At 55.6% G+C, this 57671-nt stretch carries 50 protein-coding genes (1 of these 50 running past the window's edge); 23 read left to right on the top strand and 27 right to left on the bottom strand.

All coding sequences use genetic code 11. The features are described from left to right. The 4 genes from ACZCED_RS15815 to ACZCED_RS15800 form a co-directional block, all read right to left on the bottom strand. A protein-coding gene (locus tag ACZCED_RS15815; RefSeq protein ID WP_464861171.1) for a methyl-accepting chemotaxis protein crosses the window boundary here: on the bottom strand, positions 1-1207 show its 5' portion. The gene continues 110 nt to the left of window position 1, outside the view; 1207 of the gene's 1317 nt are visible here — the first part of the coding sequence; the start codon lies at positions 1205-1207; its stop codon lies off the left edge, out of view. After that, positions 1179-2045 (bottom strand): cache domain-containing protein, encoded by an 867-nt coding sequence (locus ACZCED_RS15810; protein ID WP_464861170.1) that lies wholly within the window; start codon positions 2043-2045, stop codon positions 1179-1181. The genes ACZCED_RS15815 and ACZCED_RS15810 overlap by 29 nt, the downstream gene beginning before the upstream one ends. 215 nt (positions 2046-2260) lie before the next feature. After that, positions 2261-3121, bottom strand: coding sequence for a HesA/MoeB/ThiF family protein (locus tag ACZCED_RS15805; protein WP_462971784.1), 861 nt, complete (start codon positions 3119-3121; stop codon positions 2261-2263). A 3-nt stretch (positions 3122-3124) separates the two neighbouring features. After that, positions 3125-3361 (bottom strand): MoaD/ThiS family protein, encoded by a 237-nt coding sequence (locus tag ACZCED_RS15800; protein ID WP_462971785.1) that lies wholly within the window; start codon positions 3359-3361, stop codon positions 3125-3127. A gap of 713 nt (positions 3362-4074) precedes the next feature. On the opposite strand from ACZCED_RS15800, the gene ACZCED_RS15795 reads away from it, so the two are divergent. Then, positions 4075-5019 (top strand): SDR family oxidoreductase, encoded by a 945-nt coding sequence (locus ACZCED_RS15795; protein ID WP_462971786.1) that lies wholly within the window; start codon positions 4075-4077, stop codon positions 5017-5019. A gap of 104 nt (positions 5020-5123) precedes the next feature. Here ACZCED_RS15795 and ACZCED_RS15790 read toward each other — a convergent pair whose 3' ends face one another. The 4 genes from ACZCED_RS15790 to ACZCED_RS15775 form a co-directional block, all read right to left on the bottom strand. Continuing rightward, positions 5124-5738 (bottom strand): hypothetical protein, encoded by a 615-nt coding sequence (locus tag ACZCED_RS15790; protein ID WP_462971787.1) that lies wholly within the window; start codon positions 5736-5738, stop codon positions 5124-5126. 405 nt (positions 5739-6143) lie between these two features. Then, the gene (locus ACZCED_RS15785; protein ID WP_462971788.1) at positions 6144-7427 is read right to left on the bottom strand and encodes a diaminopimelate decarboxylase; all 1284 of its coding nucleotides are present in this window, start codon (positions 7425-7427) and stop codon (positions 6144-6146) included. A 17-nt stretch (positions 7428-7444) separates the two neighbouring features. Further along, complete coding sequence (locus ACZCED_RS15780) at positions 7445-8671, bottom strand: LL-diaminopimelate aminotransferase (RefSeq protein WP_464861169.1); 1227 nt, start codon at positions 8669-8671, stop codon at positions 7445-7447. Positions 8672-8710: 39 nt separating this feature from the next. Beyond that, positions 8711-9181: an Lrp/AsnC family transcriptional regulator gene (locus ACZCED_RS15775; RefSeq protein ID WP_464861168.1), complete on the bottom strand. Its 471-nt coding sequence runs from the start codon at positions 9179-9181 to the stop codon at positions 8711-8713. A gap of 223 nt (positions 9182-9404) precedes the next feature. Between ACZCED_RS15775 and crcB the strand changes: the two genes are divergently transcribed. Then, positions 9405-9782 (top strand): fluoride efflux transporter CrcB, encoded by a 378-nt coding sequence (gene crcB / locus ACZCED_RS15770; protein WP_464861167.1) that lies wholly within the window; start codon positions 9405-9407, stop codon positions 9780-9782. 23 nt (positions 9783-9805) lie between these two features. Further along, positions 9806-10156: a DUF190 domain-containing protein gene (locus ACZCED_RS15765; protein ID WP_462971792.1), complete on the top strand. Its 351-nt coding sequence runs from the start codon at positions 9806-9808 to the stop codon at positions 10154-10156. A 121-nt stretch (positions 10157-10277) separates the two neighbouring features. On the opposite strand, the gene ACZCED_RS15760 is transcribed toward ACZCED_RS15765, so the two are convergent. After that, on the bottom strand, positions 10278-10586 hold the full coding sequence (locus ACZCED_RS15760) for a hypothetical protein (protein ID WP_462971793.1): 309 nt from the start codon (positions 10584-10586) through the stop codon (positions 10278-10280). A 4-nt stretch (positions 10587-10590) separates the two neighbouring features. Beyond that, a complete protein-coding gene (locus tag ACZCED_RS15755) occupies positions 10591-11352 on the bottom strand; it encodes a dimethylarginine dimethylaminohydrolase family protein (RefSeq protein ID WP_464861166.1) in 762 nt (253 codons plus the stop codon). A gap of 1084 nt (positions 11353-12436) precedes the next feature. Between ACZCED_RS15755 and ACZCED_RS15750 the strand changes: the two genes are divergently transcribed. From ACZCED_RS15750 to ACZCED_RS15690, 13 genes are all read left to right on the top strand, one after another. Further along, positions 12437-13321: a phosphate/phosphite/phosphonate ABC transporter substrate-binding protein gene (locus ACZCED_RS15750; RefSeq protein ID WP_462971795.1), complete on the top strand. Its 885-nt coding sequence runs from the start codon at positions 12437-12439 to the stop codon at positions 13319-13321. Positions 13322-13442: 121 nt separating this feature from the next. After that, a complete protein-coding gene (locus ACZCED_RS15745) occupies positions 13443-15905 on the top strand; it encodes a methyl-accepting chemotaxis protein (RefSeq protein ID WP_462971796.1) in 2463 nt (820 codons plus the stop codon). Between the two features lie 179 nt (positions 15906-16084). Further along, positions 16085-17323 (top strand): chemotaxis protein CheB, encoded by a 1239-nt coding sequence (locus ACZCED_RS15740; RefSeq protein WP_464861165.1) that lies wholly within the window; start codon positions 16085-16087, stop codon positions 17321-17323. Positions 17324-17338: 15 nt separating this feature from the next. Further along, positions 17339-17866 carry a chemotaxis protein CheW gene (locus ACZCED_RS15735; protein WP_462971798.1) on the top strand — a complete coding sequence of 176 codons (528 nt, stop codon included), beginning with the start codon at positions 17339-17341 and terminating at the stop codon, positions 17864-17866. Positions 17867-17924: 58 nt separating this feature from the next. Continuing rightward, on the top strand, positions 17925-18278 hold the full coding sequence (locus tag ACZCED_RS15730) for a response regulator (protein WP_462971799.1): 354 nt from the start codon (positions 17925-17927) through the stop codon (positions 18276-18278). A 63-nt stretch (positions 18279-18341) separates the two neighbouring features. Continuing rightward, on the top strand, positions 18342-20972 hold the full coding sequence (locus tag ACZCED_RS15725) for a chemotaxis protein CheW (protein ID WP_464861164.1): 2631 nt from the start codon (positions 18342-18344) through the stop codon (positions 20970-20972). A 133-nt stretch (positions 20973-21105) separates the two neighbouring features. Then, the gene (locus tag ACZCED_RS15720; protein WP_462971580.1) at positions 21106-22566 is read left to right on the top strand and encodes a response regulator; all 1461 of its coding nucleotides are present in this window, start codon (positions 21106-21108) and stop codon (positions 22564-22566) included. 70 nt (positions 22567-22636) lie between these two features. Then, positions 22637-23590 (top strand): AAA family ATPase, encoded by a 954-nt coding sequence (locus ACZCED_RS15715; RefSeq protein WP_462971579.1) that lies wholly within the window; start codon positions 22637-22639, stop codon positions 23588-23590. Then, positions 23587-24219 (top strand): HAMP domain-containing protein, encoded by a 633-nt coding sequence (locus ACZCED_RS15710; protein ID WP_462971578.1) that lies wholly within the window; start codon positions 23587-23589, stop codon positions 24217-24219. The genes ACZCED_RS15715 and ACZCED_RS15710 overlap by 4 nt, the downstream gene beginning before the upstream one ends. Beyond that, positions 24207-24968: a sulfite exporter TauE/SafE family protein gene (locus tag ACZCED_RS15705; RefSeq protein WP_462971577.1), complete on the top strand. Its 762-nt coding sequence runs from the start codon at positions 24207-24209 to the stop codon at positions 24966-24968. Before ACZCED_RS15710 ends, ACZCED_RS15705 begins: the two co-directional genes overlap by 13 nt. Positions 24969-24990: 22 nt before the next feature. Then, on the top strand, positions 24991-25782 hold the full coding sequence (locus ACZCED_RS15700) for an ABC transporter permease (protein ID WP_464861163.1): 792 nt from the start codon (positions 24991-24993) through the stop codon (positions 25780-25782). Between the two features lie 13 nt (positions 25783-25795). After that, positions 25796-26593 carry an ABC transporter ATP-binding protein gene (locus tag ACZCED_RS15695; RefSeq protein WP_462971575.1) on the top strand — a complete coding sequence of 266 codons (798 nt, stop codon included), beginning with the start codon at positions 25796-25798 and terminating at the stop codon, positions 26591-26593. Beyond that, on the top strand, positions 26583-27647 hold the full coding sequence (locus ACZCED_RS15690; protein ID WP_462971574.1) for an ABC transporter substrate-binding protein: 1065 nt from the start codon (positions 26583-26585) through the stop codon (positions 27645-27647). Before ACZCED_RS15695 ends, ACZCED_RS15690 begins: the two co-directional genes overlap by 11 nt. Before the next feature lie 208 nt (positions 27648-27855). Here the strand turns inward: ACZCED_RS15690 and ACZCED_RS15685 are convergent, their stop codons facing one another. From ACZCED_RS15685 to ACZCED_RS15675, 3 genes are all read right to left on the bottom strand, one after another. Beyond that, on the bottom strand, positions 27856-28479 hold the full coding sequence (locus ACZCED_RS15685; protein WP_462971573.1) for a hypothetical protein: 624 nt from the start codon (positions 28477-28479) through the stop codon (positions 27856-27858). A gap of 12 nt (positions 28480-28491) precedes the next feature. Beyond that, complete coding sequence (locus tag ACZCED_RS15680) at positions 28492-29097, bottom strand: GTP-binding protein (protein WP_462971572.1); 606 nt, start codon at positions 29095-29097, stop codon at positions 28492-28494. Positions 29098-29159: 62 nt separating this feature from the next. Continuing rightward, positions 29160-29564 (bottom strand): roadblock/LC7 domain-containing protein, encoded by a 405-nt coding sequence (locus ACZCED_RS15675; protein WP_462971571.1) that lies wholly within the window; start codon positions 29562-29564, stop codon positions 29160-29162. 630 nt (positions 29565-30194) lie between these two features. Here ACZCED_RS15675 and ACZCED_RS15670 point away from each other — a divergent pair. Together ACZCED_RS15670 and ACZCED_RS15665 are read left to right on the top strand one after the other, a co-directional pair. Beyond that, positions 30195-30812, top strand: a complete 618-nt coding sequence (locus ACZCED_RS15670; RefSeq protein WP_464861162.1) for a PilZ domain-containing protein — start codon at positions 30195-30197, stop codon at positions 30810-30812. A 180-nt stretch (positions 30813-30992) separates the two neighbouring features. Further along, a complete protein-coding gene (locus tag ACZCED_RS15665) occupies positions 30993-31349 on the top strand; it encodes a PilZ domain-containing protein (protein ID WP_462971569.1) in 357 nt (118 codons plus the stop codon). A 26-nt stretch (positions 31350-31375) separates the two neighbouring features. Here ACZCED_RS15665 and ACZCED_RS15660 read toward each other — a convergent pair whose 3' ends face one another. The 8 genes from ACZCED_RS15660 to ACZCED_RS15625 form a co-directional block, all read right to left on the bottom strand. Then, positions 31376-32344 (bottom strand): P-loop NTPase, encoded by a 969-nt coding sequence (locus tag ACZCED_RS15660; RefSeq protein WP_464861161.1) that lies wholly within the window; start codon positions 32342-32344, stop codon positions 31376-31378. A 20-nt stretch (positions 32345-32364) separates the two neighbouring features. Then, the gene (locus ACZCED_RS15655) at positions 32365-33528 is read right to left on the bottom strand and encodes a cyclic nucleotide-binding domain-containing protein (protein WP_464861160.1); all 1164 of its coding nucleotides are present in this window, start codon (positions 33526-33528) and stop codon (positions 32365-32367) included. Between the two features lie 2 nt (positions 33529-33530). Then, entirely contained in the window at positions 33531-33842 is a 312-nt protein-coding gene (locus tag ACZCED_RS15650; protein ID WP_462971566.1) for a hypothetical protein, read from the bottom strand. A 21-nt stretch (positions 33843-33863) separates the two neighbouring features. After that, complete coding sequence (locus ACZCED_RS15645; protein ID WP_464861159.1) at positions 33864-34682, bottom strand: hypothetical protein; 819 nt, start codon at positions 34680-34682, stop codon at positions 33864-33866. 241 nt (positions 34683-34923) lie between these two features. Then, the gene (gene ahbD / locus ACZCED_RS15640; RefSeq protein ID WP_462971564.1) at positions 34924-36033 is read right to left on the bottom strand and encodes a heme b synthase; all 1110 of its coding nucleotides are present in this window, start codon (positions 36031-36033) and stop codon (positions 34924-34926) included. A 26-nt stretch (positions 36034-36059) separates the two neighbouring features. After that, a complete protein-coding gene (gene hemB, locus ACZCED_RS15635; protein ID WP_462971563.1) occupies positions 36060-37034 on the bottom strand; it encodes a porphobilinogen synthase in 975 nt (324 codons plus the stop codon). 103 nt (positions 37035-37137) lie between these two features. Beyond that, positions 37138-38325, bottom strand: a complete 1188-nt coding sequence (ahbC, locus tag ACZCED_RS15630) for a 12,18-didecarboxysiroheme deacetylase (protein ID WP_464861158.1) — start codon at positions 38323-38325, stop codon at positions 37138-37140. 6 nt (positions 38326-38331) lie between these two features. Further along, positions 38332-40119 (bottom strand): AAA family ATPase, encoded by a 1788-nt coding sequence (locus ACZCED_RS15625; RefSeq protein ID WP_462971561.1) that lies wholly within the window; start codon positions 40117-40119, stop codon positions 38332-38334. A 442-nt stretch (positions 40120-40561) separates the two neighbouring features. Here ACZCED_RS15625 and ACZCED_RS15620 point away from each other — a divergent pair, with 442 nt between their 5' ends. After that, positions 40562-41536 (top strand): PHP domain-containing protein, encoded by a 975-nt coding sequence (locus ACZCED_RS15620; protein WP_462971560.1) that lies wholly within the window; start codon positions 40562-40564, stop codon positions 41534-41536. A 92-nt stretch (positions 41537-41628) separates the two neighbouring features. Here ACZCED_RS15620 and ACZCED_RS15615 read toward each other — a convergent pair whose 3' ends face one another. Beyond that, positions 41629-43632 carry an AsmA family protein gene (locus tag ACZCED_RS15615; RefSeq protein ID WP_464861157.1) on the bottom strand — a complete coding sequence of 668 codons (2004 nt, stop codon included), beginning with the start codon at positions 43630-43632 and terminating at the stop codon, positions 41629-41631. Positions 43633-44400: 768 nt separating this feature from the next. Between ACZCED_RS15615 and ACZCED_RS15610 the strand changes: the two genes are divergently transcribed. Beyond that, on the top strand, positions 44401-44613 hold the full coding sequence (locus tag ACZCED_RS15610; RefSeq protein WP_462971558.1) for a hypothetical protein: 213 nt from the start codon (positions 44401-44403) through the stop codon (positions 44611-44613). A gap of 175 nt (positions 44614-44788) precedes the next feature. On the opposite strand, the gene ACZCED_RS15605 is transcribed toward ACZCED_RS15610, so the two are convergent. Both ACZCED_RS15605 and ACZCED_RS15600 read right to left on the bottom strand, forming a co-directional pair. Next, a complete protein-coding gene (locus tag ACZCED_RS15605; protein ID WP_462971557.1) occupies positions 44789-45649 on the bottom strand; it encodes an urea carboxylase-associated family protein in 861 nt (286 codons plus the stop codon). Positions 45650-45793: 144 nt separating this feature from the next. Then, entirely contained in the window at positions 45794-47293 is a 1500-nt protein-coding gene (locus ACZCED_RS15600) for an NTP transferase domain-containing protein (protein ID WP_462971556.1), read from the bottom strand. A gap of 267 nt (positions 47294-47560) precedes the next feature. Here ACZCED_RS15600 and ACZCED_RS15595 point away from each other — a divergent pair, with 267 nt between their 5' ends. Further along, on the top strand, positions 47561-48760 hold the full coding sequence (locus tag ACZCED_RS15595; protein ID WP_464861156.1) for an MFS transporter: 1200 nt from the start codon (positions 47561-47563) through the stop codon (positions 48758-48760). 164 nt (positions 48761-48924) lie between these two features. Then, the gene (locus tag ACZCED_RS15590; RefSeq protein ID WP_464861155.1) at positions 48925-49560 is read left to right on the top strand and encodes a hypothetical protein; all 636 of its coding nucleotides are present in this window, start codon (positions 48925-48927) and stop codon (positions 49558-49560) included. A 137-nt stretch (positions 49561-49697) separates the two neighbouring features. On the opposite strand, the gene ggt is transcribed toward ACZCED_RS15590, so the two are convergent. The 3 genes from ggt to ACZCED_RS15575 all read right to left on the bottom strand — a co-directional run bounded on the left by ggt (position 49698) and on the right by ACZCED_RS15575 (position 54670). Further along, complete coding sequence (ggt, locus tag ACZCED_RS15585) at positions 49698-51599, bottom strand: gamma-glutamyltransferase (protein WP_462971553.1); 1902 nt, start codon at positions 51597-51599, stop codon at positions 49698-49700. An 805-nt stretch (positions 51600-52404) separates the two neighbouring features. Beyond that, positions 52405-53763, bottom strand: coding sequence for a DUF945 family protein (locus ACZCED_RS15580; protein WP_464861154.1), 1359 nt, complete (start codon positions 53761-53763; stop codon positions 52405-52407). Between the two features lie 667 nt (positions 53764-54430). Next, complete coding sequence (locus ACZCED_RS15575; protein ID WP_462971551.1) at positions 54431-54670, bottom strand: hypothetical protein; 240 nt, start codon at positions 54668-54670, stop codon at positions 54431-54433. A 796-nt stretch (positions 54671-55466) separates the two neighbouring features. On the opposite strand from ACZCED_RS15575, the gene ACZCED_RS15570 reads away from it, so the two are divergent. Next, positions 55467-57461, top strand: a complete 1995-nt coding sequence (locus ACZCED_RS15570) for a PAS domain-containing hybrid sensor histidine kinase/response regulator (RefSeq protein WP_462971550.1) — start codon at positions 55467-55469, stop codon at positions 57459-57461. Positions 57462-57671 lie beyond the last annotated feature (210 nt).

Genomic DNA, 57671 nt, shown 5'->3' with positions numbered 1-57671 from the left:
GGGTCACTTCCGCGATATCGTGCGAAATTTCAGCTGAGACGGTTGAGCTTTGGGCCACGTTTTCGTTGACTTCATCGATGCCCTGAGCTGCCTGGGCCACATTGCCGGCAATTTCGTTGGTGGTGACACTTTGCTCTTCCACGGCAGTCGCAATGGTGGCGACGATCTCGTTGACTTCATTGACCACCCGCGTAATGTTGCCGATCTCCGTGACGGTGCCATCGGTTGAATTCTGGATCCCTTCAACCCTGGTTTTGATCTCTCCGGTGGCCGAGGCCGTCTGGCGGGCCAGGTCCTTGATTTCGTTGGCCACCACAGCAAAGCCTTTGCCTGCGTCACCGGCCCGGGCTGCCTCGATGGTGGCATTCAATGCCAGCAGGTTTACCTGTTCGGAGATTTCGGTGATGGTTTCGACGACTTTGCCGATTTCCTGGGCAGCCGTACCCAGTTCAGCCACCTGTGAGGAGGCGTTGCTTGCCTGACTGACGGCGTCACCGGTGATCCCACGGGCCTTTTCCGTGTTCTGGGCAATCTCTTTGATCGTGGCCGTCATCTCTTCGGCAGCTGTGGCCACCATGCCCACATTGGTGGCGGCCTCTTCCATGGCGGCGGCCACGCTGTTCATGTTGGTGCTCATCTCTTCGGAGGCGGCGGCAACCGTGTTGGCTTTTTCCGACGTCTGGCCGGCGCCCGAAGACATCTGGTCCGATATGGCGTTCAGTTCGGCGGAGGCGTCATTCACCCGGCGCGCGTTTTCCGCTACCGACCCGATGATGCGCTGGACGTTTTCGACAAACACATTGAACCATTTGGCCATCTCGCCCACTTCATCGTTGCTTGCAACTTCCAGACGACGGGTCAGGTCGCCTTCGCCCTGGGCGATGTCCTTGAGCATCTCACTGGCAGTGACGATGGGACGCGTGATGCGTCGACTGACGAAGGCCACGCCTCCGGCGGTCAAGGCGAGCAGCACCAGGATCGACCCGATCAGGCCGTTCCTCTGAGTTGAAACAGCCGCCTTGATCTCGGCTTGCTTGGATGTGACCGCCTGGTCGACATCGTCCAGATAAATGCCTGTGCCGACGATCCAGCCCCAGGGCTCGAAAAGCCTGACGTAGGAGAGCTTGGGGACCGGGGCGTCGTGACCGGGCATGGGCCACATGTAGTCGACAAACCCTTCACCCTTGTCCCGGCAGACATCGACCATCTCGACGAAGAGCTTTTTTCCCGTTGGGATCCTGGCTGCCGGACAGGTCCTTGCCGTCCAGTTCAGGCTTGATGGGGTGCATGATCATCTTGGGCCCCATGTCGTTGATCCAGAAATAGTCCTGGCCTTTGGAGCCGTAACGCAGCTGGGCGACGGCCTTTTTGGCGTCTTCCATGAACCGCTGTTCGGCCGCTTCCAGATAGACGCCGGTGCCGATGACCCAGTTCCACGGTTTGAACAGCTTGACGTAGGATAGCTTTGCCACGGGCTGGTCATGACCCGGTTTGGGCCACAGATAGTCCACCGTGCCCTCACCGTCCTGGCGGCAGACATTAACCATTTCGACAAATAGCTTTTTCCCTTCGGGGTCCTTGAAATCGGACAGGTCCTTGCCATTCAACGCCGGCTTGATGGGGTGCAAGACCATCTTGGGCCCCATGTCGTTGATCCACAGGTAGTCCGAATCATTGTAGCGCATGGCGCCGACGAGTTCTGCGGCCAGGTGCATTTTTTCGGCTTCGGTGAGGTCGTCGCGGGAGTGGACCTGCTCGACGGTTTTGTAGGCCACATCCACGATGCTTTTTAGCTGCGAACGATAGGTGGCGGCGACTTTTTCGGGATCGTGGGCATAGTCGTAGTGGGCCTGGATGACCGCGTAGGTGCTCTTGATCAGGTCCTGGAGTTTGCCCTTTTTTTCCTCCATCATCATGGAGCGGGCAAATGCCGCCTCTGCGTCGCCCCGCTTCTGAAGCGAGTTGACAGAGAGAATCAAGGCAACGATTCCCAGAAGAATGGTTCCGGCAAGAGAGACGAGGATGATTTTTTTTCCGATGCCCATGGCGACCTCCTTGGATAGATGTTGCTCAGGTATTCGGCACCTATTTGTTAAACTAAAATATTTTTTCGACTTTTTTTTTCGAGAAAGGATCAATCACGGCCTTCCGGCCGCAAAGATGCCCGGTATTTCAGATTCGATCCGACAAGCGTCGAGAGATGCGCTTGCTGTTGCGGGTCGATAAACAGGCAACGGCGGTAAGGGCTAACGGCGGCGGTTCAGGAAAGCCGGAGGGTCTCAACGGTGTAATCGGCCAGATCGACAACCAGTAATTTGTTCTTGAGGGTGTGATCCTTTTGAAGCAGCACGTTGAGCACCTCGTTGCACTCCAGGGAGGCGATCAGATTGACCCCCGGTGAGAGGCAGCCCAAGCGGGTTTCAGCGCCCTTGGTCATCTTGAGCTGGTCTTCGGGCCCGTAAATGGTTTCGAGCCCATTGTCTTCGGGAAAGATGGTGGTCACGTGTCCGGAAATGCCGGCGACGGCAGCGGATACCATGGGAATGCCGGCATGCTTGGCCGCGGCCTGGAGGGTGAACCGGGAGTGGATGTTATCCAGGCAGTCCACCACGAGGTCGCATGAACCCAGCAGTGAGTGCGCATTTTCGGGAGTCAGGAAGGTGGCGTCGGCAGTCACCTCAAGGCCTGGGTTGATCCTCCTGACGTGCATGACCGCGGCATCCACTTTCGGCATGCCGATGCGGTCGACGGCGCTGAGAAGCTGGCGGTTGAGGTTATGGGCTTCAAACACGTCCCCGTCGACCAGGCAAAACCGCCCGATTCCCATGCGGGCCAATGTCTCCGTCACCGTTCCCCCCAACCCTCCCAATCCCACGATGCAGACGGTTGATTCGAGCAGCCTGATCTGATCGGATTCGGAAAGGGTTTTCATGTTGCGAAGGTAACGGTCCGGAAGGATGTGCTGTCTCAAGGCGGCCAATTCAACCCTCCGCCCTGAGACGCCGGCCTCTTCTGACAGGCGGATCACTTCGGCTGCCCCAATTGTCCGGCAGGGGGTGCCATCGGCCAGCGCGGATTTCCGGGCCAGTGCGTCGAGACGGCGATCGAGCGTATTTTCCATGGATTACCCGCCAGCCACCGGCGGGAAGATTCCCACGCGTTCGCCGCCGCTCAACCGGGTTTCAAGACTTCGCTTGATACCATTGATGAAGATTAGATGGGCCTTGACCGTAGGTATGGCCAGCTGGTCCAGCATCTCTTTGACGGTGATGCCCGCTTGAATGGGCACACGGTCGGAATTCTCGGGCGACAGGTGGGCCAGGGCGGCGAACAGTTTGAGTTGAATGTGTGACGTGGTCATGGGAACCCTCATCCATGGGTGTGGTCGCATCGATAGGCCAGGTAAAATCTAAGACCAAACACGTACTTCGTCAAGCAAGTCAGCGTGGGCATCGATGGTTCGGCATCCGTTGCTTTTGGCATCGTCTTGTGGCATCATCGCCCAGCTCAGGCAATCTCGCAAAAAGGTCCGATATTTGCGTCAGGCTTCATCTCTCGTCGCTGGGGCGTGCAGTGAACAAAACCCGCTCCCCGGAAGACGTTCGATGTTCATCCTTTTAAGGCCGCCTGGCATTTATGCAGTAGCTCCATCAGGGTTGGTTACCGTCCGTTTCATCTTTGGGGGTATAGTGTAGGCAATCCTGCCCCGAGCTCTGGCGGACGACGAGACTGGGGGGGCGCCGGCTCTTGAAACTCATGGCCCGGCAACCGTGGGGCCGGCGAGTGTCCCAGGTGATGTAGTAAAACCGGCATTTTCGGCAGACGATGGGTTTGCGTGGCTGCATGGCAATGGGTTGAGGCCGGTGTTGAGATGAAACCGCGAATCGCAGCGTGTGTTGGCCCGGTAGGTGATCGTTTGCCGGGTCGGTATTTACCGTTGATCCTCACTGTGGCTTGGGTTGTCGGTTGACCCTTAACCGCTGAATCGTTTGCTTTTCTTCTTAACCTAAGGGCCGGGATCATGGCAAGCGCCTTCTTTCGGGTGACAGCCTGCCAATGAAAGGATCGCTTTAAATGGGAAAAATCAGTCGTGCGCTGGTAACAGGAGGGACCGGTTTTATCGGCTCCCACCTGGTTGATGAACTGGCGGCCATCGGATGTCGGGTGACGGTGCTGGACAATCTTTCCACCGGCCACCGCCACAACATCGATCATTTAGGAGACCGGATCGATTTCGTCGAGGGGGATATTCGGGACGACGGATTGTTGAACCGGGTGGTCAAGGGGTGTGACGTGGTGTTTCACCAGGCAGCGGTGGTGTCGGTCTCCCAATCCGTCCAGGACCCTTCCCATTCATGCGAGGTCAACGACCTGGGAACGGTTCGGGTGCTGGACGCCTCCCGGCGAAATGGCGTGCGGCGGGTGGTCATGGCCAGTTCCAGTGCGGTCTACGGCGACGATCCCCGTATGCCCAAAACCGAAGACATGGCGCCCAAGCCTCTGAGCCCATATGCGGTACAAAAGCTCGCCGGCGAGTTTTACGCCTCGGTTTTCGCTGGATTGTATGGGCTGGAAACGGTCTGCCTGAGATATTTCAATGTGTTCGGCCCCCGACAGGATCCGTCGTCACCCTATTCCGGGGTGATCTCCATATTCATGAAGAAGGCGACTGCCGGCGAAGCACCCACCATTTATGGTGACGGCCTCCAGTCCCGGGATTTTATTTACGTCAAGGATGTGGTCCGGGCCAATCTGCTGGCCGCTACCGAAGCGGCGGCAGCTGGCGGGGTGTTCAATGTGGGCACCGGTGAGATCATCCGCATTCTCGACCTGTGGAAAATGATTGGCGGGCTCTCCAAGGTGCAGATCGATCCGCTTTTCGACCCGCCTCGGGCAGGCGATATCCGTGAGTCGGTCTCCGATATCGGTCGGATTCGGCAAGCGCTTGGTTTCAGGCCGCAGATGGCGCTTCGCCAGGGGTTGGTCAATACCCTGGCTTGGTACCGGAATCCTGCATGACAGGCAGATCGAACGACTTGCGCTCTCAGGCGCGCCGTCGTTCAGGTTGGGGTTCAATGGGTTGCCATCCGTTAAAGGGCGGGCGTGGTGAGTGTCGACGGGGCTCAGGATCCGGTGGCTTCGGTTTGGGCTTCCCAGAATTTCTTTACGGCCGGACCGCGCCATTTCCCTTTGCCTGACACGGTAGGGATGTCACGCTCGTCCATATGGCGGGCGATTTTCTCCCAGCTGTCGCCTTCGGTCCGCATGGAGGTGATGACACCCAACAGTCTGGGCCTGTCTTGATCGCTGATCTTCCGATTGCCTGCACCGATGCCGGCAAACCTGTCCACGGCCTCACCTGAAACGAGGCTGTCCCTTGCATCCCCGTCCAATTCCGGCTCCCCCTCAACGGGTTCGCTGAGTTGGGGCAGCTCTTTCTCATATCCCCAATGACGTGCCAGCATTGCCGCGATGGTTTCCAGTGCGCCGGCGATGCGGGCGTCCGTTTTCTTTCGGGCTGCCAATGCATCGGCAATACGTTTCTGGTTGTCTGCCAGGACGTCCAGGCTGTCCTTGACCAGGGCAAAATTCTCACTGGTCACCTTGGCATAGTAATCCGGTTTTCGGCGCTCGTTTCCCGCGCGGCGCTGGGGGCCTTTGTAGTCGGTATAATCACGCCTGCCCCGGTCCGGCTGCTTCAGTTTTCCACTTCTCAGATTGTGCAAAAAATCATCCATGGGATCTCCTTTGTTCTGCTGTCAGATATAAAACAGCCCTGTAAAAATTAGTCAACGATGTTTTAGCTGAACGGTTCGCTCATGATCAAGCTTACGTCTAGATGTCGTGCTGAATGCAAACTGGAATAACCCTCGATCATCTGGCGAGAAGGAATGATACCAAGCCTTACCATTTTAGACAGTATATGGAAAAGCCGGTGAAGTAAAGATCAGGCGCATATTTATCCAGACCTATCGGCCGGGTCGGTGAGCGACTTTAGCCGGATTCTGAAATAACCGTTAACTGAAACTGGTGTGGCGTTGCGACCACGCCATTCGCACGCCATTCGCACGCCGGTCGGACAAAACGGAAAAAACCGGGTGTCGTGGGGTCACAGCAATTCCGGCCAGGCCATCCGATCGCGGTCAGTTGGCCAATTGGCAGGTTGTCGACCGCATCCTTGTGTGCAGCGCGTCAGGGGTGAATGAAAGGGTTGCAAAATAATCTTCCAGGCGTTCCTCCCGCCGGATCAACTCGACCGTGCCGTCCGCTTTGAGCAGCAGTTCTTTGGGACGGAGTTTTCCATTGTAGTTGAAGCCCATGGCGTGGCCGTGGGCACCGGTGTCGTGAATCACCACGAGGTCGCCTTCAGCTATGGGCGGTAAGGGACGCTGGACGGCAAACTTGTCGTTGTTTTCACACAAGGATCCGACCACGTCGACGACCTGGGTTGCGCCCACGGCCTTGCCGGGGATGGTGACGTGGTGGTAGGCATTGTACATGCCCGGGCGCATGAGGGCGGACATGCAGGCGTCCAGGCCCACGTAGGTGCGGTAGATCTCCTTGCGGTTGATGGCGGTGGCCACCAGTGCCCCGTGCGGGCCGGTCATGAAGCGGCCGCTTTCCATATACAGCTTCGGCATGTAACCGTTGCGCCGGGAGAAGGCATGGAACGCGTCTGTGATGGCCTGGGCCATGGCCTCCACATCCAGCGGGGTGTCTGCGGGCCGGTAAGGGATCCCCAGGCCGCCGCCGATGTTGATGAACTCGAAACGGATGCCCAGCGCCGTGCTGATTCGCTCCGCCTGTTCCAGCAGCATGGCCGCCGTCTGAACCATATAGGTGTGATCCCGCTCGTTCGAAGCCAGCATGGTATGCAGCCCGAATCGCCTGGCGCCCCGGTCCCGGGCCGTTCGGTAGGCCTCGATCAGCTGTTCGTGGCTCACCCCGTATTTGGCTTCCACGGGCGTGCCGATGATGGCATTTCCTGATCGCCGTTCGCCGGGGTTGTAGCGAAAGCAGATCAGGTCGGGGATGGCCGGGAGTTTATCGACCAGCGAAATGTCATCCAGATTCACAATGCTGCCCCCGTCGGCCATGGCCATGGCGAACTCCTGGTGGGTCGTGTTGTTGGAGGTGAACATCAGGTCTTCACCGCTGCCGCCCACCCGGCGGCTCAACACCAGCTCGGCCACCGAGCTGCAGTCGAATCCGAAGCCCATATCCGCCATGATGGCAAGTATGGCAGGGTTGGGCAGGGCCTTCACCGCATAGTACTCCCTGAAGCCGGGAATGCCGCAAAAACATCGCTTCAGCCGATGTCCGGTTGACCGGATACCGGCCTCATCGTAGATGTGAAACGGTGTGCCGAAGTGAGCGACGATCTCTTTCAACAGGGGGTACAGCCTAATCTCAAATGCATCAGACATGGGCATGGGACGGTTCCTCAGGTATCCAGGGCCTGGCGGATCCGGGTCATCGCCAGGGTTACATTTTCATGGCTGTTGAATGCGCTGATCCTTATGTAGCCTTCACCGCAGGTGCCGAAACCGGCACCCGGCGTGCAGACCACGCCGGCTTTTTCCAGCAGCATGTCGAAAAAGGTCCAGGACGCTTTTCCCGTCGCTACCCAGATATACGGCGAGTTCTCGCCGCCGATGCATGGGTAGCCCAAGGCCTGCATCTCTTTACGGATCAGGTGGGCATTGGCCATGTAGTAGTCGACGAGTTCGGCCACCTGGCGCTTGCCGGCATCGCTGTAAACCGCCTCTGCGGCTCGCTGTACCGGGTAGGAAACCCCGTTGAACTTGGTACTGTGGCGTCGACTCCACAGGCTGTGGACCGAATGAGCCTCACCGCTTGCCGAAAACGCCATCAGGCTCTTTGGCACGACCGTATAGGCGCATCGGGTGCCGGTGAATCCGGCCGTTTTTGAAAAGCTTCTGAATTCGATGGCCACCTGCCGGGCGCCTTCGATCTCGTAAATGGAGTGGGGCAGGGATTGGTCCCGGATAAAGGCTTCGTATGCGGCATCGTAAAGGATGATGGCCTGGTTGGCCGCCGCATAATCCACCCACTCCTTGAGTTGGTCTGCCGTAATGGTGGCGCCGGTCGGGTTGTTGGGAAAACACAGGTAGATCAGGTCCACCGGCTCGGTGGGCAGGCCGGGAATGAAACCGTTTTCCGCCTGGCCCTCCAGATAAACGATGCCCTCATAGCGTCCGTTGCGATACTGCCCAGTCCGGCCGGCCATGACATTGGTGTCCAGGTAAACGGGGTAGACCGGGTCGGGAATGGCGATCCGGGTGCCGGTGGCGAATATTTCCTGAATGTTGCCGGTATCGCATTTGGCACCGTCGCTGACGAAGATCTCCTCGGCACGGATATCTGCCCCGCGGGCCCGAAAATCGTTTTCGGCGATGGCTTCCCTCAGGAAATCATAACCCTGCTCAGGGCCGTATCCGCGGAAGCTGCCGTCGGTGGCCATTTCATCAACGGCCCGGTGAAAGGCGGAGATACATGCCTCGGGCAGCGCACGGGTCACATCGCCGATACCCAGTCGGATCACGGCCGGGTCGGGCTGACGCTGCTGGTGGGCGGTAACGCGCTTGGCAATATCGGAAAACAGGTAGGACGCCTTCAGTTTCAGGTAGTTGTCATTGATGCGAATCATAAAATACCTCGTTTGCATGTTGCCAGGCGGGTCGACGGATCACCCTATCAAATCCTGATCGTCGATGGGGATCCTGGCCGTTTCTTTGAATGTGTTCATGACAATGGTGGTGCGGGTGGAGACCACCCCCTTCAACGATGCAATCCGTTCCCTCACCAGTCGCCCAAGCGCCTTGGTGTCGGTTTCACGCACTTTGAGCAGGTAGCTGTCCCGGCCGGCCACGTAATGGATTTCCTGAACCTGGGCAATGGCTGCCAGGGTTTCCACCAGGCCATGCTCCTCGGCTTTGCCGCTGGTGCGCACATTGACAAAAGCCACCTGGCTTTTCCCGAAGCGTTCGGGATTGAGCCGGACTTCATAGCCGTTGATCAGGCCCATCTTCTCCAGCTTGCGGATGCGCTCCAGGACTGCCGAGGGCGCCATGCCTACCTGGCGGGCGACTTCCACGTTGGGAATACGCGCTTTCTTCTGCAGAATCTTCAGAATTTTTAGGCTAACGTCGTCAATCATTCTTTATTTTTCCCTATTATAAGGAATAATATTCTCTAATTTTGATGATGTCAAGAATAATGTACTTAAAAGAGCCTGTCGGTCAGAATTTAAGCAGCCTGAGGGCTGGAGAAAAAGATTGAAGTCTTGATGCTTATTCACTATTCATGGTTCAACACCGGCTGATTGAACGAATCCCTGGCCGGCGAAAAATCTTATTCCAAGCGATCCGCAGGAGTCTGTGATGCTGAAATTCGTCATCATCGGCCTGGGTGGTTGCGTCGGCGCGATCCTTCGCTACCTGGTGGCCGGAGGCGTGCATACGCTGGCCAAAGCTGAATCCTTTCCGGTCGGAACCATGACGGTCAACGTTGTCGGTTGTCTGCTGATCGGCATCGGCGGCGGTCTGATGGAGAACCGCCAGTTTTTTTCTCCGGAATGGCGGGCGTTCCTTTTTGTGGGCATTCTGGGAAGTTTTACCACATTTTCCACTTTTGGCCTGGAAACCTTCAACCTGGCCAAAGAGGGACAATGGCTGGCTTCCTTCGGAAATGTGGGAATCAGTCTGATACTGGGACTGGCGGCGGTTTTGGTCGGTCACATGCTATCCCGGCTGCTCTAAATCGAAATCAATAGGGGGAGGGGATGACCGTATTCAAGGAAGCAGGGCAACTGTTACGGATATTCATCGGTGAAGCCAACAAGCATAAACGCATGCCCCTTTACGAATGGATCGTTCAGCAGGCCCGGTCCAAGGGCATGGCCGGCGCCACGGTGCTGCGGGGCATCCAGGGATTCGGTGCAAACAGTCTGATTCATACCACCAAGATTCTGCGGCTTTCCGAAGACCTGCCCGTCGTCGTGGAGATCATCGACACCAAGGAGAAGATCGAATCCTTTCTTCAGACCATCGATCACGCCATTACCGAAGGCATTGTCACGGTGGAAAAGGCCCAGGTGCGCATGTATCGGGCCAGGGGCAAAAAAGAGGGCTGAATGCCGGATTCCAACTGACCGGAACCCACATCGGCAATCGTCTGCCAAGCCATGGCGGCGTTATCGAACGAATCAACCGATTCGCAACTGCCTGTAGACCTCCCCATGATGCCGATCCGGCCTATCGAGAGGCATTATCGTCCACCTCGTGATTGTTCATGGACCGACCGATCAGCATCACCCGCCTCATGCGAAACACAAAACCGATGACCATCACGATACTGATCAGGATGATCAGGCTGGCGGCAAAAAATGTCATGATGAAGGAAAACGGGTCCCCGAGCTGGTAGGATGCCGCCAGCAGTGAAATTCCGAAAAAGACAAAAAAACAGGCCATGCCGGTGAGCATCAATTGGCCGAGCCACCACCAGCGACCATGCTGCCGTACGCGATTTCCGCTTTCCACGTCTCGGCCGGTGTCTTCGGACACGGGATCAGAACCTCAGGGAGAGGCAGGTCAGGCCGCCGTCCATTTTCCTGAATTCGCTGACGTCCAGTTCGATGAGCGGCTTGCCCAGGGACTTGAGTTTTTGCCGCGTGTCGGGAAACCCGGCGGGCATGATCAGGTGGTCGTTGACCAGCAGGGTGTTCCCCGCATACGCTTCCTGCGGCGAAATCACGATTCGGTGGAAACCGGCCAGGGCTGGATGATCGGCAAAGGATCGGGTGAGCAGGAGGGTGTCGTCGCCTACCGCATTGACACTGGATTTGAAATGCAAGCCGGCGGCAACGGGCACCGGTGTCCAGGTGTAACCAAAACCGGTCACGGCTTCGCCCAACTGTCGGGCACCGTTTTGGTTGGTCCTTTCCGACAGTCCGATAAAAATATGGCGTCCGACCATCAGCACATCGCCGCCGTCGATGGTCCCGGGTGGCTGGACCCAGACGGTCTTGCGAAAATGCTGAAGGGCCGCCGCGATGGATGGTACTTCCCCTTTGCGAGAAACGGCACCCGGATTGGTGATCACCGCTACATCCGGGGTCACCACGGCCGCATCCTCCACAAAATGGGCATCGGGATATCCGTCCAGCGGATCGAGTACGGTCACCGACAGCCCGCAATGGTTCAAGGTTTCAATATAGGCATCGAACTGTTTCATGGCTTGGTTGTAGTCCGGAGGACCCAGGGTTGATGTGGTGATGCCGGCAGCCATATCTTTGCCGGGTCGCCGGGTAATGGCATGGGTAAATGTCATGATGATTCATTTCCTATTGGCTTTATTGGCCAGCGTGCAGGCTGACCAGGTTAGTTGTGTCGAGGCACCCTTAGCAGTGTTGGATGGTAAAATAAACAGCTTTCCATGGCTTGGGCGCATGATATGCGGTTCGTTTATTTTTGAATATGCCAGGGAACCCCAATAATCTTGGCCCCCTTTTACTGCTTACTCTGCCGGTAAGGGTGGGTAAGATCGTCCAATTGTAGAGGGAAAACGGGTCTGTAAGACATGCATTTTGCTTTCAAGATAGTCAGAATCGATTCAATGAGAAAGACATGCTATGTTTTAATTTAAGATAAAAATATTAAAAGAAATATATAATTTTAAAAAATTAGAATAAATTAAATTATAAGTTCATGCTGAGATCCTCGCAGGCAAGTTATCATTTTTGCGCGATGATGGCGCCTTCAACGACTCGATCCGATCCAACCTAAAAATATACCACTGACGATCAAGTCCTTTCTCAAATCAACATAACCAGGTCTTTACCCTCTGATAGGGGCGCTTGTTGACCCAATTATCGCGCCTGCTCCAACCGACATTTTGCTCCCAACCGTTCAAGCGGAGCCAAATGGTCAGACCTGGCGCTAAAGTTTCTGGAAAATCGGTCGATGTGCTACTTGACCCTTAAACGGTACATGCAGACCGCATGATGATTTTAAATCATAGAAAATATCAGATTCAAGCGGTTTGCATCGGGGCTCCCGGGGTAATGGGTTAATGGGTTTGAATTATATCCCTTTTGGTGAATTGCAGATGGCATTGCACTTGCAGCAAGGTAAGTTGAGGTGCTGCTCATGGAATGGATAGGCTGGTCTACTTAAACGCATAACGGGTGGCAAATATGGTGCTCGCCGCTAAAGCTTGTTGCCGGTCGGTCGATATACAGAAAAAATGGACAAACTTGTATGTCAAAAGCCTAATCAGCATTTGGTCATAAAGAGAATGATAGTCCGAACTGACTTATGAGCCAACCGGAATCCATGTCTGTTACCGAGTTCTGCTCACAGTTGATCACGCATCTAAGCGAATTATTACATGTCAGCCCGAAGGAGATTGTAGAATGAAAATGGTGCATTGGAAACTGATTGTCGCATTTACCCTATTGACTGGGATTTTCGGATCATCCATGGCCTATGCCCAGGAAATCAGGATCGGTGTTCTAGCCAAACGCGGAGCCGAAAAAGCGTATCAACAATGGAACCCCACGGCAGCCATTTTATCAGAGAAATTATCTCAGCAATTCGTCATCGTGCCTCTTAAATTTGTTGATATCGAACCGGCGCTTAAAAACAACGAGATCCATTTCCTGATCGCCAATTCAGGTTTTTTCTCTTCGATGGAGGAAAAATACAATCTCAAGGCCCTTACCACAATGGTCAACCGCAGGCAGGATGTTGCCCTGCAAGAATTCGGCGGTGTGATCATTGTTCCTCGAGACAGCCGGATACGTAAGATCAATGATATCCGGGGAAAACGGTTCATGTGCGTGAAATATTCATCTTTCGGGGGCGGGCAGATGGCCTGGCGCCTGCTCCTGGATAGAGGGATCAACCCGAAGACCGACTGTTCTGCCTTTTTGGAAGGGGGAACGCACGATAACGTGGTGATGGCGGTAAAAAAAGGTGAAGTCGATGTGGGGACGGTCCGTTCCGACACCCTTGAAAGAATGGAGGCAGAGGGAAAAATAAAAATGGAAGAATTTAAAATCATTAATAAAATTGATGATTCTTTTGCCTTCGTGCACTCCACCCGGCTTTATCCGGAATGGCCCTTTGTCGCCTGCCAACCCGCGGATCGCGAACTTCGCCGGAAGGTGACGAAAGTGCTGATGCTTTTGCCGAACAAACACGAGGCGCTGGATGCAGCCAAAGTATATAAATGGACCTATCCGGGTGATTATGCGGCTGTGACCGAATGCCTGAGAATTATCGAAAACGCAAAATAGAGACTAATGGTACGCCCTGGCGCGATGAACGCGTTTTTACGACAGAGCGGGTAGTCATTCAATAGAACTTCGCCTTTACCGGCTTATTATTTTTGTTAATCCTTCTTAGGAGGCCAAAACCATGCTGCAAAAATTCCGTAACCTTAAACTGAGAACAAAATTGCTGCTTTCCATTTGTTCGGTGGCCTGGCTCGCCTTTACGGTAACCATCACCTACATTGGCTACAATGCAAGGAACAATGCCGAAGCAGAAGCTTTGGACAAGGCCCGTGAAATCGCCTATCGCTACGCCAACCAGGTGCGGGCCGATCTGGGGCGACCCATGGACATTGCCAAAGCCCTTGCCCGCTCCTTCGAGGGTATGAAGCAGCAGGGTGTGCCGCCGCGCGACATGATGGACGGTATTCTCAAACGGGTTCTTGAGGAAAACCCCGGTTTTCTCGCCGTCTGGACCTGTTGGGAGCCCAACGCCCTGGATGGAAAGGACTCTGACTTCATCGATGCTTTTGGCCACGATGAAACCGGCCGGTATCTACCTTACTGGAACCGACTGCCCGGCGAGATTGATATCGAACCGCTGGTCGATTACACGGATCCGGAAAAGGGGGCCTACTACTTTGAATCCTTGAATTCCGGCCAGGAGGTGGTGTTTGATCCCATCCCCTACACGGTGGGCGAAACGACACAACTTAAAACGATCGTCACGGTTCCGGTCCGATTCAAAGATAAAGTCGTTGCCGTGGTCGGTATCGATATGCCGGTAGACTCCTTCACACCCTTGGTGAAGCAGATCAAGCTCTTTGAGATCGGTTACGGATTTCTTATCGCCAACAACGGTATTTTTGTGGCCCACCCCACCAAGCAGGCCAATGTGGGCAAGCACATGGATTTTTTCGCATTTGACCCTAAGGTCATCCAGGACGTTAAGGCCGGCCGCGAATCCAGCCAGTACAAGGTGTCAAAGACCACCGGTAAGAAAACCTACTACGTTCTGGCACCCATTGCCATTGGATCGGCGAAGAAGAAATGGAGCCTTGCCGTCAACATCCCGATTGACAAGGTGCTTGAGCAACCTCAACGGTTATTCTATACGACCCTGATTATTGGAAATGTGGCGATGCTGCTGCTGCTGGGGGTCGTCTACCTGGTTTCCGGCGGAATCTCCCGGCCGGTCGTCGAGATTGCCAGCGTGGTCAACAAGGTGGCCACCGATCGCGACCTGACCCTTCAAGCACCGGTCAAGACCGGTGACGAGGTCGGCTTGATGGCCAAGGCGTTCAACAACATGACCGGTGCGCTAAGAGAGTCACTCAAGGTCGCCGATATCGCGGCGACGGAGGTGGACTCATTTTCCGGCGAGGTGTCCAAACGGGCAACGGCCAACAAGGAACGTGCCACCGATGATGAGCGTCAGATGGGTGTCATCCAGGAGACGGTGAACCAGATGGGCGCCACCGCCGGTGAAGTGGCCCAGTTCTCTCACTCCCAGCGTGACGCCGCCAACCTGTCCTACCGGCGGGTTGAAGCCCTCATCGAGAACATGCGCCAGATGGGGCAGGCGTCCAGCGAACAGATCCAGGAGGCTAATATCGCCAGTGAACGTGTGACGGTAATGGGCGAAACCGGTGCAATGGTTGTGGCTACCGCCGGCAAGCAGGGCGAACAGGTGGGCAAGGTCACCGATGCCGTGAAGCAGATCGATAACATCGTGACGGAGATGACGCGTGCCTCCGGCCGGGCTACCGAACACGGGCAGGAGGTTCTCACCGCGGCCCAGGAAGGCGCTCGATCCGTTAAGGAAACCGTCTTGGGTATGCAGGCCATTGCCGAGTCTTCCGAAAAAATATCCGATATCATTTCAGTCATCACGGATATCGCCGAACAGACCAACCTGTTGGCGCTCAACGCCGCCATCGAGGCCGCCCGTGCCGGTGTTCACGGAAAGGGTTTTGCCGTGGTTGCCGATGAAGTGGGTAAACTGGCCCAACGATCATCGGAAGCTGCCAAAGAAATCGGCCAGCTTATTAAGGAGTCGACCAACCGTGTTCAGGAGGGAACCCGCCTGACCGAACGATCTGAACAATCCCTGGAAAAAATCGCCAAAGGTGGTGAGATCAACCGGGAAGCCATCGACAACATTTCTGAAATGACCCAAACGTTGAACCAGCAGACGCGGGAGGTGACCGCCCTGATGGAAGGCCTCAATGCCCTTGCCATGGAAATCGGCGGCATGGCCGGTCGGCAGGGTAAGCGTCGCGAGGCCGCCCAGGCCGCTCTGGAAGCCCTGACTGCCAAATCGAAGGCGATTTCGGAACTGGTGAAGAAGGCTGAAAAGAGTGCTGACGATGTGGGCTCGGAGATGCGCAGTGTGGTGGAGCGCAGTGAGCAAATGAGAGGCCTTACCGACCTTCAATCCCAACGGTCCAAGAGCCTTATCGAAATTGCTGCGGCATCGGCAGCCCGCGCCAGCCAGACAGTGGCCGGTGCCTCCGAAGTTGTGGGTATCACCGAAGAGTTAAGGCAGCTGTCATCGAGCCTGACCCGGCAGATTGCCCAGTTCCGCATTGACGAGGAAAAGGCATAACACGATACGCAGTTCACCGGTGCAGTGGCGATGCAAAAGGGATGCGGCCGGCTATAGTCGAACCAATGCGGTGACGCACATACCGCATCCCTCATAACCGCACCGATCGAGAGTGCCGACCAATCCGGAGGCACCAACACCCTGCGGCCTGCTGGCCGTCGTTGGAGAAAATTGAAGAGATGATCATATTCTGTGAAGAATGCGGCGCCAGGAACGATCTGAGGTCGGATAACCTTGGCGAACATCTGCATACATTTGAATGCACCGAATGCTGCGAGCTTCTGATGGTCTCCAAACCGTCCATGGGAGACGGCGGGCTCAATGCGTTCGCCAAAATGGCGCTTGAATGCGGGTCGCAGGAATTATCCGGAAAGCCGATTTCTGTGCTGATCGTGGACGACTCCACACTGCTTCGCAAGATTATCAAGGAGATGTTTTCTGCCGACGACCAATTGCAGGTGGTGGGCGAGGCGGAACACGGACTGAAGGCGCTGGAACTGATCCCCGAACTCAAACCCGATGTGGTGACGCTGGATGTCAACATGCCGGTCATGGATGGCCTGACCACCATCAAGCACATCATGATCAAATGCCCGACGCCGGTGGTCATGTTCAGCACACTCACCGGCCAGGGTTCATTGGAAACCTTTGAAGCCTTGCGGTATGGGGCCGTTGATTTTTTGCAAAAACCTTCCAGCCTGCTTAAGGAAGATCTGAAAAGCCAGCACGAACTGATTATCAGCCGGGTGAAAAACGCCGCCCGCGCCGGAATCGACACCATCCGATACCTGCGTCCGGCCAAAGTAGCCTGTGAGAAGAAAGCAGTCGGCACGCAGGAATGTGATCGCGTTTTTGCCATCGGAAGCTCTTACGGCGGATACGGATCGCTGCTGGGGTTGATACCCGAAATCAAGCCGCAGCTGCCGGCGGCTTTTTTGTCCGTGCTTTATGCGGCGGCACCCCACGTAGACGCCTTCGCCACATACCTGGACCAGCACAGTCAAATGCCCGTGCGCCGCGCTGTCGATGGAGCGCCACTGCAATCTGGCACCTGCTATCTGGCGTCGGCTTTTGAGCAGGTGAAAGTAACCAATGGATCGGGAAAACTGTCGATTCACCTGCAGCCAAAAAATACTGAAAGTCCCGGGCAAGCGTGTGACACGCTGATGGCGTCCCTGTCCGAAACCCTGAAAGACCGTGCATCCGGAATATTGCTTTCCGGCATTGGAGAAGATGGCATAGCGGGTATCGGAGCAATTCTCCAAGGAGGTGGAAATGCCATCATTCAGGACCCGAAAACCTGTCTGTGCAATGACACCACCGCCACGACTGCCAAGCAGTATGGTCTGTCCGCGGTACTCCCCGGGATCACAATGGCCGAAGCAATCCAGCGATATTGTCTGGACACCAGCCACTAAAAGGAGAGAGCGCTAATGAACGAACCGTTTGCGCAAACTAATCGAGAATCAGCCGAAGTAATAGCAACCAAGCAGCTTGTGGGCTTTTTTATCGGCGAAGAGATGTTTGGGGTGGATATTCTCACCGTACAGGAGATTATCAGGGATTCATCCATCACCCCGATTCCGGACGCACCCGACTTTCTTGAAGGTGTGATCAACCTGAGAGGCAGCATCATTCCGGTGATTGATCTTCGGAAACGACTGAAACTCGTCCAGCCGGCTCATCTCGACCCGGATGTATGGATTATAATTCTTACCGTTGAAGGTCGAGTCACCGGGTTTGTCGTCGATCGGGTCACCAAGGTGTTGCACGTCCCGGAAAACAGCATCAAACCACCGCCCGACATCGTGGTGGCCGGCTTGAAAAGCCAGTACATCCAAGGGGTCTGCAAGTTGGACCAGCGGCTTTTAATACTTCTTGAATTCAGCCGCATTCTCATGGTTGATGAAATCAAGAAATTAAAATCCATGAAACGATCAAAAGTGCCGGCAAGCGTTTGATCCGGCTCAGCGGCATGGACTCGTTTTATGCCGTATCATTTGAAAAGGAAAATGGTGGATGGGAAAGACGATTCTGGTGGTGGACGATTCGTCCATTATGCGAAAAATGATCAAGCAGACCCTGATCGGAGCCGGCCACGCCGTCGTCGGTGAAGCCAAGAGCGGCGATGATGCCGTCGCCCTGTACCAGAGGCTGAATCCGGAACTCGTCACCATGGACATCACCATGCGCGGCATGGATGGAATTGCAGCTGCCAAAGCGATTCTGGAATTCGACGCCGGTGCCAGAATCATCATGCTTTCCAACCTTGATGAGGATAAGTTTAGCAAAGAGGCCGTTCAAATCGGGGCAAAAGGTTACATCAATAAGCATAAAACTGCCGAGATTCTTGAATTGATCGATCGCCTGTGAGCTTCTTTGTGCCGGCATGTGAATATTGCACCATGATCCACCGATGGAAAGAAGGAGAGTTCCATGACAGATAATTCTCTGCTTGATGATTTTGCGGATGAGACCCGGGAGCACCTGGAGGAGTTGGAGAGCAGCCTGCTGCGCCTGGAGTCGGATTCGGCAGACCGGGAGCTGTTGAATACGATCTTTCGGTCAATGCATACGATCAAGGGGGCGTCCGAGTACCTGGGTTTCGAGCGGATCGCCCGATTGACCCATCGTCTGGAGAATCTTCTGGACCTTTTTCGTGACGGCAGTCTGCGTGCCGACAAAGTGGCGGTGGACCTGCTGATCGATGCCAGGGATCGGATCGGCGATCTGATATCACAAGTCGAGGAATCGGGCCAGGAGTCGGCGGAAATCGACGATCTGCTGGCACGGGTGGATGCCATTACCTCCGGTCCGACACCGGGCGGTGACGAGGCGGAGGCGGCAGCTGTTTATGACGGCGAAGCCGATACGGAGCTGTTCGACATTTTCATGGAACAGCTGACCACGGGAATCGAGCAGTTGATGGAAACGGCCGGGCAGATGGCTCGGGGCGAAGCTGTCGCCCAGGCGGCCGATCGCATGGCCGATCAGATGGACCGGTTGGCGGCCACGGCCAACTATATGGGATACGATGCCCTGTCGGCGGTATATGACGACATGCTGGCAGCGCTGGAGTCGTTTTCTTCCCGGTCGGAAAGCGCCGGCGCGGACGACATCGACACTTTTTTGCAATTGATCTCCATCTCCGTTGGCCGCATCCAGGAGCTTTTCCCCAATGCCGAATCGCTGGCGGCTGTCGACGTTTCTTTTCCGACGGCGGCACCCATTGGCGCTGCGCCATCGGGTCAACCCTCTGAGTCGGACTCGCTCCCCTCTTCGAATATTGCCCATCTGCTGGCCGGTCTTCCTGCGATGGATGACGATGAGAGGGAATCCCTTCTTTCAAAAACACTGGATGAAACCTTTTCGTCCATGACAAACAGCGATACGGATGCTGAAGATTCCGGTGAAGACCAAGCAGACGGGGACCCGATTGCCATGCAGTTTTCCTCGGATACGGATGTGTCTGATTACAGGCCCCCGGCATCCGGGTTGGAAGGTGAGCAAGACGAGGCCTTGGCCATCCTCGACGACTTTGGCACGGATCGAAACGATGCAACGAAAATTGTCGCCGACAGACACGTCGACAATCCCACAACCGGATCCTCTGCCGGACATGAAGAAGAGGCAGATTTGTGGCCCGAGGCCCCGGCGGTTTCCATTCCTGCACCGGAAATGCCTGAGATAGAAACCCAAACCGCCGCACGGGCGCTTGATTTTTCAACCCCGATTCCGCCGGAGCCGGTATCGGCCGATGAGACCGCATCTGAAAGCTTCAGTGCAAGAAGCACGATCAGAAAGAGCATCCGCGTCGATGCGGATAAGGTTGACGAATTGATGAACCAGGTGGGAGAGTTGGTGGTAAATCGTTCTTCATTTGCCCAGCTGTTTGCCGATATGCGCGAAATGACTCACTATCTCAACCATCGATTTCCCTTGGACAAAGCGGATCAGCGCCTGATTTCCGGTTTCAGCGCACGCCTTAACGACGCCACAACGATGTTGGGACGGGTGTCCAGTGAACTCCAGGAACAAGTCATGAAGGTGCGGATGCTGCCCATATCAAGGCTTTTCAATCGTTATCCGCGACTCGTTCATGACCTGCTCAAGGATGTGGATAAAAAAATCCAGCTTCAATTCCGTGGCGAAGAAACCGAGTTGGATCGGATGGTCATTGAACAGCTGGCCGATCCAATGATCCATATCATTCGTAACGCCGTGGATCACGGCATCGAAGCATGTGAAGACCGAAAACGAAAAGGCAAGCCGGAAGGCGGCGTGTTGCTGCTTGAGGCCTATCATGAAGGCAGCAACGTTATCATCGAGGTGACCGATGACGGAAAGGGTATCGATCTTTCCCGCATCCGCCAAAAGGCGGTGGAAAAGCAGCTGGCTGACCGGGAGACCCTGGAGCGAATGGATCAACAGGCGCTGATCGACATGATCATGCTCCCCGGTTTTTCAACCACGGATCAGGTGACGCACACCTCAGGGCGCGGCGTCGGCATGGACGTCGTCAAGCGTAACATCGAAAAGATAAATGGGTCCTTGGTTGTCGACACCCGGCAGGATGTGGGTACCCGCATCAGGATTAAAATCCCGCTGACCCTGGCCATCATCCCGGCCATGATGATTCGGTGCGCAGGCAGTCACATTACGGTGCCGATGAGCGCTGTGCAGGAGACCTTTCGCCTCGACCGGGGAGAGATTTTCACCGTCGACGGCAGCGAGATGATGCATCTGCACGACGAACCCTTGTCGCTGGTCAGGCTGAGTGATCTGCTGAACATGCCGGACCCGGCGCCGGCCAGATCGGATGGCCGTTTTTTCGTTGTGGTGGTCAAAGCCGCAAATGGTCGAACCGGTTTAATTGTAGACCAGTTGCTGGGACGACAGGAAGTGGTGATCAAACCCTTGGAAGATTACCTGCAGGAAAACAGCGGGTTTTCAGGAGCGACCATTTTGGGTGACGGCAGCATATCGCTGATCCTCAATGTGGACGAACTGGTGGTCATGGCCAAGGAGCGGGAGTCTGAAAGAAGGCTGGCCGCCGCCGTGTTGTGATCTTTCCCACGACAATGCAAAAAGTCATCGCCTCCCCCGAAATACTGAGCGGCGGGGCAGACTTGACGGCCTTTTCGGAAACGGTTTCGAGGGTTACGCAAACTGGATTTAGAAACGGATTGACACGCGGGATATGGGAACCAAAGACGCTTCTTCCTTAGATCATCAGCATGGTACGGACTGTGGATTTGCCGGGACGCTGAAGAACATTCAGCTCAACGACCTGATCCAGATGTGTTGCCTGTCCGCTTCCAGTATTTGTATGCGGGTGACCAAGGATGACCGAATCGGAACGATCTTTATCGTTGACGGCGAGATCGTTCATGCCGCCTGCGAGGACATCGTGGGAGAGGAGGCGTTTTTCCGAATTCTGGGCTGGCAGACAGGCAGCTTCGAGTCCATCGAAGTATCGACAACTCCGCAGCGGACCATTCAGAATAATTACCACTACCTGATTATGGAGGCGGCCCGCCGTGTCGATGAAAAAGCCGGGCTCGAGTCGGAGCCGTCTGCCACAGGGCATGACTTGCCCGAGGATACAGCCGACGACCGACTGCGGGTGCTCATCGTCGATGACTCACCCATGATGCGTAAAATATTATCCAGCATGCTGACAGCCAGCAACCGGGTCAAGGTGGTGGGAATGGCCAGCAACGGTGAGGAGGCGATCTCCATGATCGACGATTTGTCTCCGGACCTGGTGACGCTGGATGTGAACATGCCGGTGATGGACGGCACCAGTACCATCAAGCACATTATGATCAAAAAGCCTTGCCCGGTAGTGATAACGTCCAACCCCGGGGACGGATCGTCAAAGTCGATATTCAATTTTCTCGAACTGGGCGCCGTGGACTTTATGAGCAAACCCACCAAGAATCAGGATATCCTTGTCCAGCAGCAGAAAATTCTTGAACGCATAAGGGTTGCCGCCACGGCAACGGTCGGTAATTTCAGGATTGCGCGGATCCCCAAGGCCAAAACAGGCAACCCGACCGACAAACCGGTCGATCGTGTGTGCCGTCGCCTGGTGATCGTGATCACCGGGCCCGGTGGACACCCGGAGCAGATGAGCCTGCTGTCCGGCCTGGTGCCGGCCATGGCCGATGAAGACGGCGCTGTCGTGGCCCTCCAGAGTCTGCCATCGTCCTTCAGCGAACCCTTTGCCCGTTATCTGTTCGAACGCTGCGGATGCCAGGCCTCACCCATCGACCATGAAACGTCCCTATGCGCAGGGAATTGTTATGTGGGCAATCATGGCTGGCCGCTCACAGTGACATTGAATGACCACCGACCGGTCATCGTACCCAACGCACCTGAAAAAGGGGCGATCCAGGTGGACCGGCTCCTGTCAACCGCCGCATCCGTATTCAAGCAGCATCTGGCGGTTGTTTTGCTGTCCGGTGCCAACACCGGTGAACAAGAGGGGTTGAGGGCCGTGCATGAAAACGGGGGACGGATCATTCTTCGAAAGCGGGCTTCCGGCATGGTCGCCGAACCACTCGACCAGGTGGTCGAAGCCGGGCTGGCCGATGAGGAGGTGAACCCCTCCGACCTGATAAAAGCAGTTGTAAACGGGTTTGACCTGAAACACTGACCCGGCGTGCCGCCGTTCTCAAGACCGGCGTGCTGCCTTAAATTGGTTTGTCGCCCGAGGAAAATAAGCAATGATCATTGTATGTCAGAAATGCAGGACCCGGTTTCATCTCGATGACGATGCAACCGATAAATCGTCCTTCGTGGTGCGGTGCACGGTTTGCGACCATCTTTTTTCCGCATTCAAGCCTAACCGTGTTCAGGAGATCACGTTCCTTGATCTTGATCATGTCCGCCAGGATCATGCCAACGACCACGTAATGACCATCAGCAACCGCAAAGGGGGGGTCGCCAAAACCACCACCTGCCTGAACCTCGGCGTATCCCTGGCCCTGCACAACAAGAAGGTGCTGCTTGTGGATTTCGATGCCCAGGCCAACCTGACCCTTTCGCTGGGGCAGAAGCAGCAGCCTACGTTTTATGATGCCCAGAAAGCCATCGGCAAGCCGCTGGACGATTTTATCATCGAGACCAAATATCCCCACCTGTGGCTGTTACCCTCCGGCCGGAACATGGTTCTGCTCAACAAGTTGTATTTCGGGGCCCGGCATTTTGAATACATGCTCAAGGACCGGCTCAACACGGTCAAGGATCAATTTGATTTCATTCTGATCGATACCCCGCCGTCCATCGAGTACTATACTTTAAATGCCCTGACTGCGTCCAACCGGGTGCTGATTCCCTGCCAATGTGATTATCTGTCCACCCATGGCGTGGACCAGGTGATGCAGCTGATCCGGCTGATCCGGAAAAAAGCCAATCCCCTGATTAAGCCTCGCATCCTGTTTACCATGCTGGACCAGGCCAGCAATTCATCCCGGCTGATTCTTTCCAAAATCAAGGATCTCTACCAGGGACAGACCTTTAGCACGGTCATCGAGATGGATGGTGCACTCAAAGAGGCTCAGATCCTGAGCATGCCGGCCATCCATTACAGCCAGAAAAGTGTGGCCGGCACCCAGTATATCGAACTGGCCAAAGAGATTATCGCAAGCCTGGGTGATTCGCTGCAGCCAGCGTCATGACACCCCCCAACAGCTATTCGCTCCAGCGCACCATGATTATATACATTCTTCTGATCGGGTTCGCTGCGCTGCTGGTGGCTTCCGAATTTGTGCTGGATACCCATTCAACGGCGCTGAAGAAGGAACTCAGCCGCAATTACCAGCGATATGCGAGCGGAGAACTGGAAGAGGGCCAGGTATACGAGCCCCTGGTAAAAATCCGCAACAAAGCCATGATGATGGTGGGGGTCATCCTGGCCGTGGTGGTCATCGTGCTGACCATGTTCATCAAGACCATCACCGAACCGCTGCAGCACATGGTGGAGGTGTCCAAGGCCATATCGGCCGGCGATTTAAGCCGGACAACCGGAGTCGAATCCAAAAACGAACTTTCCCAATTATCCGCCGCCATCGACGACATGTCCACCAACCTGCAGGAGATCATCATGCTATCCCGGTCGGTATGCGATTCAGCCGGCCGGGTGACATCCAGTACGATGGGGTTGATGAGAAAAGAGCAGTTATCGCCGGGAGGCTCGGAAAAAATGGAACGGCAACTCGCCCGACTGGAGTCCGAACTGGTAATGCTGGGGCAGGTGATTGATTTCTTCAAACTCTATTCAGTGGATGACCGGCCATGGCCGGGTTGAATCTCTTGGCCTTCCCGGCCGGGGTGATTATCGCAGCGCTGGCATCGGCGGTCGGCATCGGTGGCGGTATCCTGTGGATGCCCTTTTTCATTATTTTTCTGAAACTTTCACCGGAGACCGCGGTGGTTACCTCGCTGCTGGTGCAGACGGCGGGCATGGGATCGGGCAGCGCCGCTTATATAAAAAAGAAAACAGCGGATCTTCCCCTTGCCGGATTCTTCCTGTTGCTGGCGCTTCCCGGGCTCGGTATCGGAGCGCTGCTGACCCGGTTGCTCTCTTCAGCCAACCTGGAGTTGGCGCTGGGGATATTAACCCTCACCACGGCATTTATCTTTGTGTCGGCAAACCAGAAGTACACCGATACGGGACAGGACCGGGTAGCGGTAAAACAGGCCCGTCACTGCGGGTGGCTGGTTTCATTCATGGCTGTGGCCAGCGGCATGCTCAGCGTGAGCATCGGCGAGTGGCTGGTTCCCCTCATGCGCAACCGGCTGAAACTGCGCATGCGCGTTGCTGTCGCCACCAGCATCGTCACCATTTTCGGTACCTGTGTTGCTGGTTCCGTCATCCATGTGATACTAGGGGCATCGGCCGACCTGTCGGCCTTTTTCTGGGCTGTACCCGGCGTCATCATCGGCGGACAAATCGGTCCGTGGTTTACCGAGAAGATCAACGAGAGAATGCTCAAGGAGGTCTTTATTTTTCTGCTCACGCTCATCGGCATTCATTTGATCTACAACAGTTATTAATCCAAAAGGATTGTGATCCGGCTTGAGCACCACGGTTAGAAAAAAAGGCGAGAAGAAACCCTACGCTTACCTGATGCCGTTTCTGGGCTTTTTCGCCCTGCTGCTGATCTGGGATGTATTGGCCCGTTTCAGCGGATGGAGCCGTGAGGTATTTCCGGGACCGGTGGTGGTTCTGGTGAGCATGGGAGAACTGCTGGCCGATGGAACCCTGGTCAGGCATACGGTGGCCAGTCTCTACAGGGTTACCGTGGGGTTTTATCTGGCCGCCGGGCTGGGTATCCCGCTGGGCATCGCCTTGGGCATGATGACGGCCTCCAGGTCCTTGATCAATCCGCTGATTCAATTTTTAAGACCCATATCACCGCTGGCCTGGATACCTTTGGCCATGCTGTGGTTCGGCATCGGTGATCCACCGGCAATCTTCCTGATTTTTTTGTCGAGTTTCTTCCCACTGGTGGTTTCCACCACCATTGCCGTAGATGGCATTAATCCCACCTATTTTCATGTGGCGGCCAACTTCAATTTTTCCAGGACTGAGATCATCACCCGTCTGATAATTCCCGCCATCATCCCGGAGGTCGTAACGGCCCTGCGGATGACGGTGACCATCTCCTGGTTGGTCGTCGTGGCGGCAGAGATGATCGCGGTGCAATCCGGCTTAGGGTTTCTGATCTTGGATTCGAGAAATGCTCTGCGCATGGATTACGTCATGGATGGCATGATCACCATCGGCCTGGTGGGACTGACGCTGGATTACCTGATGCGCACACTGGGCGCCCTGGAAGCCGCCAGTTGGCGTAAAATGACTCATTAGGGAGAGTAGGGCGTTGGGCCGCATCAACATCGAAAAGCTTAACAAAACCTACGCCAATCGCCGCAGGGATCCCCGCAGCGATGACGATCCGTTGCTGCGCCAAGGGGATCGCGTGACCGTCCTTCATGATATCGACCTGAACATCCTGGACGGTGAGATGGTCTGCTTTTTGGGCCCGTCGGGTTGCGGAAAATCGACGCTGCTTCGGATCATTGCCGGGTTCGAACCGCCTTCCGATGGCCGAGTCCAGATTAATGACCAACCGGTCAAGGGGCCTTCCGCCGACCACATTTTTGTGTTTCAGCACAGCGGCCTGTTTCCATGGATGACCGTTGCCGAGAATGTTGCCCTGGGGCTCCGTCATCTGAAAAACCGGCAAGAAAGGCATGAACAGGTGTCGGAATATATCGAGATGGTGGAACTCGATGGCTTTGAGCATCACTATCCCCGGCAGCTGTCCGGCGGTATGCAGCGCCGGGCGGAACTGGCCCGCGCCCTCGCCGTAAACCCGGATATCATGATCATGGATGAACCTTTCAGCGGGCTCGACTTCCTCACGCATATGAAAATGCGAGAAGAAGTGGTCAACATGCATGCCTTCATTCAAAAGACCATCCTGTTGGTTACCCACAATATCGATGACGCATTAATCATGGGCGACCGGATCGTTATTCTCGGGGACAGTCCCACGCAGGTGATCATGGATCGAACGCTGGATTTCCCCCGGCCCCGCGATTTTGAAAAATCATCCGAATTGAGCCTGTTGAGAAGTGAGTTGTTCCTCATGATGGGGGTCAACTATGCCGTTTAGCCTGAAACATCCGGCCGCTTCCAACGCAACGACGCTTCCCTGGAAACTGGGGCTTTTTTTTCTCGCCTGGTTGGTGTTCATCTCATGGCTTCACCTCCAGTTGAACCATCCGCCGGTGAGCCAGAAGATCGTACGCATGGGTTACATGCCGGTGGTGACGAACCTGGCGGCGCCGCTTCTGGACAAGGTTTCCCGTAACGGCGACGGTGTTCATTTCGAAGCCGTGAAGTTTTCCTCTTTTGCTGAAATGGCCGAAGCCCTGAGAAACGACAGCATCCAAGCGGCGTTCATTATTGCTCCACTGGCGGTGGTGCTTCACCAGCAGGGGGCCGACGTGAAGGTGGTGCTGATCGGCAACCGGCATGAAAGTACCCTGGTGGCGAGAAAGTCACTGAATGCGAGGCGGTTGGAAGATTTGTTCGGGCGCACGATTGCCGTCCCCATGCGATACTCCGGCCATAACCTTTGCCTGCAGCGGATGATCGAGGAAAAGGGGCTTGGCGGAAACATCCGCGTGGTCGAAATGAATCCGCCGGACATGGCCTCGGCACTGACGTCCGGTGCACTGGATGCCTATTTTGTCGGTGAACCGTTTGCCGCCCAGACCGTGCTCAGCGGTGATGCCGACGTCGTGGATTATGTGGAGTCCCTGTGGCCGGGCTTTATCTGCAATCTCGTGCTGGTGAAAAGCAGCTGGATAGACGCCAATCCGTCCGTTGTCCGACAACTGGTCGAGACGGCGGCGCGGTCGGGGATCTGGGCCGGTCGCCACCCGGATGAAGCTGCCCGGATCGCATCCGGTTACTGGAACCAGTCCGTTGATCTGGTGCGCCATGCCCTGACCACGCCCAGTGGTCGGGTGGTCTATGATCGATTTGTTCCTAAAGCCGCGGAAATTCAAACCATGGCAGATCTCATGGTTCGCTATGGCCTGACTCGGCAAGCGGACATCACCGGCCTTGTGGAGGACCGTTTTGCCTTGGATGCGTCCATGGACGGAATCGATGATCTGGACTCCATCCTCCTGAATCGCCGCCATCCGCCGAAAGAGTAAGGGATAGGCGCCCTTGCGGAATCTCCCGGGGCCTGACGGGATCTGTCGGACAAGAGGGGGCTGCCATGTGCACAGGCCAGACAGTCCGAAATTCTGACGAAAGGCGGTTGATGGATGAGGAATATGGCCGCCGGTTGAGGCTGAACGGCCAGGCTATGTCCTTTTTCAGCAGCCCGGTCGTGCGTCCCATCGAGCCGGAACGGTCAATCTATTTTTTGCGCAGTTGCCTGAGTTCTTCACGAATGGCGCTCAGCTCTTTCGCCATCATTGATTTCAGTTCATCGATGGCCTGGATAACCGCTTCGATGCCTGGCATTTCTTGCGGCATGCTTGGTTTCGGCGGACCGCTGGCCGCATAGGGAGTGTTGGATGCGACGATGGATGCCTTTAACCGCTGAAATTGTCGGACCTCCTCCAGCAGCATTTTTTCTTTTTCGCTCCGGCTCATCCCATCGTTGTTGACCGATTCCTCCAAGGCAGAGTAGACCGCCATAATACGCTTGATGGTATCCGGATGGGCTTTTGACTTGTGCCCACGGACATATTTGCCCAGCGATTTTAAAAGCTTGAGTAGCGTATGAATCACTTTGTCGTCTTCAAACTGCTCCAACAGGCCGTCTAACTGGTCGATGAACGTTTCGAGAACATCGTCGGTAATTTCCCAGTCAATGGCCAGGATCGTGGATTTTAATTCATTTAACGGAAGATCGGTTTTGGCTGCCGGAGGCCCATCTGTTGACGGTTCATCTTGGGGAGGCAATGCATCACTGAAGAAATCATCGAGACGGTTTTCCAAATCAAAGGCGAACGTATCATTCGCTTTTTTATCCACGGCGGTTCCTCCTTATAGAAGCTTTTCTCGAATCGCCACCATCGTTGTAGAGATGGCTTTTTTAACAGTGGGGATCACATTGTCTCCCTTGAGCGCGCTGGCCGTGAAACTGGGAGCCTTGAGTTGGGCGTTGAGATCCTTTTCCATGGTTTCAACGTCGAGAATGGGAATTCCCTCCGTTGCCAAGTCTCGCTTATTGTATTGGAACACAAGGGGAAGGTCGGCGATATCTATATCGTAAAATTTTAGATTCTCCGTCAGATTGTTCAGGGCACTGATGTTGTTTTCCCTTCGATCGACCATGGAGTCGGCGACAAAGACAACCCCATCCACGCCTTTGAGAACCAGTTTTCGGGTGGCGTTGTACTTGACCTGGCCGGGAACCGTGTATAGCTGGGTTTTAACATTGTACCCTTTGATCGCCCCCAGTTCGAAAGGTAGAAAATCGAAAAACAAGGTACGGTCGCCCTGGGTCTTGATGCTGACCATGTCCGATTCGATTCGGTGCCGGATCCGGCTGAAGATGTACTCCAGATTGGTTGTTTTCCCGCCTCTGCCGGGGCCGACAAAAACGAGTTTGACCTGAACTTCTTTTGTTTTGGTATTGATAAACGCCATGCTTCCGTCCCGCTTGTTTTTAATTTCGGGTGGACCAAGCCGTTACCGCGCAGGTCGACACGTCAGGTCGATCGGGTCTTTTCAATCAGAACCTTGATTTTTTTTATCACTTCATCGATCTTGAGTCTGAGGTAACCCAGTGATACATCGTTCCCGAAAATGGAAACCAGCAGGAAGTCATCCATGATTTTGGTGAAATTGATGTTCTCGCTCTTGCCTTTGTGGAACAGCAGTGAGAACTCCTCCTCGCCGATGATTGAAGCCATCGCGCTTACCGCTCCGAAATTTCCGGCGGCCAAGGCCGCGAGCGAGTAGACATCGTGGCGAACCTTGCCGTCATCGAGGTTGACGATGACATTGCCGGCCATGTCGATGAGGATCACGGATTGTATGCCCAGCGTCATCAGATCGGTGGTCAACGCCTCTTCCAAGCCGTCCAGTTGTTCTTGATCCAGGATATAAGACAATGTCCCTTCCTCCTTGATAAAACAGCGCTTTCCCGGGCAGCCAGCACGGCAGTCCCCGACCGTTATGGTGCGGGTACTCACGAGCTGGTCCACCGGTACGGTGGCGGTTCTGCTGCCCCTTGAGCGAATGACGTACAATTACGCCCCGGTGGCAACTGCAGGCTCAATCATTCGGAAACGATTTTACCGGTTCACGTGCGTTTAATACCCTTTTTTGCTTTAGGATTTCAAGTTTTTTCTATGATTTTAAGTACTTTTTTTTATACGAAGGGGTATCCATGAATGCCGCCGACACCGGTGGCCCAAAAGGCGGCTTTTTTTCCGGTCAGGCGAACCTGGTTGGCCGATTTGTCCAATAAATTGCTAATCAGCTGAAACCGTTGGTTATTCACCATTATCCCGCTGAATCGAGACTTGCTTTTTGCATTGGAAAAGGGATACAGTGCCACTGGCGAATGTCGATATTCGTCGCTTCAGGGCATTTTTTTGTCTACCATGGCTCAGCTCACCCATGCTCTGGACACAACTGCGTGCGCCCGGATGTTCCTACGGATAACTTCTACAGGAACATTTCCATGCCTGTCGCCATCCGGGGCAATCCTCGGTCGACATATGCAGGAGACAACATCGATGCATGATCCCATCTGGCAGGCGGAAAAAAAGAAGATCCTGACCCGCCTTTCAATTGCCATATACAAAATGACCGATGAACAGTTGATTTCCCTGTTGCACCTGTTCAAGGACTTGAACCTCAAGGACAACGACAAACTTCTGGAGATGCCGCATTCCCATGCGGATGGCGTTGTTGCAGCCAGGGACCGGCAATTGCTCATCGCGCGTTTTTTCCTTCTGATCAATCAATTGTCCGAAGCGGATCTCCTGAAATTCATGAACCGATACGAGCAAAAACGGTTTTCCATGCTTCGGGAATACCCCCGGGTTCCATGCAATATTACGCTGGATCTGGCCGCTGATGGTCGTGCCATCAACTGCTCCGCCATGGATATCAGTGCCGGCGGGATGTTTGTGGAAAGCTGTGAGTCGTTTACCATGAATCAGCCGGTCTCTATCTGTTTTTCGGTGGCCGAGGACCAACTGGCCCTCAAAATCAAGGGCCGCGTAATCCGCCTGGAGCAGGGCGGCATCGGGATTCAATACGAATCGCTGACCAAGTATCAGATTGAAATCATGAAAAACATGATCGATCGCCTCCAACGTCAGGCCAGTTCGCAATACCGTATCGGCTGAAACCATTCATTGCCTCTGCGGGAGATCATGGTACGATCACCACCGGCCTGGCGACGATGATGAATGGCGCCGCCTTCAACCGTTTCTATCGGTGGTCGACCCATTGAAATTGGAACACACCGTGCTATATTATTGTCAGGGGCAACCACAGCGCGAGTTAACAAAGGAGTTTGACTGGACATGATTGATGTTCGAAGCCAGCATATTGAAGTCAGCAGCGAGCGGCGGCAATTCCCGCGGCTGGAATTTCGCTGCACGGCGCTTTTCGGTCATCTGAAGGACGTGCTCAAGGTGACCGACTTGAGCCTGAACGGCCTTTTTGTGGAGGTGAGGGATAAATCCGGGCTTGATCCAGGGCGGTTGGTCAGCCTTGCCATCAAGTTTCCTACCGAGGAAAAAGCGGTCCTTCTGAAGGCCAAGATCGCCAATGTCAACAAAAGGGGCGTGGGGTGCAGCTTTGTGGATCTGGCTCCCCAAACTTCGGAGGCCATTAGAAACTGTTTCGAAACGTTCAGGGACACACTGCCCCTGCGCTGACGATTGGCTCAGGAGACGCTCTATTTTCAGTTGACGGATCCCAATTGTTTTCCTGTATCCCTCCTGGTATTCTCCAGATGTGACACGATGGCCAACGCGGATTGGAGGGCATTGCTGTTTCGGTCTACCCGCGTGAGTGGTTCCATGGCCGAAACCATCGCATTGATCTGGGGGTCGAAATAGACGCCGCCGCCGATTTCTGCCTGAATCATCAGATGCTTTTGCGACACCATCTGGATGATCCGCCCGGCATTTTTATCCCGCGGTTCCCTGGTCATGTTGGTGATCAGGGTGGGGTGAATTCGCTTGAGATGATTCGCCATTTCTGCCGCATCGGCCGGATCTCCGCTTTCGGCCACCCGATCCAACAAGTTGCTCACCGTTCTCACCCGTATGTCGTTCTTGGGGTCCATGGCCGCCTTTACCAGCCCTCCCAGAGACGGCCGGCGGTTCGTCAGTCGACTCAAGGTCCGGTAGACGGCGTTTCTGACGAACGCATAGGCATTTTGAATCGCAACGGGCTGGGGTGTCATGACCACAATCTGGCGGTGGGCGGATAGAAAAAAGTCAAGGGTATTGAATCCGGTGCCAGCACCCAGGTCCAGGATCACATGGTCGGCCTCGATTTTGGAGATCGCCTGAAGGATTTTTACCTTCTGGGTATATTGAAGATTGGCAAGGGTCAGCACCTCGCTGGCCCCGCAGATGATTCGAAGGCCCTTTTGTTCCGTTCCCACGCAGACCTCGTCCAGGGTTGCATACTGGCGACTGATAAAATCATTCAGGGTCCTGCTGGGAGTGCGGATGCCCATGAAGGTGTGAAGGTTGGCCCCGCCCAGATCTCCATCGATGACCACCGTATCCTGGCCTTTTTCGGCCAGTGCCATGGATATCAAAATGCTGAGAACGCTTTTGCCGATGCCGCCCTTACCGCCGCCGACCGCCCAGATCTGAGGTGATCGGGACTTCTCCTTTTCAGTGTACCGGTTTTGCATCTGTTGTTATCCCTTCGAATTCAGTGTCGCACCAGATGATTCCACAGATTCCAGATCATGTCCTGTTCGTCGTTGGATATGGTACAGAATGCATTCAGGGCGATTGCTGTCTCTTCGGCCATCGGATCGAACGTGATACCGACAATATGGGTCGGGCGGTTCGTCCGGCCGACCGTTTTCCGCCAGGCTACGGTGCCGGCCAGCCCGTCGATCGCCGTTCGATTTCCCTCGAGGATCGTCAAGGTCGGTTTTTGCTTGAGCAACGCCTCGATATCGGAGCGGGTGGTATCGTTTTTCAGGACCACGCAAATGCCGCCGGTCGACAGGTCTCTGGTGGTACCGTGGATGATCCGCTTGATTCCGTTGTCCGCTGGCATAAGCTCGATCAGTATTTCCGCGGGCAGGCTGTATCGGCATGAGCGGCGAACCGTCTGCCAGGCCCGTTTGCCCTGCGGCGTCCGGACCCGGCTCAATCGCTCGAGAAGTTCACGGATTCTCGGGAAGCGGTAACAGGTGGCTTTGAGCACCGGTTTCGAAATTTTAACCAGTTCCGCGGCGCTGGTGGCCGTGACGCGTGCAAGGCAGAACGACTCCTCTTCCAGGGGAAAAATGTCCCCGAAGATGTCGTTTTCCGCCAGTGCAACGGCAGGGATGGGATCGGCGCCCGCTATTTGCGGCAGTGTTTCCGTCAACTCGCCTGATACGATGAGGTATATGTCCGTGGATTCCTGGCCGGCGTCGTAAACCACCTCGCCAGGCGACAGGCGCACCCGGGTCAGGCGGAGCATCAGGGCCACCATCTCCTCATAATCCAGTTGGGAAAAAAGGACCTGGGAGGGCATGTCACCGCCGCCCTTGCGCCGGACCGCCGCATGGAAATCGTGTCCTTCACGGTGGGAGGGCTTGACGATACTCCACTCCAATATCTTGGCGACAATGGACTGGAGCACCATGCCGGCGTCCAGGTAGAGAGCGGCCGCCTTGTGGTAAGCCAATAGCGCCTCATCCACACGCTTTCTGGTGGCCAGCAGGTCGGCAAATTTGCGATACAGTGCCGGATTGTCGGGAAACACGTCGAGAATCGTTTCAAACTCCTCCGTCGAATGAATATCGATCTGGTCATTGAGAATCTGTTCGATGATGCTTTCCTGATCCGGATTCGCGTGCGGTTCGATTCCATTCATGTTCAGAGCATTCTTCCTTTTTTTAGGGCCGCAATGACAGCGTCCAGGCGCTGGTTCAGCAATTCACTTTTTTGGTGCGACAGGCGCATGACTTCGGCCAGGGCGGCTATCCGGCGGTCGGTCGACAATACCCATTCACTCAGATCAGCCAGGCTGCTGGTGAGACGGTCCAGCTGGGTCTGGATCGGTCCTCCGGTCCCCCCGGAGACATCCTGCGGTCGGTCCCGGTGGAATTCGCGGATCATTTTTTCAAGGTCATCCTTTTCAGCATCCGACAAGCCAACAAGGAGCGCTTCGTTTTTCTGTTGGAACATGAAAATACCTGGCTTGCTTTCCTATCGGTGGTCATGGTTTTTCAGATGCTCACCGATCACCGAGTCAATGTTTTCAATATTCCGATCCCTGGTCGGCGGGAGATCCTGAACCCAGGACGGCGCCGGCGGGTTTTTCCGGCCAGCGCCCATCCATATCAGAAAAATGAGCAGAACGACAATGATTGAGGTGACCACGATCAGGGCAGCGATCAATCGCTGCTGAAACCGGTGCCGGCGCAAATCCTCAGCGGTGCTGCTGAGCGAAGGAGCGGCGCCGTCGGGCTGGATCGACGTCTTTTCGATGGGGGGCGAACCGTCGGTCGGTGGCAGTATTTCCGCCGGGCGGTGTGGCTCCGGCAGGGGCATGGTTTTTTCGATCGATGCCGCCTGTCCTGAATCTTCGACGGGCGGCCCGGGGGCGGCCGTCGACAGGGGGCGGTAAGCATCGACGATGAAGCGGTCAGGACCGGTCAGCGAAAAGGTTTTGACATCGGCGGGGGCAAAGGAAAAGGCTGCATCGATGCGCGTGGCCTGCGGCGTGCCGGAAACCGCGAGGCTGATGATGTCCGCGTGGTATTCTCGCGGTGGACGATCAGGCAGGTCGACGGCGACTCCGGTCAGGGTAACCTGCAACGTGTGGCGCTGGATGGAGAAAGACGGGGGCGGGTTCAACGGCCGGTCAAATTCCATCACCATTCGTATGTAATCCTTATTATCGCCAAACCGAATGTCCTTGACCATCGTCGCTTCCGCCCGCAGGTTGTATGCAAGCAGCACGGCAAGGATCACGGTCAGCAGCGGCGTCGCTTTCAATGCAGCCCTTTTGGGGAACTCAGTCATCGTTATATCGATGGGTGGCCGGGATCGGTGTGTTTTTCCGGTTGCTCACCGGGCAATCGATTCGCCGGATGGACGTTGGTGCGAAAAACTATTAAAAAAAAGGCCTGATGTCAAGGCCCGTTGTGGATAGTCGTCGAGGTAACCGCAAAATGTAGTGGTCGATGGTAACGTTTTGCCGTGAACAGCGGCTCCGGATCCAATGCCAACCGGCTGCCTGATGCTGGCATCCTGACGCGCCCCATCACATGGAAGGTGATGCTTTTTCCGGTTGAAAGGCGCATAGCGGTTCCTCTGCCATGTAGCTGCCACTGGCCTCGAAGGCCCTGGCCCGGCAACCGCCGCAGACTGCCCGGTACTCGCAGGCGCCGCATTTTCCTTCCAGCTGTTTGAAGTCGCGAAGTTTCAGAAAAATCGGCGAGTGGTTCCAGACTTCGCCAAAGGGGGTCCGGGTGACGTCGCCGCAGTTAACATCCGTGTAGCCGCACGGCTGCACGACACCCGTGTGGGAAATGAAACAGAATCCCGTGCCGGCCAGGCAGCCGCGGGTCACGGCATCGAGCCCGTGCGTTTGGAAAGAGATCGTCTTTCCTTCCGCTTTTGCCCGCTGACGCAATATCCGATAGTAATGGGGCGCGCAAGTGGCCTTGAGCTGCAGCGGTGTTTTTTCGCGCTGGTCATAAAACCAGTTCAGGGTGGCTTCATATTCCTTGGCGTCAATGGTCTGATCCACGATATACTTTCCCCGGCCGGTGGGGACCAGCAAAAAAATATGATGGGCCACCGCACCCAGCCGTTCGGCCAGTTCAAGAATCCTGGGGATCTGGTCCAGATTGCTTTTGGTGATGGTGGTGTTGATCTGAAATTCGATTCCCGCGGCTTTCACATATTCGATACCGCTGATGGCGGCGTCGAAAGCACCCTCTACACCGCGGAACTTGTCGTGAAACGCCTTGGTGGCCCCGTCGATGCTGGCGCTGATCCGGCGGATGCCGGAAGCCGCCATTTTTTCGGCCACCTGCGGGGTGATCAGGGTCCCGTTGGGGGCCATAACCATCCTCAGCCCCAGGCTGTCGCCATGTTTGGCCAGGTCGAAGATGTCATCCCTGAGCAGCGGCTCCCCGCCGGTGAGGATGATGATGGGTTTTCCCACCTCGGCGATCTCATCCAGCAGTTTCAACCCCTGGTCGGTGTCCAGTTCTCCCTGGTAGGGGCCGGTGGTGGCGGCGGCCCTGCAGTGAACACAGGACAGATTGCAGTTTCGGGTCGTTTCCCAGGCAACCAGGCGAAGGGCGCTGCCCTTGCCGTGCGCATGGGGCGGTTTGTCTATTTCTGTGCGGGGATGGGAGGGCATCGGTCTAATCTATCCTTTGAAGGCACTCATCCGTTGATCAGGGCGGCGGCATCCATGGCAAAATAGGTCAGGATCATGTCGGCCCCAGCCCGTTTGATGGCGGTAAGGGTTTCCATCATGACCTTCTGGCCGTCGAGCCAGCCCATTTTTTCAGCAGCCTTGATCATGGAATATTCGCCGCTGACATTGTATGCCGCCACGGGCAGGTCAACTTCGTCACGGATCCGGCAAATGATATCCAGGTAAGCCAGTGCCGGTTTCACCATGATGATGTCGGCCCCTTCCTCCACGTCCATGGTGGCTTCGCGGATGGCCTCCCTGGCATTGGCCGGATCCATCTGGTAGGTGCGGCGGTCCCCGAACTGGGGCGCGCTGTGGGCCGCCTGCCGAAACGGTCCGTAATAGGACGAACAATACTTGGCGGCGTAAGACATGATAGGGATCTGTGCATAGTCGTTTTCGTCCAGCGTGTTCCGGATTTCGGCGACCCGGCCGTCCATCATGTCGGACGGGGCCACCATGTCGGCACCCGCCACGGCATGGGATAGGGCTGTCTTTGCCAGAAGATCCAGTGAGGCGTCATTGTCCACGGTATGGCCGTCCACAAAGCCGCAGTGGCCGTGGTCGGTATACTGGCACAGGCACACATCGGTGATCACCGCCAGTTCCGGCACCTTGTTCTTGACCGCACGGATGGCCCGCTGGACGATGCCGTCTTTGGCGTAAGCCTGAGTGCCCAACGGGTCCTTTTTCGGCGGGACGCCGAAAAGAATAATCGCGGGGATCCCTAAGTCGTAAGCCTGTCCGGCTGTCTTGACCAAGTTGTCGATGGACAAATGGTATTGGCCGGGCATGGCCTCGATGGGGTCTTTGACCCCTTTCCCGTCGACGGCGAACAGCGGCAGGATGAAATCGTCGACGGAAAGGGCCGTCTCGCGGACCATTTTGCGAAATGCCTCACTCTGGCGCATCCTTCGGGGGCGATAATCGGGAAACAGCATGTCAACTCCTGGTAATGGTCGTTCAGGGTGTAAAGGTCCGTGGCGGCGTCCCTCGCTCGGGTTGACCACGAATCACCACGGACGCTGCCTGCCACGGCGGGCCTTATATGGTCTGGGCGATCTCCTCATCGGTGAGATAGCAGGCCGGGTCCGGTGCCCACACGTCATCGTGAATCGCTTCCGCGCGCACCCGGAAGTTGCCGCCGCAGACATCCAGCCACGCACAGGTGGAACAGCGGCCCTTGACGTGGATCTTTTTTTCCTTGAGTTTTAACAACAGGTCGTCTTCCGGCTGGGTCCAGATCTGGGAAAAGGGTCGCTGGCGGACGTTGCCGAAGCTGTGGTGGCGCCAGAACTGGTCGGCATACACCTCGCCGTCCCAACTGACGCAGCCGATGCCGCGGCCCGAGTTGTTGCCCTCGTTCATCTTGAGCAGTTCAAGAACCTCGGCGGCCCGTTGGGGATCTTCCTTCAGCAGCCGCAGGTAGAGGTAGGGTCCGTCGGCGTGGTTGTCCACCGTGAGCACTTCCTTGGCCAGGCCCTTGTCGTGAAGGGCCTTGGTCCGGTCGATGATCAGGTCGACCGCCTTGCGGGTGCCTTCCAGGCTGAGGTCTTCTTCCACCATTTTGGATCCCCGGCCGGCATAGACCAGGTGGTAAAAGCAGACCCGGGGGATGTCCATCTCCTCCAGCAGATCGAAGATGGCAGGAATGTCACCCACATTGAACTTGTTGACGGTAAAGCGCAATCCCACCTTGATGCCCGCGTCCTGGCAGTTGCGGATACCTTCCAGGGCTTTGTCATAAGCACCGGGTACACCCCTGAACTTGTCGTTGATCCCCTGCATGCCGTCCAGGCTGATGCCCACGTAGGAAAGGCCGATTGATTTGAGTGTTTTGGCCAAGCCGGCGGTGATCAAGGTGCCGTTGGTGGAGATCACCGCCCGCATGCCTTTTTCGACGGCGTAGGCGGCCAGTTCGGGAAGGTCCTTTCTGACTAGGGGCTCACCGCCCGAGAAAAGCATGACCGGCGCGCCGAACTGGGCCAGATCGTCGATCAGTGTTTTCCCTTCGTCGGTGGAGAGCTCGTTGGCCACGGATTCTTCCGTGGCCTGGGCATAGCAGTGAACGCACTTGAGATTGCATTTGCGGGTCACATTCCATACGACCACCGGCCGTTTGTCCTTGGAAAACTGCAGCAGGTGGGAGGGCAGGGTGGACGAATGGCGGCCGTATCGAAGGGCATCCGAGGGCTCAACGGTTCCGCAGTAAAGCTTGGATATTCCGATCATGTAAATTCAGCCTTTCAGCAGATTGTCGGGATTCGGCGTGAGTCGGAGACGGTCGTCGCCGGATTGCCTGAGAAGAGCGGCTATGTAGCCGTCCGGCTTTTCCAGCGCCTCCCGGGTGATAAAGAAGCGAGTCCGTCCTGTTTTTTCGCGAACCAGCTTCAGGCCATGTTCGAAATCAGCGGTCAACTTGCGGTAATAGTCTTCCGGCATGCCCCGGGCATTGAAGCATTGCCCAATGATGTGATCGATGGCCTCTTCTTCCAGGACAATGTTAATACCATGATTTTTGATAAAGTAAAGCTCTATGGTCTTGGTCTCTTCGTAGTAGGTTTTTATCTTTTTCAGCACTTTTTCAATGTCGGTCACCAGGTTGCAATAGGCCCTGGCGGCCAGTTCGATGCGTGATTCCGTCAGTTGGATGCCGTATTTTTCGGCGAAGGTTTTCCGGTTGGCCGTCACATAGTCTACAATGCGTTGACACTCTTCTTCTGCCAGTTGGTCGAATGCCTGCCTGAATGTCTCGTCTCCGGGCCGCTCGAGCAGGTCGCTCAGGCTTTCGTTCGGTCGATCGATCACCTGGCGGGTGGCGGCAAAGCGTTTGATCGTGGTGGATGGCAAGGTTTTTTCGAAAGGCAACAGGGCGCTTTCAACGGCGCTGACCAGCCCGCGTGCGCCGGTGTTCTCATCGTAGGCCCGACGGGCCAACTCGGCCAGGGCGTCGGCCTGAAACTTGATGTCGATGCCGTAGGCGGCAAAATCCAGCTTTTTGCCCAGAACGATGGGATTGTTGGGGTTTTCAAGGATGTCTCGAAGATCCAGTTCCGTCAGCCGTTCGAATATGGTGCGTACGGGGAGCCGGCCGACGAACTCGGATTCAAATCCGTACTCGACGAGATCCTCGGATTTTAGCTTGGTCAGGATGTCAGCATCCTGGGACGGGTCTGATAGGGAGGCCCCGAACCCGATCTTCTGGTCGGCGATGCGCCGGGAGATAATCTTGTCGATACCGGAAAAGGCGCCGCTCATGATAAACAGAATGTGCTTGGTATTGATGCTGCTCTTTTCCTTCTTGCCGGTTTTCCTGAACCTGTCGATCTCCTGCAGCATGGATACCGGATCGTGGGGGACTTTCAGATCCACGTCGGTTTCCTCCATGGGTTTGAGCAGCGCGCGCTGGACACCGGTTCGGGAAACGTCTGCACCGATCAGGTTGTGGCTGGATGCTATTTTGTCGATTTCATCGATGTAGATGATGCCATACTGGGCCAGTTGGATGTCGCCGTCGGCCTCTTTGACCAGATCTCGAACCAGATCCTCCACATCCCCGCCGACATATCCGGTCTCGCTGAATTTGGTGGCGTCCCCTTTGACAAACGGTACACCGATTTTCTTGGCGATGAGCCGCACCATGTAGGTCTTGCCCACGCCGGTAGGGCCCAGCATCAGCACGTTGTTCTTGATGATGCCGACCATGTCGACAAATTCGTCCGGGGCGCTTTGAATATGCTTGATCCGGTTGAAGTGCGTGCAGATTTTGGTGGCCAGCGTGTCTTTGGCCGCCGTCTGTTTGACGATGTACTGGTCCAGATAGGAGACCAGATCCTTGGGTTTTAGATCGAAATTGATCGTTTTGTGGTCTTTCGGCGGTGCCTCGCCTTCGTCAGTGCTGGCTGTCTGGGGCATGACGATGGGCGTTGCCAGTTTTACGCTGCCGCCGAATTTTTTAGCCAGGAAATCACCCAGCTCTTTCTCCAGTTCTTTGGGGTCGGGAATTTTTTCGTTGTATTGGCTCATGATCAACTCGTCATCGGTTCACGTTCACGCGGCCTGGAAAGCGGTCCAGGACCGAGGCTCGCCGTCTTCCCGCAGTGAAGAGAACCTATTTCACCGCTGCGGGGAAAGGGCTTGCCGACTGTCCTGAACGGCTCGTTTTAAGTGTCGCCGCCTCTCATTATGGGTGAGTATAAGCACCTGGCCAGACAAATTCAAGTTGTCCAAGGGGGAAAGCCACCATGGGAAAAAGGAGGGGCGAAGGCACGTCGCCCGACCCGAAAAACGGCTTTAGGATCCTGACCGACTGCCGATAATAAAGTCTGGTTGGTCAGATACATGGCACCGGGCCAACGCGCTGTTCAAGCGCGAGAATGAAAATAAATGTTGACACAGGATGCAGGTAGATTATTTTTACTGGCTGGATCCTTCACCCAAAGCCGACAACGCTGGTCGAACAGGATACATGGACAATTTCAATCGAATTCAATTTGAGGCTCCCGATCTGACTGCGCTATGCAACTCGAATACCGTGGTTGATCTGCACTTCCACTCCCGCTTTTCAGACGGCACCGATACCGTGGCAGAGATTGCCCAGCGGGCCCGGCAACTGGGGATCGGCATTGCCATCACCGACCATAATGCCATCGATGGGGCTGTGGAACTCGACGGTCATGACGATGTGCTCAGCATTCCCGGCATCGAGGTAACCTCCCTCGAAGGGACTCACGTGCTGGTCTATTTTTACCATATCGATGACCTCAAGAACTTTTATGCCGCCGATGTCAAGCCGTTCATGGGGCCGACAGTCATGTCGTCGATCGACCTGGATGTGGAATCAATCGTCCGGCGTGCCAGGAAATACAACAGCGTCGTCATCTTCCCGCATCCCTATTCGGCCGCCTTCACCGGCATATGCAACCACAGCTTCTCGGAAGCGCAGCTGGACCGCCTGCTGCGGATGGCCGATGGTGTAGAGGTGATCAATTCGGAGAATCTGAAGCGTTGGAATTTGAAAAGTGCCCTGCTGGGATTCAATCTGAATCGTGCCATTACCGGTGGCAGCGACGGTCACAGCCTTCCGGAAATGGGTCTTGTGGTCACCTATGCCGACTGTGCCCGCAGCCGGAAAGCCTTTCTGGATGCCGTAAACCGCAAAGAGGCCAAGGTGATGGGGACCGAATCGAAGCTGTTGAAAAAAATCCAGTCCAACGGCGCCAAGTTGAAAAACAGCATCAACAACTATCCGGACATCGTCGAAAAGAACATCCGCTATGGCAAGAGCGTGGTCCGCTTTTGCACCCGCAAGGCCTCTGAACAAGTCTGGCAGCGAATCAACGACAGGCACTTGAAAAAAGCGTTCTTTTTCGTCGCCGGCCTGACTTTTCTGAAGATCAACTACAATGCCCTGCCGCTGGTCATTTTTTCATTGATCACCTGAACAGAAGCGAACATCATCCGTTTGTCGGGCGGTTCACCTGAAGCTGCCCGTTGGCGATTCAATCCGGCGGGTAACGGCTCGGACGGGGCCGCTCACTGGTTGCCCAACCCCTTGAGCAGGCCTTTCACGCCTTCCTGCACCATCTTCCCGGCCGCTTCCTTCGAAGGCACCATCTTTTTCAATGCTTCCTTGTCGGGCAGGGACTGGTCAAGCCGTTGTTCCAGAATGGCGTTGAGATCCGGCGTGAATGTGGGTGATCCGAAGCTGCCCGACACCATCACCGGTACCAGGATCCCCTTGCGCTGGGTCGTGTCCCCCTGGCCTTGGATGGTGGCGACAAATTTGGGTTCTACACGAAAATCCAACGTCTCTTTGACCAGGTCGGCCTTGCCGGCAGCCAATACACGCAGCAGGGGAGAGACCAGCCTGGAGCCATCGGTTTTAACCAGTCCGCTGGTGATCGTATAGGGCAACTGCAGTTCTGCGAAGTCGGTGCGTGGCTTTTCCGAGGGCTGTTGGCCAAAGCCGAAGGCGGTATTCACGTTGCGCACCATCGACGCCAGGTCGATGCCGACGATCGCGCCGTCGGTGAAGCGCAGGTCGCCTTTGCCGCCGAGCGTCTGGCGGATGCCATCGGGGGTGTCTCCGGAGAAATTCAGACCGATATCGGCGGCCATGGCGCCTTCAATCAATTCCTTGGCCATTACGTCCCTGATCAGTGGACCGGCCTGGATGCCCTTGATTGCCAGTTCCATGGCTGTCTCGGGCTTTTCCTTCTGAACACTGAGCGTGCCGGTGCCGGCCAGGCTGCCCTGGTAAAGGTCGATTTTGAGTGGATCCAACCGGACAATGCCATTGCGTGCGCTGACCCGGACCTCAAGGTTCTGCATGCGGGCTTTTTTGACCTTCAGTTCACCGGCTTTGAAGCGTGCATCCATCACCAGGCGGCGCAGCGGAGCGTAATCGGTCTTTTTCGCGGTCGGCGCCGCCGGCGGTTTTCCGGGAGACGCCGCACCGGCCTTTTCAGTGGCAGGAGGCGGCAGGTAGCGATCCAGATCGATACCATCCAGGTTAAGGTCAGCCTTGAGGTTGGGCTTGTCGAACTCGCCGACCTGGGCGGAAAAAGTGGCCTGGGAGTCGTCCAGTTTCAATTTGCCGTCGGACACGACGATGTTTTGTGGGGTACCCTTGAGCTTGAGTGACAGGGCAACGGCGTTAAGCACCTTGGCGTCGGCCGGTTCAAAGGGGAGTGTTTCGCCCAGTTGGCCCATTACCTTGCGGGGCGAAAATTCGGCCACGTTCACGGCAACATCGAATGTGGGCACCGCTGGGGACGGGTCGATCCGACCGCTCAGCTTGACATCCAGTTCGTTGAGCAGGTTGATGGCCAGCTCCATCGGCACGGGGTTTTTTCCGGGTTGAGCCCCCACCGGGCCGATGGTGCCGTACAGTTTAAGCGGCTTCTGGTCGGCCGATGCCGAAAAAGCCACCCCGATAGCTTTGTCAAAGGAGACATCCGTCAACACCAGGTCGATGTCCTTGACCTCCTTGCGAACGCCGGCGGCTTGGTCCAGCCACACGATCAGGCCGTCGGTGATGGCAAATTCTCCAATCAGCAACCCCTTGATGGGAAGCTCGCCGGTGGACGACGGCGCCGGCTTTTCCTTTGCCGGCACTGCCGGTTTTTCAGAGGGTTGGCCCAGGTCTTCCCAGCTGCCTTTGCCGTCCTTGCGTTTTTCCAGCACAATTACCGGTTTGTTCATAACGAACCGTTTGACTTCGACATTTCGTGACAACAGGGGCAGGAGTTTGACGCGCACCTCAAAAGAGGCCACCGAAAGGAAATCTTTTTCCTTGAAACCGGAAGGATTTCCCAGGTGCAGGTCCGACAAGCGTACACCGACCCATGGAAATATGGACGGTTTCAGGTCGCCGCCCAGCTTGAAGCTGCGTCCGGTGGCCTTGGTGACCTGCTGCTCGATCTGGGGTTTGTACTTTTCGACGTCGATGACCATCGGCAGGACGATCACGGCGATGACGATCAACGCCACCAGTGAACCGGCAACGAAAAGAATCCATTTCACGGTTTTATTCATGGTATGTCTCCTGCTCCTTGATCCGGATCTGAGTTTTACGTGTCAGGCATTTATCCGCATTACCCTGCCTCCGGTAGCGCAGTTCCGGGGCGTGGCTTCAATGAAATGAAAAGGCCGCCGCCTGCGATCGATCGGTTTGGCGGCAGCATCTGTCGGTGCCGACAGTGTCCATTGGTCGCCTGGGGTCCGAGTGGGCGCTTCCCCGTCAGTGCGTTGTCTGCAACTTAAGTACGCCTGGATAGATGTAAAGCCCAAGGCGACGACGGTTCCTCCGTCCCAGCGGATACGGGATGGCCCGGATGTCGCCATTTCCGTGACTGACCCCGCAACGGTGTGGTTTGAATATGGCGATGCGAGCCCGCGACCTGGACAGGCATATCATATTCTCAGATGTCCGCCCGGCCAGGCAACCATTTCGTGAAGGTGCCATCCGTCGTAAGATCTGAGTTGGGATATAACTGAATGATATTATTTAAATATATTGCTTTCCTATCTGCCTTGACAAACCAGCGGCCATTTGAGATATTCTTGCATTTAAAATGTGATTCCTGTCAATGGCTATCCCCTCGAAATTGATCAACCCGATCGGGACTGCCTGACCACATGCACAGGGCAGGCTGTTTGACTCGGGAGATCAATAAGAATGGCAAGGACTGAGGGAACGGTGTCATGCCGGCCATTTCATGTTCAACCAATCACAGCCACGTTCATTGCACGATTTTCGGACAACCCACGTAGCCAAACCATCATCGGACACAGGAGGAGAATATGAGGCCAGGAGAAAAATTAAGCAAATCATCGGAAAAGCTGGCAGACTTGATCCACAAGGCCATTGCCGACTGCGAAATCACCAGCTCCGAATACGATGCCATCATGAAGGTGGCCAATGAGGATCACCACATCGATCGGCAAGAGCAAAACCTGCTCAATCAGCTGCAATCGCTGATGGCCAACGGCACCGTCAAGCGCGTGAAGGGCTGATGACGACCACGCCTCGCCGGGTATAAACGTCGGTCGTAGATGGGGTCGACGACAGCTTCCTGCGGGTTGCCCGTTGATAAACCAGCATCTCCTCTAAAAAAAGCAGCCTGGAAAATGGGTCAAGCCATTGTCCAGGCTTTTTATTTGGTTCGGTTTAAAACTATTCTAAAATTCTTCACATCCCGTGGCTGCGCGAATAGGCTGACGGTGCGGGGGGCGCCCAGCCGGTCAGCGCATCGGGGTCGGGTCGGTGAATTTCGACCTTCAGCGGGTAACAGGCCGCTTTATCGCTGGAATGCTCCGTGCTGCAGTCGCCGCCGGGGCAGGTCGACAACGCGCCCAGCAGATCGATCTCGGCGAAGCATTCGAGATAGTCGCCGGGACGCACCGGGCTGGCCTTCATGAAATACTGGTGCGTGTCACGGGTGAAGCCCGTGCACATGAAGACGTTGAGGACATCATGCACATGGGGCTCGGCCTGATGCAGCGGCAGGCCGGTCTCGGCGGCCAGGGCGCGGGTCAGGTTCGAATGGCAGCAATGGTGATAGTCCCGCCCGCCAAGCAGCCGGCCGGTATAGGGATCGCAGCGTGTGCCGATCACATCGTGCACGCTGCCGCCATCCGCATCGAATCCATACCAGTCGAGGGTGTCATGGGTGATCGTCGCCATCGGGCGCATGTGGGGGAAACCGCTCCACATCCGGTCGCCGGTGCTCAGGTGAGTGCCGTGAAGCGCGCGGGTCTTGCCGCTGTAAAACCGCTCCGACAGATCCTTCTCCGCCCAGAGATTCAGGTCGCCCACCTGCGGGCCGTCCACGCTGACGATCCTGAAAAAATGGCCTGCCGGTACACGAAAGGTTCGGGCCTCCCGCGGCGGCACAACCACCACTTCCGTCAGTTCCATTCGTTGGCGCGCGGCCGCATAAGTGGTCATGTCCGGCCGGGGGAGCGTGTCGACCGGGTAGCAGATCACCGGCTTGACCGCCCTGCGGGCATCGGCGTCAGCCGGCGCCAGGCATTGGGGGGTGCGTTTCATCGGTATCCTTTCCGAAGGTAGAAGGAATAGATGCGTTGTAAAGAAATTACATGGGCAATGTCAATCCGTTATCGAGACAACGGTCCCCGCTTTGGCGATCAGGCAGATCGGGTTTTTTAGCTCCCGGGAGGCATTCAACTCGCCTCATGGCTTTTGGGGCAGCCCCCTGACGTTCGGGAGGCAGAAGGAAAACTCGTTTTCAAGCCCGCAGGCCCTGCACCGGTAACATACGACGACGGACCGGCACTTCAACGAATCGCGGATATCGGATTGGCGTTCAAACCGCCCGCCGCACGAGCACGAACCGGGAACCACGAGGATACAGACGATCCCCGCGATGTCATCCTCTACGATGGTAAATGCGCCAAGCCCGAGCTCTTTCCATTCATCCAGGAGATCGGTGTAAAACCGGCGTGTCCGTACCTTTCGTTTGCGGGCCAGGGAACGGCCGGTCGCCGTTTTCAGGGTCTCCGGCGCGTGATGGGCATAGGTCAACTCGATACTGGTCCGGATCATGACGTCATCGTCCAGAAATTGCCGCCGGAGGGCCTTTTTAGCGAAAAACTGGGCGACCCCCAGGCTGCCCAGCTTGTCGAGGCAATCCGCATCGTACACCGCGCGACCGATGTCGCTGGTCGCCTTGCCCTCGAGGTACGAGGAAAGGATGGCATCGCTGATCGACGGGAGCCATTTCGCGTAGGCGGTGCCGGATAGGATCCGTCGGGCAAACCGGACGGCATTTTCCTCTTCCGGGGTGTCGTCCTCGTGATAGCTTCCCCTGGCGAACTTGCCGCTGTCATGCAGCAGGCCCGCCAGCAGTGCCGGTTCCTCCTCCCAGCCCTCCGCCCGGGCGATGTGATGGGCGATACGGGCGACCCTGGCGCTGTGGGACCAGATGCTGGAAAAGGTCTCTTGGGTAAACCTGGCCTGAAAGGCGCTTTCCTGATCGATCAGGCTCCGGCGAATTTCACGCAGCAGGTCGGGTGCTATGGATTGGAGTGCATTCGGGCCGGATACCCCGCCCGGCTGTCCGTCCTCCTGTCCGGTCCAGCGGCGATAGTCACGCATCGTGTTGATATTGGTGAACGCGCGGTCCATCCCCTGTGCCAGTCCGTTTTTGGCGAACCACTCTTTTTCCAGGCGCCGCGTTTTGCAGCGCGGTACCAGCATTTCGATCTTGAAGATGCCGGCATCGAGGTTGTCGCGGATTGCCGGCAGGCAGCGTTGGCGATAAAAGGCGTGCAGAAACTCCGGCCTTTTCCCCGGGCAGGGCACGACGATGTCGAATTCACCCAGTTCTATGATTTGGCGCCTGATGATCGTCTCGTCCAAAAAGGGCATGTCCGCTGCGCACACAAAGGCCGTCTCGTGTTTTATCCGGCGCAGGCCGCTGTAGATCCCCATCAGGGGGCCAAAGCCCTGCCGCTCGTCGCCGACGACCGGCAAACCAAGGAAGGCATACTTCTCCGGCGTGTTGGTCACGACAAGCACCGCTTCGAACAGAGGGACGACCACACTGGCCGTCCGTTCGATGATCGGCCGGTTGTCGATTTCCAGAAGCGGCTTGTCCGGCGTGAGCCGTCGGCCTTCTCCTCCGGCCAGGATCAGGCAGGTGGCTGCAATTTTTTTCGAACTGGATCCCATCGATGCAATCCCGATGAACGCGCGAGAGCCGTTCTTTATTGGGTTCCCATAAGACAACGGTTTTTCTGCTTTCTGCGAAGCCGTTAATCGTCGGGGTTCCTTATAGGCACAAAGCGGATTTTCTGGCAATTGATTCCATGGCCGGTTTAAAGGGGGAAGGGCGTTACAGCATCGTCGGAGAATCAGGCCGACATTTGCCCAATTGCCGGCATCATGCTAAACGTCTCGATGCGCATACGTAGATTCGCTATCGAACGAGGAGCCCGCATGCCGGTAAAAAGCCCGAGACCCTTCATCCTGGTTGCTTGCGCCTGCGCCATTTTCTGGCCGGGCTCGTTTATTTTCGGACTCCCCGGAGTGCTGCGCCAGCATTGGCAGCATGTATTCGACGCCGACGGCGGGGCGATCGGCGGGGCGGTGTTTTTCATTCTCACCGGGGCCACCTGCTTCATGTACCTGTGCGGGCGCCTGCAGGAGAAATACGGTCCGGGACGACTGGCTGCTTTAGGGGCGGTGATGGGCGGCGGCAGTGTCATCTGGCTGAGCCAGGCCGCAAATATGACCGAAGTCAACGTCTGGGCGTTTGCCGTCGGCGCCTCGTCGGCCTTTGTCTACCTCCCGGGACTGACGGTGGTCCAGCGCTGGTATCCCGAAAAACGCGGCCTGGTTGCCGGTTTTTTCAACATGGCCTTCGGATTGTCGGCAGCGGTGACGTCTCCGATTTTCTCCGTTCTTTTGTCGACATGGGGGTACGAAGCCTTGACCCTGGCCGCGGGCTGCGCAGCGCTGACCATCGGCCTGGCCGCTTCCGCCCTGATCCGGTTTCCGGAGAGCGATACGGCGACGCCGGTGTCCGATGCGCCGTCTGCACCCGGCGGACGCTCGGTCGGGGATGCCCTGAAAAGCCGTGAATTCTGGTGTCTCTGGCTGACCTGGGTGTTTGCCGGCGCTGCCGGAGCCAGCATGATCGTCCTGGCCACCGGGTTCGGCCTGGCTCGCGGCCTGAACCTGGAACGGGCCGTCGTCCTGCTCACGGCGTTCAATCTGACCAACGGCTGCGGCAGGTTGATCAGCGGTTATTTTTCGGACAGGATCGGCCGGTCCCGCATCATGGCGATGAGCTTTGCCGCCGCAGGCGTGGCCTACCTGATCATGCCCCATCTGGCCGGTCTGTGGTTGTGGGCCGTGCTGGCGGCGGTGATTGGCTTTGCCTTCGGGACCCTCTTTGCGGTCTCCGGCCCGTTGGCCGGTGATTGTTTCGGTATGGTGCACTTCGGGGCCATCTTCGGGCTGGTCTTCACCGCCTACGGATTTGTGTCCGGGCCGCTTGGCCCATGGCTGAGCGGCCACATCCTGGATGTCACCCAGGGCAACTACACCCTGGTTTTCTCCTACCTGGGGCTGATGTACCTGACGGCGGCCGGGCTGATCCTGCTGGTTCAGCCGTGGCGGGAATGCCGACTGTAAGGGGTTGCCCCCGGCTGAAAGAAGGCGGTTTCAACGTACCCTCGCATCCGTGGGGTGAGGGGATTGGGGCCTTTCGGTCATGGTCAGGTTCCTAATCGGACCGTCGCCGGCCGATGACCAACTTGATCGATCAATGTCGTCTGGTGCAAGCACAGGCCTACACAATGAATATCCATTCAAAGCTCGAATCGACTCAATCCTCGCACTTGATCGTAGAGACGCGCAGACGCGCTGACATCGTCGTCGGCGTGCCCCACCATGCCCCGGCCGGCACACCCCACCTGCCTTGCCCGGAGCATGGCGATTCGGACGAAAATACCGGTTTTGTCGGGCGCTACCTTGCCGACCGGCTCGACTGCTGCAGCATCGTCGCCTGCAACGCCACCGTCGATGCAAACAAACACCTGAACAGCGACTACACGATGCAGATCGCCACGTGGCGCCCAGACGTCCTGGTCGAAATCCACGGGCACGGAAAGGTCCGATCGTCGTTCGATGTCGAGATCTCCTGCGGTTCAGCAGCGTTCACCACCGCTTCCGAGGCGTTGGCCAGGGCGATCGAACGCCGGTGCCTGGCGGATGCAGACCTTGCGGACGTGTCGGTTTGCGGCCGGTTTGCCGACATCTATTTCAGGGCGACCAAGACATTGACGATTACCGACCCGCGCTGGCTGGCCTACCACATCGAGCTGTCGCCCCGGTTGAGAAAACCGGAAGCGGGAAATACCGGCGGTCCGACTGCCCTGGCTTTTCGGTTTTGCGATTGCCTGGCAGCGGCTCTGGTTGAAAAGCATGGATGATGACAATCCAGGCCCTTACCGGGTGCATACCGGTTAAGTTGTCCCGGCATGAAGGGTAAGGCGGTGCACACCAGCATGGCAAGCGAAAAAATCCTCCGGTGTCGCACCACCTCAAGGCTCTGGGATTGCAGTTCCCGCTACCAGCCGCAGTGCCAGCAATCGTCGATCTCCTTGAGGTCTACGGTAACCACACCACCGACACGCCGCCGGTCTGCAGCCCCGTATTGCAGTTTGCCCACCGGGCTGATGACGACCCCCTGCACCGACCCGATGACAGTCAGGCGACTATCCTCCAGGTTGTGCCCAAAGGGGTCGGCTTTCAGCTCGTCGATCACCGCCTCGGAGAAGCCGGCTTCCCAGTTGGGGCTGCCATTGGCGCTGGTCTGGGAGATCCTCGGTAAATCGATGGCTTCCTGAATGTTGCGCTGGTGATCGATGAGATTCATGGTGACGTTGACTACCGAATTGATGATCGTCGATCCCCCCGGAGAACCATATGCAGCCACCGGTTTTCCGTGTCTGAATACGATGGTCGGGGACATACTCGACCGCGGGCGCTTGTTGGCTGCCACATCATTGGCACCGGGATTGAAGTTCTCCGGGTCCGGATCGGCGGCGGGGCTGAAATTAAAGTCGGTCAGCTCGTTGTTGAGCAGAAAGCCATATCCCGGCACCATCAACCCGGCACCCCACCCCGACTCGATCGTCGTGGTGTAGGAGACGACATTGCCGAAACGATCGACGATACTGAAATGGGTGGTGTTGACGCCCTTTTGCATTTCCGCGCCCGCACGGGCCAGTTTGTGTTTCTTCCAATATCCGTTCGACTCGAAGGGGCGTGGATCATCCGCTTCTACATCCGCCTGCCTGGAATCAGGATCGATCAATGCGCTGCGCATAGCGATGTAGTCGTCGTCCAGCAGGCCCGCTTTGGGGACGTCCACGAAATCCTCGTCGCCCATCCAGACCGCGCGGTCGGCGAAGGCCAGCCGGCCGGCCTCGAGCATGACGTTCAGGGTGCGCGTGGAGCCAAACCCATATCCCTTGCCTGCATCGCCGATGGGGAAGCGTTCCATCATCTTGAGCATTTGCAGCACAGTCAATGCGCCCGACGAGGGGGGACCCATGCCCTTGATGGTAAATCCCCGATAGTCATCCGCCACCGGCCTGCGGATCGCGACATCGTAGTTTTGAAGATCGTCGAGGGTCATGCGCCCGATGCCTGCGACGATCTCGCTGCCGCCATCGGTTCGGGTGGCCATCTGGGTTTCAATGATGGCTTCGGCGATCTCGCCCTCATAGAACACCGCCGGGCCTTGATCGGCAATCAGTTGGAATGTTTCGGCAAGATCAGGCTGCACCAGCAGCGCTCCCTCCTGCAGGGGTAAGCCGCCGGGACGGAATACCTTGCGGGCCTCGTCATAGGCGGGATTGCCGAATTCGTTTTGCAGGCGCGTGCTTTCCGTGCTCTCCGCCAACCGGGGGCCGACGCGGAAGCCGTCCCGGGCCAGTCCGATCGCCGGTGCCAATGCTTCGCTTAAGGGGATGGTTCCCCATTTTTCCAAAGCGGTGGCTACCCCTAGCAGGGTCCCCGGTACGCCGACCGAAACGCCGCTGGTGGAAGCCAGGCTGAAAGCTTGACCGCCGTAAGCGAGAAACGGCACGAACATGTCCGGTGTTGCGGCATCGGGCGCTTTCTCGCGGGAATCCACGGTCACGGTTTTTCTCTGCCTGGCCAGGTATATCACCATGAAGCCGCCGCCGCCGATCCCGGAGGACTGAGGTTCGACAACATTCAAGGCAAACTGTACGGCTGCCGCCGCATCGATGGCATTGCCGCCTTTTTTTAATATTTCAGCGCCGACTCTCGCTGCGTTGGGTTCGCTCGTGGTTACCACACCGCCCTTAGCGCCCGGGACACCCAGCATCAGGTTGCCTTTGCCCCAGCTGGCAGCCGGTGCCATGAGCACAAGTATTGCCACGACGACGGTGAACGTTTGACATCTGGATAAGCGCTTAGAAAATAGACATGCTTTCATGACTTTCCTCCTCGTCTTAAATTGATGGTCCACTGTTGTTCACGGTGTTAGGCAGGAAAAGATTGAGATTGCCTCCAAAGGGGCAGCGTTCCGCTTTGGAGGCGACGATCGGAAATTTTAAATTCAACCATAGTGGTTTGTTGCTTGTATGTTTCAAGCCGTATCCCCATCTGAGGAGAATTGAAAAAAGAAAGCCCGCCAGCCACGGAGCAACTGCGGTTCGTAAACTGGCCGCGGGATCCAATTCGATGTACAAAATGGAAATCAGCGATGCAAAGGGGCAAGATCGGCGTAAGCAGGACCACGTGAGACGGGCGTTGCGTTCATTTGAGCGGTCGAATGGGGGGCCTTTTCAGAAAATAGTCATCCGAGTAATCGCACTGAGATCGGAAGTAAGGTGGGCACAGAGACGGCCTCGATAAGTGCTGCGTTCATTGACGACCGATCTATCTGGTTCAAGAACTAAAATCTGCATCGACAATTGTCAATGGATTTTTCGCGGATCAACGTGTAATGGCAGCGCGCGATGGAGGAGATGGGCGCTCACCAAGAAAGGAGTGACAGGATATTCGGCTTCTCTTATGTTTTTGCCATTTCACGCCGTCACACTCGTTTGACAAAGGTGTGGAAAACGTCGTGAGGGCAGGCATGTGAAGGCCAAAGCCGGTAAAAAAGCACAGTCAATGGCAGATCAACGAGCATGTCGCGCCGAAGATTAGCGCCGCAGGGCCAAGCATAATCGTTTTTCACCAACCATTGAGACTGATCCGTTAAGACCGAAATACCGGTACCACAAAGCGGAATCTCAGATGGAAGACGAGGCCGGTTGCACGCTGCCTGGTGGCGACAAGACCACTTCCCGGCTGTTTACGATGAGCTTGCCGTCGACGGTCTCCGCCTGGTGGACCAGGTTGTCGCCGTTTTTTACGAAAATGCCGGTCGGCATGCCAGGGAAAAGTGGCGTGAGCAATTTGGGGGCTTCGCCAACTAGGTTGACCGGCAGGCTGAAATCCGATTTCAGGTAGAAAATGTCGAACAGCAGTTCAGGCTGGCTGACGATCGGTGCGAACTGCATGAAGGACATGTCCTTGAGCAGGCGCAGATTGATGCCGCCGGTTATTTCTCCCTCGGCGAGTTGAATGTTCAGGTCCGAGATCGTGAACTCGAGCCCCTGCTTCAACAATTTTTCGTAGGCGGCGATCATCTGGAACCCGATCATCGCCACCTGCTTTTTCATGGCTTCCCCGGCCGCTTCTGAATCTGCATCCAGGGCGGCCATGTTGCCCAGGAACTGGGTCATGTTCTGGGCATACATTCGCATAAATGCTTCATACCCGTCCACATCCACCCCGTTCATGGCCAGGCTCACGGATGCCTTGTCGACCATCGTGTCGTTGGCCTTCAGCCCGTCGATCGAAAATCGCCCTTCCCACGATGTCGCCGACCGGTCATCGTTGACCATGAGAAGGTACCGGCCTCTCAGGCCCTGAAGATCAAAGCCTTCATCCTTTTCCCAGGCGTTGACATGCTGCACGTCGAAGCTGACATCCCCGTCCCAGATAAATGCCGAGAACATTTTCAGGTTGGAGGTCAGGGATATGTTGCTGACCTCGAATTTTTCTCCGGCCGACAAACCCTCCCAGGACCCCGAGGAATTGAAATTTTTCAGATCACGGTCTGTTGTCATGACCATTCTGCCCGCCCTGACATCGATGGTTTCATCTTCGGCGTCGACGGAAAAGGCATCCAGTTCAACTGTGTTTTGAATGTTGCCCAAAAGGCCGTATTCGGTGGAGATATGCAGCGGATCATGGCCTTGCAGCTTTTCGGCAATAAACGTTTCGTACCAGGGATTTTTCTCGAGGCTGGTGGTCGAGGAGACACCGGAAAAGCCGTGTTCGGCATGCTCCTTAAAAACGACTTCTTCGATCCGATAGAACGCCTTGAGTGCGCCCAGATCGATTTTCCACTCGATGTCCGATGTCAGATAGCCCCTGTCATAGCTGACTATTTCCAATTTGTAACCGGTGCCGCTGGCCGCGTAAATCGAATTGATATCCTCAAAGGCACTTCGGACGGTCCGCTCCATGAGCAGGCCGCTTGCAAAGGGAATGGAAAAACCCATGCCAAGGATCACTATCACGACAACAATCGCTTTTTTCATGCCTGCTCCTTCACTTCGAAAACGATGTCGTCATGCCCGTTAGGGGATTCGATCGATTTCTGTTGAGGTTCGACTATCGATAGAATCAGGCTGCCCGACATCATCGGTTGATTTTCTGCACCTGTATCTGCAGACTTGGCGACAAAGGTAAGCAATTTTCATGCAGCGATTGCCGAAAAAACGTTCTGGTCTATGTATATGTATCCAATTTTATGATAATTTCTCTTCGATTTGATTTTTTATCAGTCGGGGAATATTGCTCGATTAAATCATTATTGTACAAAAAATGAAAAGCAATCGCCCATTTCCGTCAGCTGGCTCGATGCAGGAACGAGTGGGTTTGGTATGGAAAAGTGCTCGAAGGTTATTTCTTTCGATAGAGATAGGACCTTCGAGAAGGCGGAAACGGTGCGTGCGAAAAGCGGCCGACCAGCAAACCATCTGTGTCGGTTGGTATTAGGGAAAATCCTGGCAGGCAGACAGCTGAACGGGGCAAGGGAATGGTCGCCGGGTATGGATCACAACGTATTGGCCATCAATAGTCTGCTCTATTCATATGCCATAGAATGTCCATGTCTCAACATTTTCAATGCAGCATGAGCATAGGCAATCGTTTTTCACCGGCTTGTTGAACCGTTTCGATCTCAAAGCCAACAACACCCTGGCCTTAAATTTCGACCTCTTCCCAGGCGGCCAGTGCATTCATCTCTTTTCCGATTTCCACCAGCCGTTCCGGATAGATCCCCTGAGCGGCGATGGAATTGGTTATATCATTAACGATGTAGTATGGCCCCAGGCTCTCAATTGTCCTTTTTCGAACTCTCGTTTTACACAACGATTGATTGTCCTTTGATAAGCGCCTGCGAATTCTTCCTTCCAGTGCTTGCAGTGTGATTTTGGTTTTCAATGGCCGCCCCCCTTTGGTTGCCGTTATATCGCTAACCTTAGCATGTTTGGGCACATGAGTCAGAAAAAAGATGGAAATGCGATTGCGGGTAAGAAAACCAGGAAATTTTGAAACGATAGGATGTTTTGAAGTGGCGTAAATGGTTGGTATCTAAACCATGCTTGCCCCCCTTTAAGACGAATGCATTTAAACGGCAGCCAGCTATGAACCGGAAATTGATTTTTCATGCCTCCATTGTGAACACGTACACGACCGATAGGCCGTCGAACATGCAGCCGGCCACTTTGTTGGATGTATCGGCATTTTATTGGTCGTCATTGCAGGCCGGGACTTCCCGAACATCAGCGGAGTACTGGACAGCGCATCGGGGCGGTACGGTTTCGGTCATCGCAAGCGAATGTCTCCGGTCGATGGATGAATCGCATTGGCGGTGACCGGGGGCGGATTGGTCGGCTGGAGCAAGTCGATACGAAATCGGTCGGACCGTTGTCCCGGAGATATTCGTTTAATTGGAAACCCTACAGAATTCGAATTCGGTGAGCGATATTGGACAGATCAACCCTTTCTTGGATACTCTCAATTTATTCCAATCTGGTTGATTGATGCGACATAGATAGGTTGCAAAATGCAATCACAATCGGATCGGCGGTCCAAACGACCACTACATTTTGATTGTCAGGGATTTATAACCACCGCAAGATCATGGAAAAAAGTACACGACACGACGCAATCCGGTATGGTAAACTTTGATCGTGAATCAACAGGCAAACGATCAACCTCCTGAGGGAGTGGAACCGTGTCCGGATCGAGAAACCAAAACAGTGATGAAGCGGCTACACTAAACCAGAAGCTCGTCAAATTCGAAAAAATTCGGAAGAGCGAAGCTCATTTCAGGACACTTGTGGAGGCAACAGGTGACTGGATCTGGGAGGTTTCGACGGACGGTGTTTACACTTATTCCAGCCCGCAAGTGGAATCGATCCTTGGCTACACACCAGAGTTCGTCATTGGTAAGACACCGTTCGACCTTATGCCGCCCGACGAGGCGGAACGGATCCATGCAGTGTTCCTAAAGTTTGTAGAGAAAAGCGAACCGATCGTCCAACTGGAAAATATCGCCATTCACAAAGATGGGCGGCTCGTGGTGCTCGAGACCAGCGGGCTTCCTTTCTTCGACAAAGACGGCACGCTCAAGGGATACCGCGGGATAGACCGCGAGATTACTTCTCGCAAGCAAACCGAAACCGAACTTATCGAGGAGAAAAGACTTTCCGACGCCATGCTGGATGGCCTCCCAGGAGTCTTCTATGTTTTCGACCAGAACGGCCGGTTTCTGCGCTGGAATAGGAATTTAGAGACAGTTTCCGGCTACACTGCCAACGAAATTTCCCAGATGACTCCAGACCTATTTTTCCCCAAGAACGAACGCCTATCTGTGCGTGAAGCTATTGGACGGGTGTTTACTGAGGGGTGGGCCACGGTTGAGGCCAGCTTCTTGTCGAAGGACGGAAGCACAACGCCCTACCTGATGACTGGCACACGCATTGACATCAGGGACAAACCATACTTGTCCGGCCTGGGAATGGATATCTCCGAGCAAAAAAAAGCCGAGCAAGAGAAATTGATCCTCGAACGCCAAGTCCAACACGCCCAGAAGCTTGAAAGCCTCGGCGTGCTAGCAGGCGGTATCGCCCATGATTTTAACAACCTGCTCATGGGCATCGTGGGAAACGTCGATCTCGCCTTGATGGATATGCCCCCGGACGATCCGGTTAGAACGCGCATCAATCAGATCGAAATTTCGGCTAAACGTCTTGCCGATCTCACCAACCAGATGCTCGCCTATTCGGGCAAGGGCAAGTTCGTCATCCAGACCATCGACCTTCAAACACTAGTCCAGGAGATGGCGGATCTCCTAAGTATCATTCGGTCCAAGAAGGCAGCCCTCCGATTCGATTTCGCCGAGAACGTGCGTCCCATTGAAGCGGACTCTACGCAGATTCGACAAGTAGTAATGAATCTCGTGATTAATGCCTCAGAGGCAATAGGCAACAAAAACGGGGAAATTCTGGTACGAACTGGCACCATGTGGTGTGACAAGGAGTACTTGGAGCAGACCTATCTTGACGATGACTTGGTCGCGGGTGAATATTCGTTTTTCGAAGTGTCCGATACCGGTCCGGGTATGAACGAGGTGACTGTCACCAAAATTTTCGATCCTTTTTTCTCTACTAAGTTTACCGGCCGCGGCCTCGGACTCGCAGCCGTGATGGGGATCGTGCGCGGGCATCACGGCGCGATAAACGTATACAGTGAACCTGGCAAGGGCACGACTTTTAAGGTATTGTTTCCCGTATCTCCGAGATCCGTGGTTTCCCAAAACGAATCGCGACTACCGGACAATTTTAAGAAACTCGAGGGCAAGACCGTGCTGCTGGTGGATGACGAGGAGATCGTTCGAAATGTTGGGCGGATCATGCTCGAACGCTTAGGCATGAACGTAATCATCGCTGAGGATGGGGAGCAGGCGTTAGCTCTGTACCAGGATAAACATGAACAGGTCGACTTCGTTATTCTTGATCTCACGATGCCACGGATGGATGGAGAGGAGGCCTTTCACGAGATACGCCGCATCAACCGGGATGCCTGCGTTCTATTGTCCAGCGGCTACAGCCAGCAGGAGCTATCCATACGTTTTTCAAAGCAGCCGCTTGCTGGTTTTATCCAGAAACCTTACCAAATAAGTTTGTTGGGAACTTCTCTTTTTGAGGCGCTGAAGAGGGAGTCGTAATATTAGACAAACCAAATCATACAAATTAAGATTACGATGACTATGCTTGGAAATTTAATAGAAATTTTCCGCATACAATATTATTGTACCTGACTGCGTTTACTAAACGTTGCGTCTGTATTGCATTTAAGTAATGTTTACTGTGGGCCCCAATACATATTGACCAGTAAATATTACTCCAACTCATCACCAGCCAACCAAAATCATTTT

Source organism: Desulfosarcina sp. (assembly GCF_055467485.1).
Note: the sequence above shows the minus strand (reverse complement) of the source record. Positions and strands in the feature narration are given on the sequence as shown.

What these genes read in the sequence shown, in the direction of transcription:
- ACZCED_RS15745 (WP_462971796.1), top strand. Translation starts at nt 13,443, where the DNA reads ATGCTGCAAAAATTCCGTAACCTTAAACTGAGAACAAAATTGCTGCTT.
- ACZCED_RS15615 (WP_464861157.1), bottom strand. Translation starts at nt 43,632, where the DNA reads ATGAATAAAACCGTGAAATGGATTCTTTTCGTTGCCGGTTCACTGGTG.
- ACZCED_RS15670 (WP_464861162.1), top strand. Translation starts at nt 30,195, where the DNA reads ATGCATGATCCCATCTGGCAGGCGGAAAAAAAGAAGATCCTGACCCGC.
- ACZCED_RS15655 (WP_464861160.1), bottom strand. Translation starts at nt 33,528, where the DNA reads ATGAATGGAATCGAACCGCACGCGAATCCGGATCAGGAAAGCATCATC.
- ACZCED_RS15790 (WP_462971787.1), bottom strand. Translation starts at nt 5,738, where the DNA reads ATGGATGATTTTTTGCACAATCTGAGAAGTGGAAAACTGAAGCAGCCG.
- ACZCED_RS15720 (WP_462971580.1), top strand. Translation starts at nt 21,106, where the DNA reads ATGGGAACCAAAGACGCTTCTTCCTTAGATCATCAGCATGGTACGGAC.
- hemB (WP_462971563.1), bottom strand. Translation starts at nt 37,034, where the DNA reads ATGCTGTTTCCCGATTATCGCCCCCGAAGGATGCGCCAGAGTGAGGCA.
- ACZCED_RS15610 (WP_462971558.1), top strand. Translation starts at nt 44,401, where the DNA reads ATGAGGCCAGGAGAAAAATTAAGCAAATCATCGGAAAAGCTGGCAGAC.
- ggt (WP_462971553.1), bottom strand. Translation starts at nt 51,599, where the DNA reads ATGAAAGCATGTCTATTTTCTAAGCGCTTATCCAGATGTCAAACGTTC.
- ACZCED_RS15690 (WP_462971574.1), top strand. Translation starts at nt 26,583, where the DNA reads ATGCCGTTTAGCCTGAAACATCCGGCCGCTTCCAACGCAACGACGCTT.
- ACZCED_RS15620 (WP_462971560.1), top strand. Translation starts at nt 40,562, where the DNA reads ATGGACAATTTCAATCGAATTCAATTTGAGGCTCCCGATCTGACTGCG.
- ACZCED_RS15645 (WP_464861159.1), bottom strand. Translation starts at nt 34,682, where the DNA reads ATGACTGAGTTCCCCAAAAGGGCTGCATTGAAAGCGACGCCGCTGCTG.
- ACZCED_RS15665 (WP_462971569.1), top strand. Translation starts at nt 30,993, where the DNA reads ATGATTGATGTTCGAAGCCAGCATATTGAAGTCAGCAGCGAGCGGCGG.
- ahbC (WP_464861158.1), bottom strand. Translation starts at nt 38,325, where the DNA reads ATGATCGGAATATCCAAGCTTTACTGCGGAACCGTTGAGCCCTCGGAT.
- crcB (WP_464861167.1), top strand. Translation starts at nt 9,405, where the DNA reads ATGCTGAAATTCGTCATCATCGGCCTGGGTGGTTGCGTCGGCGCGATC.
- ACZCED_RS15785 (WP_462971788.1), bottom strand. Translation starts at nt 7,427, where the DNA reads ATGTCTGATGCATTTGAGATTAGGCTGTACCCCCTGTTGAAAGAGATC.
- ACZCED_RS15725 (WP_464861164.1), top strand. Translation starts at nt 18,342, where the DNA reads ATGACAGATAATTCTCTGCTTGATGATTTTGCGGATGAGACCCGGGAG.
- ACZCED_RS15775 (WP_464861168.1), bottom strand. Translation starts at nt 9,181, where the DNA reads ATGATTGACGACGTTAGCCTAAAAATTCTGAAGATTCTGCAGAAGAAA.
- ACZCED_RS15795 (WP_462971786.1), top strand. Translation starts at nt 4,075, where the DNA reads ATGGGAAAAATCAGTCGTGCGCTGGTAACAGGAGGGACCGGTTTTATC.
- ACZCED_RS15595 (WP_464861156.1), top strand. Translation starts at nt 47,561, where the DNA reads ATGCCGGTAAAAAGCCCGAGACCCTTCATCCTGGTTGCTTGCGCCTGC.
- ACZCED_RS15705 (WP_462971577.1), top strand. Translation starts at nt 24,207, where the DNA reads ATGGCCGGGTTGAATCTCTTGGCCTTCCCGGCCGGGGTGATTATCGCA.
- ACZCED_RS15750 (WP_462971795.1), top strand. Translation starts at nt 12,437, where the DNA reads ATGAAAATGGTGCATTGGAAACTGATTGTCGCATTTACCCTATTGACT.
- ACZCED_RS15580 (WP_464861154.1), bottom strand. Translation starts at nt 53,763, where the DNA reads ATGAAAAAAGCGATTGTTGTCGTGATAGTGATCCTTGGCATGGGTTTT.
- ahbD (WP_462971564.1), bottom strand. Translation starts at nt 36,033, where the DNA reads ATGCCCTCCCATCCCCGCACAGAAATAGACAAACCGCCCCATGCGCAC.
- ACZCED_RS15755 (WP_464861166.1), bottom strand. Translation starts at nt 11,352, where the DNA reads ATGACATTTACCCATGCCATTACCCGGCGACCCGGCAAAGATATGGCT.
- ACZCED_RS15735 (WP_462971798.1), top strand. Translation starts at nt 17,339, where the DNA reads ATGAACGAACCGTTTGCGCAAACTAATCGAGAATCAGCCGAAGTAATA.
- ACZCED_RS15740 (WP_464861165.1), top strand. Translation starts at nt 16,085, where the DNA reads ATGATCATATTCTGTGAAGAATGCGGCGCCAGGAACGATCTGAGGTCG.
- ACZCED_RS15600 (WP_462971556.1), bottom strand. Translation starts at nt 47,293, where the DNA reads ATGGGATCCAGTTCGAAAAAAATTGCAGCCACCTGCCTGATCCTGGCC.
- ACZCED_RS15765 (WP_462971792.1), top strand. Translation starts at nt 9,806, where the DNA reads ATGACCGTATTCAAGGAAGCAGGGCAACTGTTACGGATATTCATCGGT.
- ACZCED_RS15800 (WP_462971785.1), bottom strand. Translation starts at nt 3,361, where the DNA reads ATGACCACGTCACACATTCAACTCAAACTGTTCGCCGCCCTGGCCCAC.
- ACZCED_RS15650 (WP_462971566.1), bottom strand. Translation starts at nt 33,842, where the DNA reads ATGTTCCAACAGAAAAACGAAGCGCTCCTTGTTGGCTTGTCGGATGCT.
- ACZCED_RS15805 (WP_462971784.1), bottom strand. Translation starts at nt 3,121, where the DNA reads ATGGAAAATACGCTCGATCGCCGTCTCGACGCACTGGCCCGGAAATCC.
- ACZCED_RS15590 (WP_464861155.1), top strand. Translation starts at nt 48,925, where the DNA reads ATGAATATCCATTCAAAGCTCGAATCGACTCAATCCTCGCACTTGATC.
- ACZCED_RS15730 (WP_462971799.1), top strand. Translation starts at nt 17,925, where the DNA reads ATGGGAAAGACGATTCTGGTGGTGGACGATTCGTCCATTATGCGAAAA.
- ACZCED_RS15810 (WP_464861170.1), bottom strand. Translation starts at nt 2,045, where the DNA reads ATGGGCATCGGAAAAAAAATCATCCTCGTCTCTCTTGCCGGAACCATT.
- ACZCED_RS15605 (WP_462971557.1), bottom strand. Translation starts at nt 45,649, where the DNA reads ATGAAACGCACCCCCCAATGCCTGGCGCCGGCTGACGCCGATGCCCGC.
- ACZCED_RS15625 (WP_462971561.1), bottom strand. Translation starts at nt 40,119, where the DNA reads ATGAGCCAATACAACGAAAAAATTCCCGACCCCAAAGAACTGGAGAAA.
- ACZCED_RS15715 (WP_462971579.1), top strand. Translation starts at nt 22,637, where the DNA reads ATGATCATTGTATGTCAGAAATGCAGGACCCGGTTTCATCTCGATGAC.
- ACZCED_RS15710 (WP_462971578.1), top strand. Translation starts at nt 23,587, where the DNA reads ATGACACCCCCCAACAGCTATTCGCTCCAGCGCACCATGATTATATAC.
- ACZCED_RS15780 (WP_464861169.1), bottom strand. Translation starts at nt 8,671, where the DNA reads ATGATTCGCATCAATGACAACTACCTGAAACTGAAGGCGTCCTACCTG.
- ACZCED_RS15680 (WP_462971572.1), bottom strand. Translation starts at nt 29,097, where the DNA reads ATGGCGTTTATCAATACCAAAACAAAAGAAGTTCAGGTCAAACTCGTT.
- ACZCED_RS15660 (WP_464861161.1), bottom strand. Translation starts at nt 32,344, where the DNA reads ATGCAAAACCGGTACACTGAAAAGGAGAAGTCCCGATCACCTCAGATC.